At 68.0% G+C, this 57671-nt stretch carries 46 protein-coding genes and 1 riboswitch (1 of these 47 running past the window's edge); of the genes, 18 read left to right on the forward strand and 28 right to left on the reverse strand.

Annotated features, from left to right (window positions below):
* Positions 1-668 precede the first annotated feature (668 nt).
* Positions 669-1574: an alpha/beta hydrolase gene (locus QBJ92_RS07355; RefSeq protein ID WP_277969042.1), complete on the reverse strand. Its 906-nt coding sequence runs from the start codon at positions 1572-1574 to the stop codon at positions 669-671.
* 182 nt (positions 1575-1756) lie between these two features.
* Here QBJ92_RS07355 and QBJ92_RS07360 point away from each other — a divergent pair, with 182 nt between their 5' ends.
* Positions 1757-3283 (forward strand): glycosyl hydrolase family 8, encoded by a 1527-nt coding sequence (locus QBJ92_RS07360; protein WP_277969043.1) that lies wholly within the window; start codon positions 1757-1759, stop codon positions 3281-3283.
* A gap of 87 nt (positions 3284-3370) precedes the next feature.
* On the opposite strand, the gene QBJ92_RS07365 is transcribed toward QBJ92_RS07360, so the two are convergent.
* Together QBJ92_RS07365 and QBJ92_RS07370 are read right to left on the reverse strand one after the other, a co-directional pair.
* Positions 3371-5308, reverse strand: coding sequence for a sialate O-acetylesterase (locus tag QBJ92_RS07365; protein WP_277969044.1), 1938 nt, complete (start codon positions 5306-5308; stop codon positions 3371-3373).
* Positions 5308-6447 (reverse strand): aldose epimerase family protein, encoded by a 1140-nt coding sequence (locus QBJ92_RS07370; protein ID WP_277969045.1) that lies wholly within the window; start codon positions 6445-6447, stop codon positions 5308-5310. The genes QBJ92_RS07365 and QBJ92_RS07370 overlap by 1 nt, the downstream gene beginning before the upstream one ends.
* 143 nt (positions 6448-6590) lie before the next feature.
* Between QBJ92_RS07370 and QBJ92_RS07375 the strand changes: the two genes are divergently transcribed.
* Together QBJ92_RS07375 and QBJ92_RS07380 are read left to right on the forward strand one after the other, a co-directional pair.
* Positions 6591-8159 (forward strand): alpha-N-arabinofuranosidase, encoded by a 1569-nt coding sequence (locus QBJ92_RS07375; protein WP_277969046.1) that lies wholly within the window; start codon positions 6591-6593, stop codon positions 8157-8159.
* 37 nt (positions 8160-8196) lie between these two features.
* A complete protein-coding gene (locus QBJ92_RS07380; protein ID WP_277969047.1) occupies positions 8197-10119 on the forward strand; it encodes an NPCBM/NEW2 domain-containing protein in 1923 nt (640 codons plus the stop codon).
* A gap of 34 nt (positions 10120-10153) precedes the next feature.
* Here the strand turns inward: QBJ92_RS07380 and QBJ92_RS07385 are convergent, their stop codons facing one another.
* Together QBJ92_RS07385 and cydD are read right to left on the reverse strand one after the other, a co-directional pair.
* Positions 10154-11791: an amino acid ABC transporter ATP-binding/permease protein gene (locus QBJ92_RS07385; RefSeq protein WP_277969048.1), complete on the reverse strand. Its 1638-nt coding sequence runs from the start codon at positions 11789-11791 to the stop codon at positions 10154-10156.
* Positions 11788-13437 (reverse strand): thiol reductant ABC exporter subunit CydD, encoded by a 1650-nt coding sequence (cydD, locus tag QBJ92_RS07390; protein WP_277969049.1) that lies wholly within the window; start codon positions 13435-13437, stop codon positions 11788-11790. The genes QBJ92_RS07385 and cydD overlap by 4 nt, the downstream gene beginning before the upstream one ends.
* A gap of 126 nt (positions 13438-13563) precedes the next feature.
* On the opposite strand from cydD, the gene QBJ92_RS07395 reads away from it, so the two are divergent.
* Genes QBJ92_RS07395 through cydX form a run of 3 tightly spaced genes read left to right on the forward strand, consistent with a single transcriptional unit; the run spans position 13564 to position 16413 of the window.
* Positions 13564-15132, forward strand: coding sequence for a cytochrome ubiquinol oxidase subunit I (locus QBJ92_RS07395; RefSeq protein ID WP_277969050.1), 1569 nt, complete (start codon positions 13564-13566; stop codon positions 15130-15132).
* Positions 15133-15146: 14 nt separating this feature from the next.
* Complete coding sequence (cydB, locus tag QBJ92_RS07400) at positions 15147-16289, forward strand: cytochrome d ubiquinol oxidase subunit II (protein WP_277969051.1); 1143 nt, start codon at positions 15147-15149, stop codon at positions 16287-16289.
* Between the two features lie 25 nt (positions 16290-16314).
* Positions 16315-16413: a cytochrome bd-I oxidase subunit CydX gene (gene cydX / locus QBJ92_RS07405; protein WP_277969052.1), complete on the forward strand. Its 99-nt coding sequence runs from the start codon at positions 16315-16317 to the stop codon at positions 16411-16413.
* Between the two features lie 296 nt (positions 16414-16709).
* Here cydX and QBJ92_RS07410 read toward each other — a convergent pair whose 3' ends face one another.
* Entirely contained in the window at positions 16710-17366 is a 657-nt protein-coding gene (locus QBJ92_RS07410) for an OmpW/AlkL family protein (protein WP_277969053.1), read from the reverse strand.
* Between the two features lie 141 nt (positions 17367-17507).
* Between QBJ92_RS07410 and QBJ92_RS07415 the strand changes: the two genes are divergently transcribed.
* From QBJ92_RS07415 to QBJ92_RS07430, 4 genes are all read left to right on the forward strand, one after another.
* Positions 17508-18221 (forward strand): Crp/Fnr family transcriptional regulator, encoded by a 714-nt coding sequence (locus QBJ92_RS07415; RefSeq protein WP_277969054.1) that lies wholly within the window; start codon positions 17508-17510, stop codon positions 18219-18221.
* Positions 18222-18304: 83 nt separating this feature from the next.
* On the forward strand, positions 18305-18742 hold the full coding sequence (locus QBJ92_RS07420) for a BLUF domain-containing protein (RefSeq protein ID WP_277969055.1): 438 nt from the start codon (positions 18305-18307) through the stop codon (positions 18740-18742).
* Between the two features lie 63 nt (positions 18743-18805).
* Entirely contained in the window at positions 18806-20338 is a 1533-nt protein-coding gene (locus QBJ92_RS07425; RefSeq protein WP_277969056.1) for a PAS domain-containing sensor histidine kinase, read from the forward strand.
* The gene (locus tag QBJ92_RS07430) at positions 20331-20957 is read left to right on the forward strand and encodes a response regulator transcription factor (protein ID WP_277969057.1); all 627 of its coding nucleotides are present in this window, start codon (positions 20331-20333) and stop codon (positions 20955-20957) included. The genes QBJ92_RS07425 and QBJ92_RS07430 overlap by 8 nt, the downstream gene beginning before the upstream one ends.
* Positions 20958-21279: 322 nt before the next feature.
* Here QBJ92_RS07430 and QBJ92_RS07435 read toward each other — a convergent pair whose 3' ends face one another.
* From QBJ92_RS07435 to QBJ92_RS07460, 6 genes are all read right to left on the reverse strand, one after another.
* Positions 21280-23763 carry a TIM-barrel domain-containing protein gene (locus QBJ92_RS07435; RefSeq protein WP_277969058.1) on the reverse strand — a complete coding sequence of 828 codons (2484 nt, stop codon included), beginning with the start codon at positions 23761-23763 and terminating at the stop codon, positions 21280-21282.
* Positions 23764-23773: 10 nt separating this feature from the next.
* A complete protein-coding gene (locus QBJ92_RS07440; protein ID WP_277969059.1) occupies positions 23774-25303 on the reverse strand; it encodes a tryptophan halogenase family protein in 1530 nt (509 codons plus the stop codon).
* The gene (locus QBJ92_RS07445) at positions 25300-26916 is read right to left on the reverse strand and encodes an alpha-glucosidase (protein ID WP_277969060.1); all 1617 of its coding nucleotides are present in this window, start codon (positions 26914-26916) and stop codon (positions 25300-25302) included. Before QBJ92_RS07445 ends, QBJ92_RS07440 begins: the two co-directional genes overlap by 4 nt.
* Positions 26917-26921: 5 nt before the next feature.
* Positions 26922-28763 carry an alpha-amylase family glycosyl hydrolase gene (locus QBJ92_RS07450; RefSeq protein ID WP_277969061.1) on the reverse strand — a complete coding sequence of 614 codons (1842 nt, stop codon included), beginning with the start codon at positions 28761-28763 and terminating at the stop codon, positions 26922-26924.
* A complete protein-coding gene (locus QBJ92_RS07455; RefSeq protein WP_277969062.1) occupies positions 28760-30274 on the reverse strand; it encodes a tryptophan halogenase family protein in 1515 nt (504 codons plus the stop codon). The genes QBJ92_RS07450 and QBJ92_RS07455 overlap by 4 nt, the downstream gene beginning before the upstream one ends.
* A gap of 78 nt (positions 30275-30352) precedes the next feature.
* Positions 30353-33319, reverse strand: coding sequence for a TonB-dependent receptor (locus QBJ92_RS07460; protein WP_277969063.1), 2967 nt, complete (start codon positions 33317-33319; stop codon positions 30353-30355).
* A 216-nt stretch (positions 33320-33535) separates the two neighbouring features.
* Between QBJ92_RS07460 and QBJ92_RS07465 the strand changes: the two genes are divergently transcribed.
* Positions 33536-34558 (forward strand): LacI family DNA-binding transcriptional regulator, encoded by a 1023-nt coding sequence (locus QBJ92_RS07465; RefSeq protein WP_277969064.1) that lies wholly within the window; start codon positions 33536-33538, stop codon positions 34556-34558.
* A 7-nt stretch (positions 34559-34565) separates the two neighbouring features.
* Here the strand turns inward: QBJ92_RS07465 and QBJ92_RS07470 are convergent, their stop codons facing one another.
* Positions 34566-35237: a DUF6445 family protein gene (locus tag QBJ92_RS07470; protein WP_277969065.1), complete on the reverse strand. Its 672-nt coding sequence runs from the start codon at positions 35235-35237 to the stop codon at positions 34566-34568.
* 73 nt (positions 35238-35310) lie between these two features.
* On the opposite strand from QBJ92_RS07470, the gene QBJ92_RS07475 reads away from it, so the two are divergent.
* The 6 genes from QBJ92_RS07475 to mtnA all read left to right on the forward strand — a co-directional run bounded on the left by QBJ92_RS07475 (position 35311) and on the right by mtnA (position 41094).
* Complete coding sequence (locus QBJ92_RS07475) at positions 35311-36903, forward strand: MFS transporter (RefSeq protein WP_277969066.1); 1593 nt, start codon at positions 35311-35313, stop codon at positions 36901-36903.
* 121 nt (positions 36904-37024) lie between these two features.
* On the forward strand, positions 37025-38176 hold the full coding sequence (locus tag QBJ92_RS07480; protein ID WP_277969067.1) for an aminotransferase: 1152 nt from the start codon (positions 37025-37027) through the stop codon (positions 38174-38176).
* Complete coding sequence (gene mtnB / locus QBJ92_RS07485) at positions 38173-38796, forward strand: methylthioribulose 1-phosphate dehydratase (protein ID WP_277969068.1); 624 nt, start codon at positions 38173-38175, stop codon at positions 38794-38796. The genes QBJ92_RS07480 and mtnB overlap by 4 nt, the downstream gene beginning before the upstream one ends.
* On the forward strand, positions 38793-39344 hold the full coding sequence (locus QBJ92_RS07490) for a 1,2-dihydroxy-3-keto-5-methylthiopentene dioxygenase (protein ID WP_277969069.1): 552 nt from the start codon (positions 38793-38795) through the stop codon (positions 39342-39344). The genes mtnB and QBJ92_RS07490 overlap by 4 nt, the downstream gene beginning before the upstream one ends.
* The gene (gene mtnC / locus QBJ92_RS07495) at positions 39341-40027 is read left to right on the forward strand and encodes an acireductone synthase (RefSeq protein WP_277969070.1); all 687 of its coding nucleotides are present in this window, start codon (positions 39341-39343) and stop codon (positions 40025-40027) included. Before QBJ92_RS07490 ends, mtnC begins: the two co-directional genes overlap by 4 nt.
* A complete protein-coding gene (gene mtnA, locus QBJ92_RS07500; RefSeq protein ID WP_277969071.1) occupies positions 40024-41094 on the forward strand; it encodes an S-methyl-5-thioribose-1-phosphate isomerase in 1071 nt (356 codons plus the stop codon). The genes mtnC and mtnA overlap by 4 nt, the downstream gene beginning before the upstream one ends.
* Before the next feature lie 8 nt (positions 41095-41102).
* Here mtnA and QBJ92_RS07505 read toward each other — a convergent pair whose 3' ends face one another.
* Genes QBJ92_RS07505 through cbiE form a run of 8 tightly spaced genes read right to left on the reverse strand, consistent with a single transcriptional unit; the run spans position 41103 to position 47680 of the window.
* Positions 41103-42149: a HoxN/HupN/NixA family nickel/cobalt transporter gene (locus QBJ92_RS07505; protein WP_277969141.1), complete on the reverse strand. Its 1047-nt coding sequence runs from the start codon at positions 42147-42149 to the stop codon at positions 41103-41105.
* A 10-nt stretch (positions 42150-42159) separates the two neighbouring features.
* Positions 42160-42570 carry a DUF1636 domain-containing protein gene (locus tag QBJ92_RS07510; RefSeq protein WP_277969072.1) on the reverse strand — a complete coding sequence of 137 codons (411 nt, stop codon included), beginning with the start codon at positions 42568-42570 and terminating at the stop codon, positions 42160-42162.
* Positions 42571-42604: 34 nt separating this feature from the next.
* Positions 42605-43246: a 5,6-dimethylbenzimidazole synthase gene (gene bluB, locus QBJ92_RS07515; RefSeq protein ID WP_277969073.1), complete on the reverse strand. Its 642-nt coding sequence runs from the start codon at positions 43244-43246 to the stop codon at positions 42605-42607.
* Positions 43243-44031, reverse strand: coding sequence for a precorrin-6A synthase (deacetylating) (gene cobF, locus QBJ92_RS07520; protein WP_277969074.1), 789 nt, complete (start codon positions 44029-44031; stop codon positions 43243-43245). The genes bluB and cobF overlap by 4 nt, the downstream gene beginning before the upstream one ends.
* The gene (locus QBJ92_RS07525) at positions 44024-45331 is read right to left on the reverse strand and encodes a cobyrinate a,c-diamide synthase (protein ID WP_277969075.1); all 1308 of its coding nucleotides are present in this window, start codon (positions 45329-45331) and stop codon (positions 44024-44026) included. The genes cobF and QBJ92_RS07525 overlap by 8 nt, the downstream gene beginning before the upstream one ends.
* The gene (cobM, locus tag QBJ92_RS07530; RefSeq protein WP_277969076.1) at positions 45328-46113 is read right to left on the reverse strand and encodes a precorrin-4 C(11)-methyltransferase; all 786 of its coding nucleotides are present in this window, start codon (positions 46111-46113) and stop codon (positions 45328-45330) included. Before cobM ends, QBJ92_RS07525 begins: the two co-directional genes overlap by 4 nt.
* Positions 46110-46490 (reverse strand): cobalamin biosynthesis protein, encoded by a 381-nt coding sequence (locus QBJ92_RS07535; RefSeq protein WP_277969077.1) that lies wholly within the window; start codon positions 46488-46490, stop codon positions 46110-46112. The genes cobM and QBJ92_RS07535 overlap by 4 nt, the downstream gene beginning before the upstream one ends.
* Positions 46472-47680, reverse strand: a complete 1209-nt coding sequence (gene cbiE, locus QBJ92_RS07540) for a precorrin-6y C5,15-methyltransferase (decarboxylating) subunit CbiE (RefSeq protein ID WP_277969078.1) — start codon at positions 47678-47680, stop codon at positions 46472-46474. Before cbiE ends, QBJ92_RS07535 begins: the two co-directional genes overlap by 19 nt.
* On the opposite strand from cbiE, the gene QBJ92_RS07545 reads away from it, so the two are divergent.
* Positions 47679-48425 carry a cobalt-precorrin-6A reductase gene (locus QBJ92_RS07545; RefSeq protein WP_277969079.1) on the forward strand — a complete coding sequence of 249 codons (747 nt, stop codon included), beginning with the start codon at positions 47679-47681 and terminating at the stop codon, positions 48423-48425. The two genes, cbiE and QBJ92_RS07545, sit on opposite strands and share 2 nt — an antisense overlap.
* Here QBJ92_RS07545 and cobJ read toward each other — a convergent pair.
* The 7 genes from cobJ to rfaE2 all read right to left on the reverse strand — a co-directional run.
* Positions 48401-49150 carry a precorrin-3B C(17)-methyltransferase gene (cobJ, locus tag QBJ92_RS07550; protein WP_277969080.1) on the reverse strand — a complete coding sequence of 250 codons (750 nt, stop codon included), beginning with the start codon at positions 49148-49150 and terminating at the stop codon, positions 48401-48403. The two genes, QBJ92_RS07545 and cobJ, sit on opposite strands and share 25 nt — an antisense overlap.
* Positions 49147-49899 (reverse strand): precorrin-2 C(20)-methyltransferase, encoded by a 753-nt coding sequence (gene cobI / locus QBJ92_RS07555; protein WP_277969081.1) that lies wholly within the window; start codon positions 49897-49899, stop codon positions 49147-49149. The genes cobJ and cobI overlap by 4 nt, the downstream gene beginning before the upstream one ends.
* Positions 49896-50525: a precorrin-8X methylmutase gene (locus QBJ92_RS07560; RefSeq protein ID WP_277969082.1), complete on the reverse strand. Its 630-nt coding sequence runs from the start codon at positions 50523-50525 to the stop codon at positions 49896-49898. The genes cobI and QBJ92_RS07560 overlap by 4 nt, the downstream gene beginning before the upstream one ends.
* Entirely contained in the window at positions 50525-51628 is a 1104-nt protein-coding gene (locus QBJ92_RS07565) for a cobalamin biosynthesis protein CobG (RefSeq protein ID WP_277969083.1), read from the reverse strand. The genes QBJ92_RS07560 and QBJ92_RS07565 overlap by 1 nt, the downstream gene beginning before the upstream one ends.
* The gene (gene cobN, locus QBJ92_RS07570; RefSeq protein WP_277969084.1) at positions 51625-54897 is read right to left on the reverse strand and encodes a cobaltochelatase subunit CobN; all 3273 of its coding nucleotides are present in this window, start codon (positions 54895-54897) and stop codon (positions 51625-51627) included. Before cobN ends, QBJ92_RS07565 begins: the two co-directional genes overlap by 4 nt.
* Positions 54898-54903: 6 nt before the next feature.
* Positions 54904-55941, reverse strand: coding sequence for a cobalamin biosynthesis protein CobW (gene cobW / locus QBJ92_RS07575; RefSeq protein ID WP_277969085.1), 1038 nt, complete (start codon positions 55939-55941; stop codon positions 54904-54906).
* Positions 55942-56111: 170 nt separating this feature from the next.
* Positions 56112-56350: riboswitch (cobalamin riboswitch) on the reverse strand.
* Between the two features lie 55 nt (positions 56351-56405).
* A protein-coding gene (gene rfaE2, locus QBJ92_RS07580; protein ID WP_277969086.1) for a D-glycero-beta-D-manno-heptose 1-phosphate adenylyltransferase crosses the window boundary here: on the reverse strand, positions 56406-57671 show its 3' portion. Its footprint extends 159 nt past the window's final position; only the last 1266 of its 1425 coding nucleotides appear in the window; its start codon lies beyond the right edge, outside the window; it ends in the stop codon at positions 56406-56408.

Consider the following 57671-nt stretch of genomic DNA (forward strand, 5'->3'; position numbering starts at 1 on the left):
AGATGGCGTCTGCATCAAGGCAATCGGTGGCTTGATCATCATCCGCGCCCCAACAGCTGGCGTCATGCTGAACTTGTTTCAGCATCCACCGCGCGACAGGCATAGTCCGGAATCGTGGAGGGGTGGATCCTGAAACGAGTTCAGGATGACGGACGGTTTTGCAGGACCTTTTTGCGTAAAGGCAATCGGCGGTCTGATCGTCACCCCGCGCCCCAATAGCCGGCGTCATGCTGAACTTGTTTCAGCATCCACCGGGCAACTGGCATAGTCCGGACTTGCGGAGGGCTGGATCCTGAAACGAGTTCAGGATGACAGTCGGTTTTGCAGGACCTTTTTGCGTAAAGGCAATCGGCGGTCTGATCGTCACCCCGCGGCCCAATAGCTGGCGTCATGCTGAACTCGTTTCAGCGTCCACCGCGCTACAGGCACAGTCCGGACTCGCGGAGGGCTGGATCCTGAAACGAGTTCAGGATGACGGACGGTCTGGCAGGACCTTTTTGCGTAAAGGCAATCGGCGGGCTGATCGTCATCCCGCGCCTCAATAGCTGGCGTCATGCTGAACTTGTTTCAGCATCCACCGCGCTACAGGCACAGTCCGGACTCGCGGAGGGGTGGATCCTGAAACGAGTTCAGGATGACGCCCGGTTTGGCAGGACCTTCGCCCCTGCCTAGGGCTTCGCGCTGTCCCCGCTCGTCCGCCGCGGTTCCAGCCACCCGCCGTCCGCCAGCCAGTCGTTGAGCCGGTCGGGCCAGTGCAGGATCGAAATGCGGTTCGATTCATCGAGGTTGAACGCATGCCCGCTGTCCGCGAACATGTGGAGCTCGGCGGACACGCCCGCGGTGCGGAGTTGTTCGTACAAGGCCACCGAGGGCGCGGCGCAGCACGGGTCCCGGCTTCCGGCGACGATGAACGCGGGCGGGGCGGCGGCGATCGCCTTGGCGGGGATGCCGCGCGGGCCGGGGAAGACGAGCACCTGGAAATCGGGATGCGCCGACTGGCGATCGATCGCGTCGGTGACCGGGCGCCCGGCGGGTTCGGGGTTGTCCGCGATCAGCGAGACGAGCTCGCCGCCCGCGGAAAAGCCCATGACGCCGACGCGGCGGGGATCGATCCCATAATCGCTTGCATGCGCGCGGACCCAGCGCAGCGCACGCCGCGCGTCGTCCGCCGCGTCGCCCTCGACCGAATAGGGCGAGCCGGGTTCGTTCGCGAGCCGGTATTTGAGGACGAAGGCCGAGACCCCCATCCGGTTGAGCGCGGTCGCGGCCTTGGTGCCTTCGTTGGTCCACACCAGCAGCTTGTGCCCCCCGCCGGGGAAGATGACGACCGCCGCCCCGTTGTTGTGCTCCCGCTTGGCCGGGAACGCGAGCAGCGACGGCTCGCGAATGTTGCGGACCCAATAGTCGCGGCCGATCTCGGCCGAAGGCGGACGAACATCCTTGCCGGGGGCGCCATTGGGCCACAGCTTGATCGTCGTCAGCGACGGTGGAGCCTCCGGTGGCGGATCCTGCGCCGGTATGGCGACGGGCAGGACCGCCAGGCAAAGACACGCGATCACCGCAATCCGTTTCATCATCGCTCTCCTGTTCCGCTGCGTGGCGGATCGTTAACGGTATCATTGGCATGCTCCAGATCATTGCGAAAGGGGGGAGCGTTGCGGTTTGCACCCTTGCGGAACCGCCGGGTTTCGCAGACACTTTGATGATTGCGGTACCAAAGACTGCGTTCCCGAGGGCGCGGCGCGAGAGGATGGACATGGCACATACGACAAGACGACGCGCACATTCTGGGATGACTGCGGCGGTCACGCTCGCCATGCTGGCGTTCGTCGCGCCCACGGCGGCCCGCGCGGCCCAGGCGGCGCCTCCGGCAGCGTCGACCCCGCCGCCCGGAACGATCGACACCGGGCACACCGACAAACCGCTCGGCCAAATCAAGCGCTTCCCCGGGGATGGCGCGGGTGCGGTCAAGACCGGCCACTATCGCAACCTCTTCGCCGAACAGATCGGCGTGTCGGAGGCGCAGACCAAGGCGAAGCTCGACGCGGTGTTCAACCAGCTGTTCTACGGCGACGGGCAGGAGGAGCGCATCTATTTCGAGAGCGGCGCCAATGCCAACGGGCCGCTCGCGTACGTGACCGACTGGGCGAACAACGACGCCCGGACCGAGGGCATGAGCTACGGCATGATGATCGCGGTCCAGTTGGGCAAGAAGCGCGAGTTCGATGCGCTGTGGAACTGGTCCAAGACGCACATGCAGATCACCGACCCCAAGAACCCCTCGGTCGGGTATTTCGCGTGGTCGATGGGGACGGACGGCTCGCCGCGTTCGGTCGGCGCCGCGCCCGATGGCGAGGAATTCTATGCGATGGCGTTGTACTTCGCCGCGCGGCGGTGGGGGAACGGAACGGGGATTTACGCCTATCAGGCGGAGGGAGACGCGATCCTTCGCACGATGCGACATCACCCGGTGATGACGGCAACCGGCCCGTTTCGCATCCATCCCGGCGACAAACCCTTCGAGATGCCCGCGTCGCCGTGGCCGAGCATCAACAACCGCGCGATGGCGGCGCAGGCGGCGAAGGACGGCAAACCGTGGCCGCCCTACCGTCCCGACAATCGGCCGCGTCAGGCCACGGTCGGCCCGATGGTCGACGAGGCGCATGCGATGATCCGCTTCGTCGCGGAAACGTCGGTCGGGGGGACCGATGCGTCCTACCATCTTCCGGCGTTCTACGAATTGTGGTCGCGCTGGGGGCCGGTCGAGGATCGCGCGTTCTGGGCGAAGGCGGCGGACGTCAGCCGCGACCTGTTCGTGCGGGTGACCGATCCCCGGACCGGGCTCGCGCCCGACCGCAGCCATTTCGACGGAACGACGATGCTGACGCGCGACGGCACGCCCGATCCGTTCGGCTATGACAGCTGGCGGACGGTGAGCAACTGGTCGGTCGATTACAGCTGGTGGGGCAAGGACGCGCGGCAGCGGGTGCTGAGCGACCGCATCCAGACGTTCCTGGCAGGGCAGGGGATCGACCGGATGGCGGACCGCTACACGCTGGATGGCAAGCCGCTGTCGACGCGGCATTCCCCCGGGATGGTCGCGGCCACCGCGGTTGGTGCGTTCGCGGCGACGCCGGGGCCGCATTCGCGCGCGTTCCTCCAGGCGTTATGGGACATGCCGGTCCCGACCGGGGAGCAACGCTATTTCGACGGCATGCTGCAGTTGATGAGCCTGATGCATTGCAGCGGCCAGTTCCGCGTGGTGGATGGGCCGGCGTCTTAAGCCACGTTCTCCCGCGAAAGCGGGAGTCCAGGGTTGCGAGCGTTGCGTTCGTAACCCTGGACTCCCGCTTTCGCGGGAGAACAAGGGTTAGCGTAAGGGCAGCTCGAACGGCCCGGCCGGAAGCCCGGCGTCGTCGACCAGATTGACCACCGGGAAGTCCGCCCAGGCGTAGCGCACCCGTGTCGCGGGCCTGCCATCCCCCGCCAACGTCACGCGATTGCCCGAGACGGTTGCCGTGGCGTAGCGGCACGAACCCGCGTCGGCGCCACAGAGTTCGAACGCGGTCGCCTGCGCGGCACTGCGGGCGTGGAGCGCACCGGTCACGCCGTCGAACGTCACCGTCGCGCCTCCGTTCGCGTCGTGGGTGGCTTGCGTCACGCGCGGGCCCGAGGCGGAGGCGGGCGCGCCGTACGCGAGCGATCCCATCGCGCGTGCCAGACGGCGCCCGACTTCGTGCTTCTCGCCCGGATGGATGTCGAGCGGATCGCCCAGGTCGATCGCCACCGCCAGCGCGGTATGGCCGTCGGTTTCCGCGACCTGACGCATGTCCTCACGGACTTGCGCGGTGCCGCTTTCGCTCGGCGTGACGGCGGGCTTGCCGAAGCCCGGGAGCGAGACGACCGCGAACGGCAGGGTCGGCACGCCGAACTGCGCGCGCCATTCCTTGATCATCGCCTTCAACCGCCCGGCATAGCCCGGATAGGCGGTGTCCGATTCCCCCTGATACCAGGCGACCCCGGCCATCCCGGTGCGCCCGAGCGGCGCGATCATCGCATTGTAGATCGTGCCCGCGCCGGTGATGTCGTCCCACGGTACGCGCGGCGTGGTGCCGCTCACGCGCTTGGCGAGGGCGTAGCGCCATCCGTCCGACAGCGGCACGCTGGTGCCGTCCGCGAGGGTCAGCTGCATCGCGTCGGCGGGGCCGGGCATTCCGCCGGTGGAATAGGCGTTCTCGACGTTGATCGTGATTACGTTGTCGCCTGCGTGCAGCGTGCCCGGCGCGACGGGATACAGCCGCGCATCCCAGCCGCCGCGCCCGCCGACCGGCTTGCCGTTGATCCAGGTGCGATCCGCATCGTCGATCGCGCCGATCGCGATCGTCGCCATCTGGCGCGCCTGCGCGGCGGTGAGCGTCACCGTCTTCTGGTACCACAGCATCCCGAGATAGGTCTCGAGCGCGGGGACGCCCCAATTCTCGTAGAAGTCGATCTTCGGCACCGGCTTCCAGTCGAGCGCGGCCTCGGGTTGCCACGGTTCCTGGCCGGGCTTGTCCCCGGTCTTGTCGCGCCACCAGCTTTCCCACGCCAGCCCCGCAGCGCGGCTCGCGGCGGCGGGGTCGCGCGCGTAGAGGGCGAGCAGGTCGGCCTGCGCACCGCGTCCGGCGCCGCGCTGCGCGGTCTCGCCCATCCATGCGGCGATCTGCGATCCGCCCCAGCTCGAATGGATCGCGCCGATCGGGACCTTGGCGGTCTTCCGCAAGTCCTGGACCATGTAATAGCAGGCGGCGGAGAACCCGCCGGTCGTTTTCGGCCCGGCAGCGGCCCAGGCGGGCTTCTGCTTCAGTCGGTCGAGCGGTTTGACCGACGTCGCCTTGTCGATCGTGACGAGGCGAAGCTGCGCGTCGGTCGACCCCATGATCGTGCCGAACGCGTCCTGCGCATGCTCGACCGTCATTTCCATGTTGCTCTGGCCCGAGCAGAGGAACACGTCGCCGACCAGCAGGTCGTGCAGCGCGGTCGTCCCGCTCGCGGCCATGACGAGCAGATCATACGGCCCGCCCGCCGGGAGCGCGGGCAGGGTGACGCTGAAGCTGCCGTCACGGGCGGCCTGTGCCTGCGCGGAATGCCCGCCCAGCACGACCGTCACCGCTTCGCCGGGGACAGCCTCCCCGGTCACGACGACCGGCTGGTTCCGCTGGACGACCGCATGGTCGCCGAGCAGCCCGCCCACCGTGGGCGCTGCCCATCCTGCGCTAGCGACGGTGCTGGCGAGCAGCGTCGCAATGCCGGTCGCCAGCGGGCGCATCAGCGTGCGTTTGCCGAAAAGCGATAGACGATCAGGTTGCGATAGGTCTGGCCCGGATCGAGCCGTGCGCTGCCCAGCACCGGCTGGTTCGGCGTATCCGGGAAGACCTGCGGTTCTAGCGCGATCGCGTCGCCCTGGCGATAGGCGTGGCCGGACTTGCCGACCGCGGTGCCGTCGAGGAAGTTGCCGGTGTACAGCTGCACGCCGGGCTGGTTCGACAGCACTTCCATCGTGCGGCCGGTGATCGGATCCTCGACCTTCGCGGCGAGGCGGGGCGTTTTGCTCACGTCGCGCGCGAGCACGTAATTCTCGTCATAGCCCTGGCCGAAGACGATCTGCGGGTCGCTCGCGTCGCGGATCCGGCTGCCGATCACGGTCGGCTTGCGGAAGTCGAGCGGGGTGCCCTGCACGGGGCGGAACGTCCCGTCGGGGATCAGCGTCGCGTCGACCGGCGTGGTGGTTTCCGCCGGGATCGTCAGCACCGCATCATAGATCGAGCGCTGCGACGCTTCGCCGCCCAGATTGAAGAAGCTGTGGTTGGTGATGTTGACGATCGTCGGCTTGTTGGTGGTCGCGCGGTAATCGATCGACAGTTCGTTGGCATCGTTGAGCGCATAGGTCGCGGTGACCTTGAGCTCACCGGGATAGCCTTCTTCGCCGTCCGCCGCGGTGTAGGCGAGCGTCACGTGGCTGGTGGCGCCACTGGTGACCTCGACGACTTTCCACAACCGCTTGTCGAATCCCTGGACGCCGCCATGCAGCGCGTTGGTCTTGTTGTTGAGCGCGAGCGAATAGCTCTTGCCGTCCAGCGTAAACTTGCCCGCCTTGATGCGGTTGGCATAGCGCCCGACGGTCGCGCCGAAGTAATTGGGCGCCGCGAGATAGCCGCGCATGTCGGTATAGCCGAGCGTGACGTCCGCGATCTTGCCGTCGCGATCGGGCACGTCGACGCCCTGCAGGATCGCACCGTAGCTGAGAATCCGTGCCTTCATGCCCTTCGCGTTGGTCAGCGTAATCACTTCGACCGGCTGGCCATTGGCGAGCTTTCCGAACGGTGCGCGCTCGGCGGTGCCGGCGTATGCGGCGGCAGGGGCGAGCAAGCACAAGGAAAGCGTCGTCGTTGCGAGGGTTTTGAGCATAAGAGTCCTTCTCCGCAGGCGGGATGTCCGCGCCGAAACAAGTGCCGTTGACGTCACGGCTTGGCACTTATACTCAGACAATATCGGTCAAAGAGCAACCCCTCGAGCAAGGGCGTGGCCTGATATCGGAGAAGGATCCAGCCATGTTGAAACGCGCCCGTCTAACCTTGTGCCTCGGCACGAGTCTTCTTGCCGCATCTGTCGCGACCGCGCAGCAGGCCCCCAGCGACTCCGCGACCGCGACGATCCAGGCGGACAAGCCCGGACCGCGGATGAACCGGCAGGTCTTCGGGCAATTCGCCGAGCATCTCGGCCACGGCATCTACGACGGGATCTGGGTCGGCGAGAAGTCGAAGATCCCGAATGACCACGGCTATCGCCGCGACGTGCTGGAGGCGCTGAAGGCGATCAAGGTGCCGATGGTGCGCTGGCCCGGCGGGTGTTTCGCGGATGAATATCACTGGCGCGACGGCATCGGCCCGCGCGCGAAGCGTCCGGTCAAGATCAACACCAACTGGGGTGGCGTGAACGAGGACAACGCGTTCGGCACCAACGAATATATGGGCTTCGTCGAGCGTCTCGGCGCGGAAGCCTATGTCTCCGCCAACCTCGGCAGTGCGCCGCCGAGCGAGACCGCGCAATGGGTCGAATACATGACCTCGCCGAACGGGTCGACGCTGGCGAAGGAGCGCGCCGCCAACGGGCATCCGGCGCCGTTCAAGCTGCAATACATCGGGATCGGCAACGAGCTGTGGGGCTGCGGTGGCAACATGCGCGCCGAATATGCCGCCGACCTGACCAACCGCTACGCGCAGTTCGCGAAGGCGAGCGGGACCACCAAGATGCTCAAGATCGCGAGCGGCCCGAGCGACGTGGATTACGCCTGGACCGACACCATGATGAAGATCGCGGGCAAGAACATCGATGGTCTCGCGCTGCATTACTACACCCGCCCGCGCGACAAGAATTGGGGGGACAAGGGCCCGGCGCTTGGCTTCCCCGAGAGCGAATGGGCGTCGACCATGGCGCATACGCTGCGGATGGAAGAGTTCGTCACCAAGCATTCCGAGATCATGGACAAATATGATCCCGCGAAGAAGACGTGGCTGGTCGTCGACGAATGGGGCACCTGGTTCGATCCTGCGCCTGGCAGCAATCCGGGCTTCCTGATCCAGCAGAACAGCGTCCGCGATGCGGTCGTCGCGGGGATCAACCTCAACATCTTCGCGCATCATGCCGACCGCGTGAAAATGGCGGCGATCGCGCAGATGGTGAACGTGTTGCAGGCGATGCTGCTCACCGACGGTGCGAAGATGGTCAAGACCCCGACCTATTGGGTGTTCGACCTGTACAAGCCGTGGCAGGACGCGACCACGCTGCCGATCGAGCTCAAGACGCCTTACTATCACAAGGACGAATTCGCCTTGCCTGCGATCAGCGCGTCGGCGGTGCGGGATACGGCGGGGCAGGTGCACGTCGCCCTCGTCAACCTCGACCCGCATCGCGCGATCCCGTTGTCCGTCGCGATGAGCGGTGCGACCGCGGGGAGCGTCTCCGGGCGGATCGTGACGGGCGCGACGATGGATGCGCACAACACCTTCGAAAAGCCCGATGTCGTCAAGCCTGAAGCCTTCACCGGCGCGCAGGTTTCGGGCGGCACGCTGACCGCGACGCTGCCGCCGATGTCGGTGGTCGTGCTCGATCTGCGCTGACCGGCAGTACCACCAGACCTTCCGACAGCACCCGACCATGCGTGACCTTCTTCAAAAGCGCTTGCGTCGGGCCCTGCTCGGCGCGGCGAGCATCGGCGCGACGCTTGCGCCGGCGATCGCGCTGGCGGACGATCTTGCCCCGACCGGACGGTGGAGCGCCAACACCGCCGGCGCGGCACAGCTTCCGCCGATGGGGTGGAACAGCTGGAACGCCTTCTACACCGACGTGAGCGAGGAGAAGGTCCTCGCGAGCGCCAAGATCATCGCGGACAGCGGGTTGCAGGCGAAGGGCTATCGCTACATCGACATCGACGATGGCTGGTGGCTCAAGCGGCGCCAGCCCGATGGCCGGATGATCATCCGCACCGCGACCTTCCCCTCGGCAGCGGGCGCGGGGCCGGGCGGCGAGACGAGCTTCAAGCCGTTTACCGATAAACTCCACGCGCTCGGGTTCAAGGCGGGGATCTATTCCGACATCGGGCGCAATTCGTGCGGGCAGGTGTTCACCTCGACCATGCCCAACCAGCCCGAGGGAACCGTCGCCGAACGCGAGATCGGGCTGTACGGGCATGTCGACCAGGACATCCGATTGTATTTCGCCGAATGGGGGTTCGACCTGATCAAGGTCGACGGGTGCGGCGTGCGGGGGCTCCCCGCAACCAACCCCGCGGTGATCGCGGGAAAGTATCGCGCCTTCCCGCCGATCGTCGACCCGGAGTCGCTTAGCCGGACCAACATCCCGGCGATCCGCGCGCTGTATCAGCAGGTCGGCGACGCGTTGAAGCGGTACAACCCGGACATGGATTATCTCTACTCGATCTGCCTGTGGGGATCGTCGGATGTCCGTGCGTGGGGCAAGGACCTCGGCAACATCTCGCGCACCAGCGAGGACATTTCCGCGAGCTGGACGCGGATGCTCCACAATTTCGACACCGTCTCGCGGCGTGCGCTGTACGGCCATCCGGGCGGGTGGAACGACCCCGACATGCTGTTCGTCGGCACCGGGGATTTCGAGATGGCGCATCTCGAGGAAGCACGCTCGCATTTCGCGCTTTGGGCGATGGAGAATGCGCCGCTGTTCATCGGCTATGATCTGCGCAAGGCATCGAAGCCGATGATCGACTTGCTCGGCAATGCGCGGATCATTGCGGTCAATCAGGATCCGGCGGGCAATCAGGCGGTGCTGGCGTATGACACCGACGACGTCCAGATCCTCGTCAAGACGCTGGCGAGTGGCGACAAGGCGGTCGCGCTGTTCAACCGCACCGCCGTACCGACCGACGCCGTGCTGACTGCCGAGCACCTCAAGTTCACGAGCGACGGGACGATCGCGCTCGAAGACCTGTGGACCGGGAAGGAACAGGATTTTCGCGGCGAGGCCAAGATGACGCTGGCGCCGCACCAGACGCTGATCTTCACCGCGCACGGCCAGCACCTGCTACCGGCGGGGCTGTACCTTTCCGAGCAGCCGGGCAGCGTGAACCCGGCGGTCGACGGCGTGACCGTGCCCGAGCACGAACCGCTGGTGCATCGCGCGGTCTCGGGGTGGAACAGCACGCGCGGCGGGGGCGATCGGCCGCGCTACGGTGGCTGGGGCGGCGCGCAGGCGGATACCACGCCGTACGGCGAGACGCTGCAGATTGCGGGCAAGCGCTATCCGACCGGGCTTGGCGTCCTCGCCAATTCGCGGCTCGAGGTGCGCAATCGCGGGTTTGCCCGGTTCACCACGATGGTCGGGCTGGACGATTCCGCGCGCGACCGCAGCCAGCCGGTGCGGTTCGCGGTCTATGGCGACGGCAAGCTGCTGCAACAGTCCGCGCCGATGACGTTCGGCGACACGGCGGTGCCGCTGTCGGTGTCGGTCCGCGGCGTCAAGGTCATCGAGCTCGTCGCCCGCACCCCGCAGCCGATGCGCTTTCCCGACCCGGTGACGTGGGGCGACGCGGCGCTGACGCGCTGATCCGACCGGCCGTCCGGCGCAGGGCCAAACGGTCTCAGACGGTTTCGAACGGCTGAGTCGCGGCGGGCGGGGTCATGTCCGCCACCGTGTCGCAGAGATCGCGGACGCGCGCGCTGTGCGTCACGATCAGCGCGCCTTGGCCGGTTGCGTCGAGCCGCGCTGCGATCCGCGCAAGCACGGTGCGTTCGGTGGCGGGGTCGAGTCCCTCGGTCGGCTCGTCGAGCACCAGCCACGGCGCGCGCGACACCAATGCCCGCGCGAGCGAAAGCCGCCGCCGCTCCCCGCCCGAAAGGCACGCGCCATCCTCGCCGATCCAGCTGTCGAGGCCGAGCGGGAGCGCGCGGATCCGCTCCTCCAGCGCCGCATCGTGCAAGGCGCCCCACAACCGTGCCTCGTCGGCCAGAGGATCGGCCAGCAGCAGATTGTCGCGCACGGTCCCGGCGAGGAGACGCGCGTCCTGCGGGGCGAGGGCGAAGATCGTCGAAAGCTGGCGCGGCGCAATGTCGAGCAGGTCGACCCCGCCGATCCGCACCGCGCCGCGCTTGGCTTGGCGTAAACCGAGCAGCGTCTCGACCAGACTGGTCTTGCCACAGCCAGACCGCCCGATGATCGCGACGCGTTCGCTCGGCTGGAAACGGACCCGGCCGAACACCGCGAGCGCGAGATCGCGTTCCTGCGGTGCGGCGCCCAGCGCGGGAGGGTCCGCCACGTCCGGCTGGAGCAGGATCTCGTCGAGGCGTTCGGTGGCGGTGCGGACGCTGGCGCGCTGCGCGAGATCGCGGAGGAAGGGCGCGGCCCCGTCGACCCCCATCGCGGCGGCGAGCGCGGCCAGTGCCGCGATCGGCGCGCCCGCGGGCATCGCAAGCACGAACGCCGCGCCGGCGGCGACCGATACCGCGCTCGACTGGACGAAATCGAGCCAGCTCACCGCCGCAGCGCTGGCGCGATGCGCGATCGACAGGGTGGCGCCATGGTCGGCAACGTCGGCAACCGCGCGCGCTTCGAGGCCGTAACAGCGCAATTCCGCGGCGGCGGCGCCGTAACGGGACACCATGTCCTTGAGGTTGCCGTTCGCCACCAGTGCGGCACGGGCCGGGGCAGCCCCCAAGCGCGCGATCCAGTCGCCGAGCGTGATCGTCGCCACCACGGTCGCGCCCACCGCCACCAGCGGTGCCCAGCCCCCGAGCAGCGCGAGCGCACCCGCCGACACGCTCGCCCCCACCAGCGACCAGCGGGCGGAACGCCGCACGATCGCAGCCTCGATCGCGGTCACGTCCTGCACCAGCCGCGCGCTCGCCTCGCCGGTCGAGAAGCGCTTCGTCCGGATGGGAGAGGCCCCGGCCAGCGCCGCGAACAGCGCCGGGCGGACCCGCGCCATCATGCGCAGCGCGGCGTCGTGCCCGCTTATGCGTTCGCCGTAGCGCGCGGCGGTGCGAACGATCGCCATGAAGCGGATCGCGACGGCGGGGAGCATATAGTTGAACACATGGCCCAGCCCGAGCGATGCCGCGACGGCGGCGCCGGTCAGGAACCATCCCGAGAGGCCAAGCAGCGACACCGTCGCCGCCGCCACCGCGACCGCGCAGAACGCCGCCCGGCGCAGGTCGCGCCGATGCGCGAGCGTCGCGCGGTGGAGGACGGAGGCGAGATCGGTGGGGGTGTCCGGGGTCATGCGCGGTCCATCGGGATGATACGGTCCGCCATTGCGGCAAGCGCGGGGCTGTGGGTTGCGATCAGCACGGTTCGGCCGATGCAGGCGTAGCGGATCGTCGCGATCAGCGCGGCCTCGGCGGCGGAATTGAGGTGCGCGGTCGGCTCGTCGAGCAGCAGGACGGGGGCGGGTTTGAGGATCGCGCGCGCCAGACCGATCCGTCGCCGTTCCCCGCCCGAAAGCCCGCTGCCGGTCGCGTCGAGCAGCGTGTCGATCCCGTCCGCGCGCGTCGCCAGCGCAGGAGCAAGGCCAGCGCGAATGGCGGCGTCCTCGATCCGCCAGCGTGCGGCGGTCGGGTCGGACACAGCGATGTTGTCGGCGATCGTCCCGGTCAGCAGCAGCGGGGTCTGTCCGGACCAGGCGGTGTGCGGCGCAAGGTTGGCGCGCGGCGGCAGGACGATCCCGTCGATCGCAAGGCTGCCGGCGGCTGCGGGGACGAGGCCGAGCACATAATGCAACAGGCTCGATTTGCCGCACCCGGAACGGCCGACGAGCGCGACGATCTCGCCCGGCGCGATGTCGAGCGAGAAGTCCGAAACCGCCGCCACGTCCATCCCCGGATAGCGCAGCGTGATCGCGTCGAACGTCAGCCGGGGTGGTGCGTCGCCGGCGTAGGTCCACGCTGCGGCGGGCGGCGCCTGACCCGCGATGACCGCGTCGAGCCGCGTCGTCGCGGTCTCCGCCGCTTGGCGGTCGTGATACGCCGCGGCCAGCCGCCGCATCGGGGCATAGAATTCGGGTGCGAGCGCCAGCACGAAGAACGCGCGGCCGAGCGTGAGATGCTCGGGCACGAACGCTGGAAGCAGCCCGAGCACGTTGAACCCGGCGTACACCGCGACCAGCGCGACCGACAAAGCGGCGAAGAATTCGAGCGATGCCGAGGACAGGAACGCGACGCGCAGCACGCGCATCGTGCGGCGCGCGACGGCGTCGGCGGCGTCCGCGATGCCGTCGGTCTCGCGTCGCTCTGCGCCGAACGCGCGGATCACCGGCAGTGCGCGGACGCGGTCGGCAAAGCGGACCGACAATTGCGCGAGCGCATCGAACTGGTGCCGCGATTCCGCCGCCGCCGCGCCGCCGGCGAGCACCATCGCCGCGATGAAGGGGAATAAGGTGCCGATCAGGATGAGCGCGGCGACCGGGCTTGCGAGCGCGACGGCTGCGCCCACCACGATCGGCGCGATCGTCGCGGCCTGCCGCGCGGGCAGGAACCGCGCGATATACCCGTCGACCATCTCGACCTCGTCGACTGCACTGGCGAGGATCGCGCCGGTCGTGCCCTGGCCCGCGAGCGGACGGAACAGCGCCGAGACGACGTCCCGCCGCAGCCCGGCCTTCACGCCCGCCGCATCGCGCGCGCCGGCACGGACCGACAGCATCGTCGCCGCCCCGCGCACGACCCCGGCACCGAGCATCAGCGCGATCCATCCCGCCACCTGCGTCGACCCCGCGGCCAGCGCAGCGACCGCGCCGGCAAGACCACCCGCAAACCCGATCGCTCCAGCCGTATCGATCAGCAATAGTAACAAGGGCAGGCGCGACACTTGCGACTTGAACGTCGCCAGAAGGCGCGGGGGCGGCGGGACGGTAAGGGCTGTTCCGGACATGAATGATGCCTAGAACAGCGACCGCTTCGGCCGAATACGGGAAACCGCGTATCCCGCTAACCCACCGATATCGCTAGCCGGACTGCCAGGGGTGGTCCGCGTTGGGCCTGACACGGAGGCAGAATCATGGACTTTAGTGTCGTCGATCTATCGCGACTGCAATTCGCGCTGACCGCGCTATATCATTTCCTGTTCGTGCCGCTGACACTCGGGCTCAGCGTGATGCTGGTCATCATGGAATCGCTGTACGTCATGACCAATCGCCCGATCTGGCGAGTGATCACGCGGTTCTGGGCAAAGATCTTCGGGATCAACTTCGTGCTCGGTGTCGCCACCGGGCTGACGATGGAATTTCAGTTCGGCACCAACTGGTCGTATTTCTCGCAATATGTCGGGGACGTCTTCGGCGCGCCCCTCGCGATCGAGGGGTTGATGGCGTTCTTCATGGAAGCGACGTTCGTCGGGCTGATGTTCTTCGGCTGGGAGAAGCTGAGCAAGCGCCAGCATCTGTTCGTGACGTTCATGGTCGCGGTCGGCACCAACCTGTCGGCGCTGTGGATCCTGGTTGCCAACGGCTGGATGCAGAACCCGGTCGGCGCGCGCTTCAACACCGATACGATGCGGATGGAAGTCACCGATTTCAGTGCGGTGCTGTTCAACCCGGTCGCACAGGCGAAGTTCGTCCATACCGTCAGCGCCGGCTATGTCATCGCGTCGGTACTCGTCCTCGGCGTATCGGCTTTTTATCTGCTCAAGGGCCGCTGGACCCAATTCGCCAAGCGCTCGATGACGGTTGCCGCCGCGTTCGGGCTGGCGGGGTCGCTGTCGGTCGTCGTTCTGGGGGACGAGAGCGGTTACGTGCTGACCGACAACCAGAAGATGAAACTCGCCGCGATCGAGGCGGCCTGGCATACCGCGCCTGCACCCGCAGGCATCACGTTGATCGGCCTGCCCGATTTCGAGACGCGCACGACGCGCTATCAGGTCGAAATCCCGTGGGTGCTCGGCCTCATTTCAACCCGCAGCCTGACGGGCGAAGTGACCGGCATGTCGGAACTGGTGTTGAAGGCGCATGAGCGGATCAGCTCGGGCCAGATCGCCTATCGCGCGGTGCAGGTGCTGAAACGGACGCCGACCGATGCTGCGGCACGCGCCGCGTTCGAATTGCACAAGCGCGACCTCGGCTATGCATTGCTGCTGAAGCGCTACGTCGCGGATCCGGCCGCCGCAACGCCCGCGATGATCGATACCGCCGCCTGGGACACGGTCCCCAGCGTCCCGCTGATGTTCTGGTCGTTCCGCCTGATGGCGGGGATCGGTTTCCTGATGATCGCGCTGTTTACCGCCGCGTTCGTCATTTCGACCGCCCGCCGGCATGAGCAGTATCGCTGGTTCCTCCGCATCGCGGTCGCTGCCATGCCGCTGCCGTGGCTGGCGGCGGAACTTGGCTGGGTCGTTGCCGAACTCGGTCGGCAACCCTGGGCGATCGACGGGGTGTTGCCGACCTTCCTGGCAACCTCCTCGCTGACGCCCGCGCTGCTGATCACGACGATCGTCGGGTTCACCGCGCTGTACGGGACGCTCGCCGTGATCGAGGTCCGGCTGATCCTCGCCGCGATCGCGCACGGTCCGGTCGAGGACCTGCCGGAACCGGCACCGGTGACCGCGCTGCCCATTCCCTCGCTTGCTGCCTGAAGGACGATCCGATCATGGCTTTCCTAGACTATGAAGTGCTTAGACTGATCTGGTGGGTGCTGCTCGGCGTCCTGCTGATCGGTTTCGCCATCACCGACGGGTTCGATCTCGGTGTTGCCGCGCTGCTCCCGTTCGTCGCCCGCGACGACGTCGAACGGCGGCTCGCGATCAACGCGGTCGCGCCGACGTGGGAGGGGAACCAGGTGTGGTTCATCCTCGGCGGCGGTGCGATCTTCGCCGCCTGGCCGCTGGTCTATGCGATCAGCTTCTCGGGCTTCTATCTCGCGATGTTCCTCGTGCTCTCCGCGCTGATCCTGCGGCCGGTGGCGTTCAAATACCGCTCCAAGTCGGAAGATCCGGCGTGGCGCGCGCGGTGGGACTGGGCGTTGTTCGTCAGCGGGCTGGTTCCCGCGCTGGTGTTCGGCGTCGCGGTCGGGAATGTCCTGCAGGGCGCCCCGTTCAAGATCGACGATGATTTGCGCGCGACCTACGTTGGCGGGCTGCTCGGTCTGTTCACGCCGTTCACGCTGGTGTGCGGGCTGCTGTCGGTCGCGATGCTCGTGCTGCACGGCAGCGCGTGGCTGGCGGTCAAGATCGAACATGGCGCAGTGCATTACCGTGCCCGCGCGATCGGTGCGGGGGCGGCGGTGCTGTCGATCGTGCTGTTCGCGATCGGCTGGGGCTTCGTCGCGACCGGGACGGGCTATGCCATCGCGGGGGTCGCCGATCCGCTCGGGCCGTCCAACCCGACGCGGATGACGACCGTGGTCCAGGCGGGGGCCTGGCTTGCCAATTACGGACGGCACCCGTGGATGGTCATCGCCCCCGCGCTCGGCTTCGGTGGCACCGCGCTCGCGCTGGCGGGCATCCTGTTGCGGCGCGAGGCGGCCGCGCTGGTCGGGTCGACGCTCGCGGCGACCGGGATCATCGCGACCGTCGGCGTATCGATGTTCCCGTACATCCTGCCCTCCAGCATCGATCCGCATTCGAGCCTGACCGTGTGGAACGCATCGTCCAGCGCCTCCACGCTGGCGTTGATGCTCGGGGTGACGGGTGTCCTGCTGCCGATCGTGCTGATCTACACCGCCTGGGCGTACCGCGTGATGTTCGGGCGGGTGACCACCGCACAAGTCGTCGCGAACATCGACCTTTACTGACACCTTCAACCGGGAGCGGAACGACATGTGGTATTTCAGCTGGGTTCTGGGCCTCTGCCTCGCGGTGGCCTTCGGCATTCTCAACGGTCTGTGGCATGAAATGGAATTGCCCGCCGACGATTGAACGATCGCACGGACCGACACAGAAAAGGCCGCCCCGGGAAACCGGGGCGGCCTTTTCTGGTTGGCGGGGGGGGGGAGCGGTGAAGCTCAGGGCGCTTCGGGGTCCCGGTCCGTGACGGTTGCCCACATCAGCACCAGCATGAACCCGGCCATTGCGGCGATCACCAGGTAGAGGAACCAATCGTTATCCTGCGGCATCGTCCTGCTCCTTTGCGGCGGGAGCGTCGCACGCATTGCGACCGGACGGTTTGACCACGGTCAAACCGCACGACCGGGGTCGTGCGGTTCGCCGGTCGGTTAGAGCCGGATGCCGACGCCGACGCCGGCAACGATCGGGTTGATGTGGACGTTGACCTGGTTGAGCGCGCCGCCGGTGGTGAGCCGCGCGGTCGAATTGATGTCGATGTACTTGACGTCGAGATTGACGAACACGCGCTTCGACACATCCACGTCGATCCCGCCCTGCACCGCATAGCCGACGCTGTCGGTCAGATGGACCTTGGTCGGCCCGATCGCCGTGACCAGCGAGTCGCTCGCCTTGGCGTTGTAGAACACCGTGTAGTTGATCCCGGCGCCGAGATACGGCCGCACGTGCTTCGTCGGCATGAAGTGATATTGCAGCGTCAGGGTTGGCGGCAGGACCCAGGCACTCGCGACCTTGTCGAGCGCGGAAAGCGTCCCGCCGCCGGTCACGTCATGCTTGGTCGTCGCGAGGATCAGCTCGGTGCCGATGTGGTTGGTCAGCATGTAGGTGAAATCGACTTCCGGCGCGTAGCTGGTGGTGACGCCCACCGAGCTGCCGGGGAAGCCCGGGGTCACCGCGCCGCTGCTGTCGTTGGGGGCGACGACGATCGCGCGGGCGCGGACGAGCACGTCGCCCTTGGCGATCTGCGCCTGGGCGGGGAACGCCAGTGCGCTCGCAAGCGCTGCGCCGAAGATGAGGGTAAGCCGCATGATGGTTCTCCAATGATACCAGAGACTCGCGTAGCCGCACCAAGCATTGGTCGATTTGCGCGCAGACAAGCGCCGTCCTACGTAAGATTACGGCGATCCCCGTTTCTTCGACGCGCCTATCCTGTGCGTGGAGGAACATTCATGCAGCTTCGATCGCCACGGACGGACGTGGACGCGACCACGCCGTGCCTGACCTGCGCGGTGCGCGATACCGCGGCCTGCGCGCAATTGTCGCTCGCGCACCGCATCGCGCTCGGATCGCTGCGGCGGTCCGAGACGCTGCGGTCGGGCGAGACGCTTGCGTGGGAAGGCGAGGAGTCGCTCGTCGTCGCGACGTTGCGCTCGGGCGTGTTCAAACGCAGCCTGATGCTGTCGGATGGCCGCGAACAGGTGGTCGGGCTGGCGTTTCCCGGCGACATGGTCGGTCGCCTGTTCGGCGCGACGACCGATCACAGTCTGATCGCGATTACCGATACGGTCCTCTGCGTTTTCCCGCGCGCCGCATTCGAGCGACTGGTGGCGGCGAGCCCGGCGCTGGAACATGCGTTGCTGGTCCAGGCGCTGGACGATCTGTCGCGCGCGCAGCGCCAGATGCTCGTGCTCGCGCGCCTGTCCGCGCCGCAACGCGTCGCAACCTTCCTGCTCGATCTCGTCGCGCGCAGCATTGCCGACGCGCGCGGACGGATCGCGATCCCGCTCAGCCGCCAGCAATTGGGCGACCTGCTCGGTCTGTCGATCGAGACGGTCAGCCGCAAGCTGCGCGATTTCGAACGCTCGGGGCATATCGCGCTGCCCGACTATCGTTCGATGGTCGTGATCGACCGCGCCGGGCTGGCGGCGATCGCGGCGGCCTAGCGCGCCGCCCTTCGGAAATGTCCGTATGGCGCGACGCCGCGCGACGCACGACGGTGCCGAGAACCGCAATCGTAAGTCCAGCCATGCACCATTCCATCGTCTATATCAGCACGCCCACCTTCGCCCCGTCCCAGGCGGCGGGCATGGTCCGCGCGATCGTCGGCCATGCGCAGCGCCGCAACGCAGACCGCGGCGTCACCGGCACACTGATCGCGACCGAGCACCATTTCGCGCAAGTAATCGAAGGACGGCGTGACGCGACGCAGCCGCTGATGGAGAACATCCTGCTGGACCCCCGGCATTGCGACGTGACGATCGTCCAGCATCAGATCGACGCCGGGCGGCGCTTCCGCGAATGGTCGCTCGCCTATCACGGCAACTCGGCCTACTTCGAAGGCTTCATCCGCGCGCTCCTGCCGGGGCGGGAACAGCGGCGGGGGGATGTCGAACGGCTCGTCGACCTGATGACCCGGCTGGCACAGCCGCAACCACGTCGACCGGTGCGGGACGATCGCCCCTAGGGAAAGTACGTAGATCGCTTTGAACGGTCATCGCGCTAGAGCGAAAACGCACTAGGAACAGCCATGCCGGTCGAAGATCCCCTCCCTAAGGTCCTAGCGGGATCGTCCGATCCGGTAGCCGCCGCCGCGCTGGCCGGCTTGATCGAGGCGTTGCCCGAACACGCGATCGTGCGGCTGAACGCACAGGGTCTCGTCGACGGGTGGAGCGCCCCGGCGAAGGCGCTGTTCGGCTGGACGGCAACGGAAATCCACGGACAGAGCGTCGAACGCCTGCTTGCCCCCGGCGCCGCCGCGACGGTGCGCGAGCATCTGCGCGATGGCCCTACCACGCGCAAGACCGTCGACAATCTGTGCCGCCACAAGAGCGGGAGCCATTTCCGCGCGATCACCGCGCTGACGGCGATTTCGCATGGCGATGGCGACGTGCAGGGGTTCTGGCTGGTGGTCCGCGACGTCACCGCCGAGCGCGCTTCCGCCAACTCGATCGAAGCGAGCGCGATCCTGCTCAAGTCGATCCTCGACACGGTGCCCGACGCGATGATCGTGATCGACGATCACGGCGTGATCCAGTCGTTCAGCGCGGCGGCGGAACGCCTGTTCGGCTATGACGAGGACGAGGTAATCGGGCGCAACGTCTCGATGCTGATGACCACGCCGGACCGGTCGGCGCACGACGGGTATCTCGCGCGCTATCTCGAAACGGGGGTGCGGCACATCATCGGCAAGGCGCGCCGCGTGATCGGGTTGCGCAAGGACGGGACGACCTTCGCGCACGAACTTGCGATCGGCGAAGCGCGGGGGCGGGGGCGGCGGGTATTCACCGGGTTTATCCGCGATCTGACCGAACGCGAAGGCGCCGCCGCGCAGCTTGCCGAGCTTCAGTCCGAACTACTCCACATCTCGCGCGTGACCGCGATGGGGACGATGGCGTCGACGCTGGCACACGAACTCAACCAGCCGGTCACCGCGGTCGCCAATTATGTCGAGACCTCGCTCGCGGTGTTGCAGGCGGGGGCGCCCGATAGCGTCGCGATCGTCGAGGAAGCGCTTGCGGAAGCCGCCTCGGAAGCGCTGCGGGCGGGCAAGATCGTTCGCCGGCTGCGCGATTTCGTCGCGCGGGGCGAACTCGACAAGACGGTCGAGGCGGTCGGTGACATCGTCGAGGATGCCTGCGCGCTGGGGATGGTCCGCGCGACGACCGCCGCGATCCGGGTCGAGCGCGCGATCGACCCGGCGACGGGATCGGTGCTGGTGGACCGGGTCCAGATCCAGCAGGTGCTGATCAACCTGATGCGCAACGCAGTCGAGGCGATCCCGGCGGATTCGGGCGGCGTCGTCCGCGTCGCCGCGCGCCGCCAGGGGGATTTCGCGCAAGTCACCGTCAGCGACAGCGGCGGCGGGCTCGACCCGGCGATCGTCGCCAACATGTTCGGGGCCTTTGCCAGCACCAAGCGTGACGGGATGGGGCTTGGCCTGTCGATCTGCCGGACGATCATCGAAGCGCATGGCGGCCGGATCTGGGCCGAATCCCGGCCGGTCGGCACCGCCTTCCATTTCACCGTCCCCCTGGCCAATCCGGAGACCCGCGATGACTGAACGCCCCGTCGTCCACATCGTCGATGACGAGGAAGCGATCCGCAAATCGGCGGGCTTCATGCTGCGCACCGCGGGCTATGCGGTCCACACCTGGCCCAGCGGCGTCGCGTTCCTGAAAGAGGCGCGGCATGCGCCGATGGGGTGCATCCTGCTCGACGTGCGGATGCCCGAGATGGATGGTCTCGAGGTGCAGGCGACGCTGGCCGAACGCGGGATCGCAATGCCGGTCATCATCCTGACCGGGCATGGCGACGTCGGCACCGCGGTGCGCGCGATGAAGAACGGCGCGGTCGATTTCCTTGAGAAACCGTTCGAACGGACGGTCCTGCTCGGGATGGTCGAGGCGGCGATCGCGCGGATCGTCGATGCGGATCATCATGCCGCCGAGGCGGACGTCGCGCGGCTGCGCATCGCCGCGCTGACCCCGCGTGAGCGCGACGTGCTGCGCCAGCTTGCGCACGGCCTGCCCAACAAGACGATCGCGTTTGACTTCGGGATCAGCCCGCGCACGGTGGAGGTCCACCGCGCGAATTTGATGACGAAGCTGGAGGTCGCCAATTTTCCTGACGCGCTGCGCATTGCGTTTGCGGCGGGGCTGGGGCCGCAGCCGGGGGAATAGCGCACCTCTGTGTTCCTGCGTTGGCACGCCGCACCCCAGAAGCTGCCGTCATGCTGAACTTGTTTCAGCATCCACCGCGCAACGGGCTTAGTCCGGACTCGCGGAGGGCTGGATCCTGAAACGAGTTCAGGATTACGGACGGTTTTGCAAAGCTTTCGCAGAATAACGGACAGTATTGTGCGCAGCTACTGTCCTACAAACCGAATTTCTGCATAGTAACACCCGTTCTTTGACATAACAAAACCACCCCTATTTCATGCAGACAGGCGCGGTTTTGTAATGCGTTTCCGCCTAACTTTCCCCTAACTTTCCACGCCCCGACTTATCGGGTCAGGGCGATCCTCGAAGCCTTGACCGGCGCGGCCATCGTGAACGCCACGGTCTGCGCAGCGGGATCGAGCGTGCTTGCCACGCGCTTGCCATTCACCGTCGTGGTCGCCGGGCTCGACCAGCCGTGAACCGTCACGGTCACTTGCGACCACCATGGCTTGAAGCTGCCCTCGCGCGCATCGAACGCGATCGACAGCCCGTTCGGCGTCATCGCACAGGTGACCTTCTGCCGCAGGAACCCGCGGCGCTGATACGCCAGCGTCGTGCCGTCGTCCTCGTACAGCGTGCCCATGCACTCCGCGCCCGGATAGACGTCGAGCATCAGCGGCCCCGAAGGCGTCTGCGCGGTGCTCTGGACGAGCGGCTGGCGCGGCAGGATCGTCCCTGCGCGGACGAACACCGGCAGGCGGTCGAGCCGTGGCGTCTCGACCACGCGGTCGCCGTTGCTGCGCGCGGTGGGGACGGCCTGCGTCGCCGACTGGATCGGGCCTTGCGCGGTCGGCTCGGGCGTTCCGGTGCGCTGGCCGGTCCAGTAATCGTACCAGCCGCCAGCGGGGAGGCAGACGCCATAGGTCTGCGGCGATTCCGGGCTCGGCGGCGGCGCGATCAGCAGTGCCTTGCCGAGCGTGAACGCCATCGACTGGTTGCAGCTCGCCGATGCGGCGCTCGGATAATCGTAGAACACCGGGCGCATGATCGGGTCGCCCAGCCGGCTGTTCTGGTCCGCCAGCGCGTAGAAATAGGGCATCAGTCGATACCGCTCCTCGACGAAGCGGCGACGGATCGCGAGATGGTCGGGGCCATCGACCCACGGCTCGACGCGCGGCGTGCCGGTGGCGGAGTGATCGCGGAAGACCGGCGTGAACGCGCCGATCTCGAACCAGCGGGTGAGCAGATCGGCACTCGGCCCGCCCGCGAAACCGCTGACGTCGGCGGCGCTGTACGCGAAGCCCGACAGGCCGAGGTTGATGATTTGGTGGACCGACAGCTTGAGGTGATCCCAGGTCGCCAGATTGTCCCCGGTCCAGGTCACCGAATAGCGTTGCCCGCCCGCATAGCTCGCGCGGGTCATCACGAACGGGCGCTCGTTCGGTCGCAGCGCGAGCAGCCCGTCATAGGTCGCGCGCGTGTTCTGCATCCCGTAGACGTTGTGGATCTCGCGGTGGTCGCCGGTGCGGGCCGCGAAGTCGTCGCTGTCGACGCGGTGGACGGTGTCGAGCGGCATCGTCTTGGTCGGCGTATTGAAGATCGCCGGCTCGTTCATGTCGTTCCAGAAGCCAGCGACGCCCGCGTCGAGGAACCCCTTGTACAGCGTCCCCCACCAGGTCCGCGCCTTGGTCGTCGTGAAGTCGGGGAAGACCGAGTCCCCCGGCCACACCGGCGCGACATAGTCGCTGCCGTCGGGGTTCTTGACGAACGCGTCGATCCGTTTGCCGGTGGTGTAGGGCGCATAGCCAGTGTCGGCCTTGGCAATGTGCAGGTCGGTGATCGCGATCAGCTTGATCCCCTCCGCCTTCATGTCCTTCACAAGCCCGGGCAAGTCCGGGAACGTCTTGGGATTGGTCGTGAACGGCCGGTTGCGATCCTGATAGTCGATGTCGAGCCAGATCACGTCGGTAGGCACCTGGTCCGCGCGGAGGTGACGCGCGATTTCGCGGACTTCGTCGGCGGACATGTAGCTGTAGCGCGACTGCTGATACCCAAGCGCCCATTTCGGTGCGAGCGGCGCATGGCCGGTGAGGCCGACGTAGCGGCGCGTGACCTCGGCGAGGCTGGGGCCGTTGACGAAGTAATAGTCGATCGGGCCGTCGGGGCCGCCAAAGGTCAGCGTCTCGGCGTCGCGGTGGCCAAAGTCGAACCAGGTGCGGTACGTGTTGTCGAGCAACACGCCGTAGCTGCCGCCCGCGCCGCCGGTGGAGGCGAAGAACGGGATCGACTTGTAGATCGGGTCGTCTCCGCTGGTGAAGCCGAACGCATCGGTGTTCCAGTCGACGAATTCCTTGCCGCGCCGGTCGAGCCCGCCGGTCTTGTCGCCGAGGCCGTAGAAATGCTCGGTAACGGGGAGCGTCTTGGCGATCCTGAACGCCTTGCCGTCGATCGCGACGGGCGCCGCCTCGGCGGAGATGATCTTGCCGTCGAGCGTCTCGAACGTCACCGCGCCGCCCGCGCCGATGCGGACGCGCAGGTGCGCGGTGGTGAAGCCGTCCGGGGTCGCGGTGACCTTCGTCCGGGTCTTGCGCTGCGCCGGGAGCACTGCCCAACTCGCATCTTCGGGATAGACGCCATCGCGTGCGATCCGGACGCGGACGAGGTCGTCCGAGAGCGCGATCAGCTTCATCTTCAGCGCGCCCGCGATGATTTCGACGCCGTCCGTCTGTGCGGCGAGTGTGGGAGCGGCGGTTTGCGCGTGGGCGACGGTGGCGGTCAGCGGCAGCGCGACGGACGCGAGCAGCAGCGCGAGGGGCAGGCGGTTCATCAAAGGTCTTTCAGGCAATCGGCCGGGGGAGGCAGGTCTGGTGGGGCGGAAAGTTGAGCGCACAGCGGCGCAGGAAATCGTCGATCCTGTCCATGTCGATCCGGTCGATGTCGGGGCCGGGCGGGACCAGCCGCGCGTCGTCGGGGAAGGTGCCGTATCCGGCGAACAAGCAGTGCCAGCTGATCGCATTGTAATAGCGCGCGATATCGAGCCGATCGATCTCGGCGACGAGGTCCGCGCCGGTGAACCAGGCCGACATGACGCGCTTGAGCGTATCCGATGGCTCGACCTGGCGCGCCGCCGCCCAATAGCCGTGCGGATCGGCGTGGCGCTGGTTGAGCCGGTAATGCGCGACGATGTAGTCGCGCACGCCATCGTAGCGCGCGGCGATCCGCGCGTTGAACGGCGCGCGCGCCGCTTCGGTGAAGCCATCCGCATCGACCGCGTCGAGGAAGGCCTCGACGGTCGCGATCACCAGATGCAGCGCGGTCGCCTCGAGCGGTTCGAGGAACCCCTGCGCGAGGCCCACCGCGAGCGCGTTGTGCGACCAGCTTTCCGCAACCCGCCCGACCCGCATCGTCAGGTGCCGCGCAAGTGTATCGGGGCCAACCCCGAGATGCGCGCGGAGTTCGGCCTCGGCTTGCTCGGGCGTCAGATAACGGCTTGCATAGACATAGCCGTTGCCGGTGCGGCTGGTGAGCGGGATGTCCCACGCCCAACCCGCCGACAAAGCGGTTGCGCGGGTCTGGCTCGGCAGCGGTGCGGCGGGGCCGCGTGGCGTGGGGAGGACGACCGCGCGATCATTGAAGAGCGTGTCGGCATAGTCGACGAAGCGCACGCCGAGCGTCTGCTCGAACAGCACGCTGCGAAACCCGCTGCTGTCGACGAAGAGGTCGCCCGTGATGCTGTTCCCGTCGTCACACGCCAGCCCAGCGATCGCGCCATCCGCGCGGCGGTCGACGTGCGTCACGCGCCTTTGAAGGTGCGTGACGCCAAGCTTGCCCACCGCGTGCTGCGCGAGAAAGGCCCCGACCTTATACGCATCGAAATGATAGCCGTAGCTGACCTCGAACGGAAAGCGTTCGTCGGGCTGCGGTGCGCATGCGTCCGCCGCGAGCCGCGCGGGGAGGAGGAAGCGGTCGGGGTGCGCGACGACGTCACGCCCGGTGCGGCGGGCGCGCGTGTTGTAGAAGAACGAGCTCGTCGTATGGCTGTCGAGCGCGGTCGGAAAGGGGTGGAAATACCGCTCGAACCCTGCGCGGTCCGACCAGCCCGCGAACTCGATCCCGAGCTTGTAGGTCGCATCGCAGGCGGGCATCCATTCCGCCTCGTCCACGCCGATCCGGTCGAAGAAGCCCTTCAGTTGCGGGGTCGAACCCTCACCGACGCCGACGATCCCGATCTCGGGGCTTTCGACCAAAGTCACGCGCGCATCGGGCCAGCGATGCGCGATCAGGCACGCCGCGATCCAGCCCGCGGTGCCTCCGCCAAGGATGACGATCGCGCGCGCGTCGCTTCGGTCCCCGGCAGGCGAGGTCACCGGCGCAGCACCATCGCAGCGAACGGAGCAAGGCTGTCGATCGCGTCCTGCGTGCCGATCAGGACGGACCCGTCGTGGCTGACTCCTTCGGGCCAGGCGCGCGCGGTCTCGCCGAAGTTGAACACACACAGCAACCGCTCGCCATCCGCCTCGCGTTCGAACGCGAGCAGCGCATCGTCGTTGTACAGCATGCGCAGATCGCCGCTGCGCAAGGCGCGGTGCGCGTTGCGGGTCGCGATCACGCGGCGAGTCCAGTTGAGCAACGACCCCGCGTCCGCATCCTGCACGTCGATCGCAAGCGCCCCGTGATCGCTGCCGAACGGAAGCCACGGCGTCTCGCTCCCGAACCCAAGATCGGGCGCACTGCCGACCCACGGCATCGGCGTCCGCGCGCCATCGCGCGACAAGGTCATCGGCCAGTTGGCGATCGCCTCGGGATCGAGCAGATCCTCGAACGCGATGTCGACTTGGGTCAGCCCGAGTTCCTCGCCCTGATACAGGAAGATGTTGCCGCGCAGGCACGCCAGCAGCAGCAGCTTCATCCGCGCAAACGCATTCGCATGCTGTGGCGTCGTCCAGCGCGACACGGCACGCGGCGCATCGTGGTTCTCGAACGCCCAGCTCGGCCAGCCAATCGTCGGATCATTGGGCCAGCGCGCGAGCGAATCCGCGACGAGATCGGGCGTCAGCGCATCGGCATAGAGGAAATCGAAGCTGTACGCGCTGTCGAGCCGCTTGCCGCCCGCCGTGAACAGCTTCATCTCGCGGTCGCTGTCCTCGCCACCGATTTCGGCCACGGTGAAGCCCGCGCCATAGGCGTCGGTCAGCGCGCGGATCCGCTCGAGGAACGCCGGAATATCGGCGTGGCTCTGGTTGTGCAGCTTCACCTGGAAATCGAACGACCGCGTCCGCGCACGGTTGGTCGCCGGGGCAGGCGGGTTGTCGGTCAGCGAAGGGTTGTGCATCGCGAAGTTGATTGCATCCAGCCGGAAGCCGTCGACCCCGCGATCCAGCCAGAACCTCGCGGTATCGAGCAGTTCCTGCTGCACCGCCGGATTATGCCCGTTGAGCTGCGGCTGTTCCTTCAGGAAGTTATGCAGATAATATTGCTGGCGGCGCGCATCCCATGTCCACGCCGGGCCACCGAACACCGATTGCCAGTTGGACGGCGGGCTGCCGTCGGGCTTGGGGTCGGCCCAGACATACCAGTCCGCCTTGTCGCCTGACCGGCTCGCGCGGCTCGCCTGGAACCAGGGGTGGTCGTCCGAGGTGTGCGAATAGACCTGATCGATGATGATCCGCAGCCCGAGCTCATGCGCGCGCGCAATCAGCGCGTCGAAATCGTCGAGCGTGCCGAAGATCGGGTCGACATCGCGGTAATTCGCCACGTCATAGCCAAAATCCTTCATCGGAGACGTGAAGAACGGCGACAACCACACCGCATCCATCCCGAGCGAGGCGACATGATCGAGGTGCGCGGTGATCCCGGCGAGGTCGCCGATCCCGTCGCCGTTCGAATCGGCGAAGCTGCGCGGATAGATCTGATAGATGGCGGCACCCTTCCACCACGGATCGGTGGCGGACGGGTCGGGCTGGACGATAGCGGCGGTCATGAGGCTCATTTGCTGGGGAGGCGGGCAGGGGCGGCGGCGCAGATCGCGTAGCCGAACGCGGGCAGCGACAGCGTCACGCTTCCCGGCGCAGCCGCGCGGGAGGCGCACGTGCCGGTCAGCGTCGTGAAGTGCGTCGAGCCGGTCTCGACCTGGATCGCCTGCGTCAGCGGCTTGGCAGAGGTGTTGAACGCGATCAGGATTTCGGCGCCGGTCGTCGGGTCGAACCGCGACACGGCGAGCAGGCCCGGCGTCTCGCTGCGACTGCGCAGCACCGTCCGGCCGCGCGTGAGCGCGGGATGCGCGACGCGGATCCGCGCGAGTTCGGCGATCTGGCGGAACAGCGGGTTGGTCTCGCCGAAGCTTTCGGTCGCCGTCGTCTTGGTCGTGCCGAGCAGGTGATTGTCGTTGTAGATCGCGACCTTCGACGCGAACATGTCCTCGCGCGCGTCCTGGTCGTTGCCGTCGCCGACGAAGCCCTGTTCGTCGCCCGAGTAGATCGTCGGTACGCCGCGCAGTGTCAGCAGCATCGCGTTCGACAGCAGCACGCGCTGCAACACCTCCGCGTCGGACGCCTGCGGGAATGCCTTGCGCACGAAGGTGGCGAAGCGGCCGTCGTCGTGGTTGCCGGTGAAGGTCGGCAGGATCGCGGCGGTGTCGACGCCCTTGGCATACAGCACGTCGCCGTCCAGCAGCGCCTCGAACGCATCGGTGCCGCGCGTACCGGCGACCGTCTCGACCACCGCCTGGCGGAACGCGAAGTCGAGCACGGCGGGCAGCGTGTCGACCACCGTGTGCTGCGCAAGCACGGCGGGACGGACTTCGTGGTCCGAGACTTCGCCGAAGATGTGGAAGTTCGGGATGCCGTTCGCCTGCGCCCGCGTCAGCATCGCGGGTACGAATTGCTGCCAGAATTCGGGGTTCACGTGGCGCGCGGTATCGATGCGGAACCCATCGACCTTGAACCGGTCAATCCACGATCCGAAGATCTCGATCATGCCCGAGACGACCCGCGGATTCTCGGTCATGATGTCGTCCAACCCCGAGAAGTCGCCCATCGTCGAGCTCTCGTTCCTGAACGTCGTGTCGCCGCGATTATGGTAATAGATCGGGTCGTTGAGCCACGCCGGCACCTTCACGCGCCGCTCGGCGGCGGGCACGTAGGGCGTATAGGCGTAGCTTGGATCGGTCAGCCTGGCGAAGTTCGCCGTGGTCCGCACGTCGTCGCCCGCGAACCCGCCGTTGATCGCCTTGCCGCCGACACCGCCCTTGCGCTGATACGGATAGGCAGCGCGGTCGCGGTACGGGCAGGGCATGCCGACCGCGCATTCACGATACTGGATCACGTCCGCGGTGTGGTTGATGATGATGTCCATATACACCTTCATCCCGCGTGCGTGCGCCGCATCGACGAAGGCGGTCATGTCGGCGTTGGTCCCGAAATGCGGGTCGACCTGCGTGAAGTCGGTGATCCAATAGCCGTGATAGCCAGCGGATTCGTGGCCGGGTGCGCCCTGCACCGGCTTGTTCTTGAAAATCGGCCCGAGCCAGATCGCGGTCGCGCCGAGCTGCTGGATATAGTCGAGCCGCTTGATCAGGCCCTTCAGGTCTCCGCCGTGGTAGAAGCCCTTCGCGGTGGGGTCATAGCCGGTGGTCAGCCGGTCGCCCTTCAACCCGCCCGTGTCGTTCGCCGGATCGCCATTCTCGAACCGGTCGGGGAGGACGAAGTAGATGACCTCGTCCTGCGGCTTGCGCGCGCGGACCTGTTCGATCGGGACGGCGGCGGAAACCGTAGCGGGGGCGGCTGCCTGGCCGGCGAGCGCGAGCAGCAGGGCCGTCGTAATGCTCATGCCGTCACCGGCTTTGGCGCGGCGCAGTGGCGCGCGATGAAATCGGCATGGCTTGGCATCTGGGCAACCTCACGGGCGTTGAGCTGATCGATCGTGTCGAGGAATTCGGCGAGATCCGTCGCCGGAATCGCGTCGGCGAGCGGATGGTATCCGGCGGGCATCACGCCTTGCCCGGCCAGCACCTGGAACCAGCCCACCTCGGTGAACAGTTCCTCATGCTCGCGCGTGATGTGCCCATTGCCCTGCCACAGCGCGATCTTGGCGGAGAGCGTCTCGGGCAGCGCCTGCTCGCGGCACATCTTCCAGAACGGCTCGTGCCGGTCGTTGGCGTGATAATGCAGGATGATGAAGTCGCGGATCCGTTCGTATTCGAAGTCGCTCTGGCGATTGAACTCGACGCGGTCCGCCTCCGCGACGGTGCGCCCGGGGAGCAGCTTCATCAGCCGCGCAATCGCGGACTGGATGAGGTGGATACTGGTCGACTCCAGCGGTTCGAGGAACCCGCCCGACAGCCCAATCGCGACGACGTTGCGGTTCCACATTTTCCGCCGCTTGCCGGTCGTGAACTGGATCGGGCGCGGGTCGGCCAGGGCTTCCCCATCGAGCCCGGCGAGCAAGGTCGCCGTCGCTTCGTCGTCGCTCAGGTACTGCGACGAATAAACGAGGCCGTTCCCCGTGCGATGCTGGAGCGGGATCCGCCATTGCCAGCCCGCCGCCTTGGCGGTCGAGCGAGTGTACGGCGTGAACGCCGCGCTGCGCTCGGATGGCACCGCGATCGCCCGGTTTGCGGGGAGCCAGTGGGTCCAGTCGTCATAGCCGGTCTTGAGCGTCTGCTCGATCAGCAGTCCGCGAAAGCCGGTGCAGTCGATGTAAAGGTCGGCGGACAGGGTCGTGCCGTTCTCAAGCACCAGCGCGGAGACGTCGCCGCCTGCGCCCTGCTCGACGCGCGCGACCTTGCCCTCGATGCGGTTGATCCCGCGCGTCTCGCTGTAGCGTCGCAGATACCGCGCATAGAGCCCCGCGTCGAAGTGGTAGGCGGACGGCATGTCGGGGAGCACCCGTGCGGTCCGCGCCGGGCCACGCTGCATCCGGTCCGCCGTCGCCGCCTGAGCGTTGAGCGAATACGCCGCAAGGTCCTTTGCAGTGCCAAGCGCCTTCGCGCGCAGCCAATATTGGTGAAACGGCAGCAACCCGACATCGCGCCCGACATCGCCGAACGCATGCATGTAGCGATGCCCCGGCCGCAGCCAGTCGACGAACTCGATCCCGAGCTTGTACGTTCCCTGCGTCGCGCGCAGGAACGCGTCCTCGTCCAGCCCGAGCGCATCGTTGAACAGCCGGATCTGCGGGATCGTCGCCTCGCCGACGCCGACCGTGCCGATCTCGTCGGATTCGACCAGATCGATCTCGAACCCGACCTCCAGAAACCGGGCGAAGGTCGCGGCGGTCATCCATCCGGCGGTGCCGCCACCGACGATGACGATCCTGATTGGCGCAGGCTGCTGTGTCATGATCCGCGTCCCCGCTTCAACTACGTCAGGCAGCGGAGCGGCGGACAACGATTGGTCGTTGTCCGCCGTCGGCTGGGTTCAGAACTTGTACGTGATTCCAATATAGTAATCACGGCCATAGCGCTGGTAATCGTTCACCTTGCGCGGGTCGTTGTCCTGATAGGTCACGAACGGACGATCGGTCAGGTTCTTCGCCTGTGCCAGGATCGCGAAGTTCTTGAGGACCCCGCTCTGGAACTCATAGCCGATCTGCGCATCGAGGATCGCTTCGGCGCGCGCGGTCCGGTACGTCGGGTTCGCCGACAGACCCGCGACTTCGGCGAGGAAGCTCGAGCGGTAGCGATAGTTCGCCCGCACCTGGAACCCGCGCTTCTCGAAGTAGATCGTGCCGCTGCCGGTAAATTCCGACAGGCCGGGCAGGGTGATCGCTTGGGTCGGGTTGCTGGCGTATTTGATCGTCGACTGGGTGTAGTTGCCGCTCGCGAAGATCCCGAACCCGTCGAGCGCCGACGTGATCGCCTTGAACGGGAGCGACACGGTCCCCTCGACGCCGAGCACTTCGCCGCGCCCGGTATTGGCCGGCGTCGAGACGTTGCCGATTGTCTGGCCCGCCGCGATCACCTGCGCCTGCTGCGCCGGGGTCAGCGCGGGGAGCAGCGCCGAGAAGTCATAGGGCAGCGAATTGTTCGGATCGACGAAGTCGGTCAGATGCTTGAAATAGCCCGACAGCGCGACGTAACCGCCCGCGTTGAAATACTTCTCGAACGACAGGTCGATGTTGGTCGACTTGTACGGCTTCAGATTGACGTTGCCGCCGGTCGAGGTGAACACCGGGAACAGGCCAGCGGGGGTCTGCCCGATATTGCCCGGGTTGATCGCAACGTCCTGCGTGACACGCTCCTGGTCGAGGCGCGGACGGATCATCGTCTGCGATGCGCCGATCTTGACGAAGCCGAGCGGGATCAGCTCGACCGACATCGTCGCCGAGGGCAGGACGTTGGTGTAGCGGTAGGTCTGCTTCACCGGCGCGATCGTCACGACGCCGCTGACGACGCTTGCGATCTGCCCGGTCGAGCTCTGGTCCGAATGCACGACCTGCGTGCCGATCGAGCCCTTGAGCGGCTTGTCGCCGACCATCCCGTCAAGGGTGATCTTGGCATAGCCGGTCCACACCTTCTCGAGCACGACATTGTCGCGCACCAGCGAGGACGGACGCCCGTCGAACGCCGACTGCAGCGTGTTGTTGTAGAGATACAGCGGATCGAGCGTCAGCATCTGCGGAATGCCGAGATAGCCGAGCGCGACGTTGGTCCCAAGCAGCGCGTCTGCGGGGACGGTGCTGCTGGTCGGCGAGCCGCTGGCGACGGTGCAGTTCGTGCCGCCGCCGGGGGGGCACAGGAAGAAGGACGTGAACGCGCTGGTCTTCTTGCGCTGGCTGTAGTTGCCGCCGACTTCCCAACCCTTGACGACGCTGTCCGAGAATTCGCCGTTCAGGTTCGCGCGGAGCGACTTGAGATCGTCCTTGAAGCTCGGCCGGTTGAGGAAGCCCGTCTGAACGACCTGCTGGTTGCCGTTATTGCCCCACCCCTGCGGATCGGTCAGCTTGAAGATGTTGGTGTTGGTGTAATCGAGCGTCGGCGCGAAGGTGTAGGTGCCGTTGCCGTTCTGCTTGACCGTGACGGTGTCGGCCGCGCCGCTCTTGGCGAAGCCGGTGCCGGTGTTGGTCTCCAGCAGGAAGTCGGTGCGGTCGGCATGGCTCCAGCTCGCGTCGACGTTGAGGTGGATCGTGTCGGTCAGCTTGAGGTCGTTGTTCCAGCCGAGCGAGAAGTTCTCCGCCTTGCGCTGGTTGTAATCGTTGCGCTGCACGCCGAACACGTTGCCGAACGTCGCCTGGGTCGCAAAGCCGTTGTTGACGGTCACGCCTGTTGCGGTCGTGCCACCCGCGGTGCCCGCGCTCGCGAGCTGGCCTGCGAGCGGGAACTCGATCCCGCGCAGGATCTGCGTTTCCTCGAAGTGCGAATACAGCGCGTCGAACGTCGAGTGGAACGTGTCGGACGGCCGCCACTCGATCGTCGCGACGCCGCCGTAGCGCTTGAGCAGGTTGGACTGGACGTACGGCTTGGCGCCGTTGAGCAGGAACGGGCTCGCGTCCGTACCGGCACCGCTATAGCCCCACGCATTGTAGCGTTCGTCCTGCGACGGAGTCTGCGTCGCGGAGACGCCGAGCGCGATCCCCAGCGTGTCGCCCGCGAACTTGTCGACATAGGTCGCCGACGCGCGATAGCCGTAGCGCGTGCCATCGGGGTTGAGCTTGTCGATCCCGTTCATCTGGCCACGGGCGCTGACCGCGAGGACGCGCTTGCCCTGGTCGAGCGGGCGCAGCATCCGCAGATCGACCGTGCCGGCGATGCCCGCAGCGACCAGCGATGCGTCGGCCGACTTGTAGACGTTGACGTTCTTGAAGAATTCCGACGGATATTGGTCGAACTCGACGCCGCGATTGTCACCGGTGGTGACCTGTTCGCGCCCGTTGAGCAGCGTGGTCGAGAAGTCCGGGCCGAGGCCGCGGATCGACAGGCGCTGGTCGCGGCCTTCGAGACGCTGCGCGGTGACGCCGGGGAGGCGCGCCAGCGAGTCCGCGATCGACACGTCGGGCAGCTTGCCGACGTCTTCGGCGGAGACGGAGTCGACGATCAGCACCGACTGACGCTTGATCTTCGCCGAGCTGGCAAGCCCCGCGCGGATGCCGGTGACGACGATGTTCTCGTCCGCAGGCGCCGCGGCCGCAACCGCTTCGGCCGGGTTTTCGGCGGGCGCTGCGGGGGCCGGCGTCGGGTCGGCCTGGGTGGTCGTCGCCTCGACCTGCGCCTTGGCGGTCGGGTTGGCGGTGGCGGTGGTCGCCGCGTCCTGCGCGAACGCGACGCCCGGCGTCACGAGCGCCGCGGCAAGCGCGATCATGCTCACGCGCCGCACGGTCCGGGTCTCGGACAGCAGGCGTGCGGGTGCGGTCGCGCACAGGGCGCGGTTCATCGCTGTATCAGTCATTTGGTGGCGTTCCCCTTCAGGCGGGCGCAGCCCGCGGATCCTCACGTACAGTTTCGTCGACGTCGTGATTCAGCGTCGATTGCCCTTGGGGTCGCTATATTTCGAACAGGGGGTTTGCAGAAGGATCGGGCATACGTATTCTCGATTTATGCTGTGCTGGCCCGGTCCCCGACGGGTTGGGAGCGGAATACTCGATCGACGGGACTGTTCCAGACGATGGCAAGACGACCGACCTCGCTTGATATCGCGCAGCTGGCGGGGGTGTCGCAGCCGACCGTGTCGCGCGCGCTGCGCGGGGTGAAGACGGTCAATCCGCAGACCCGCGCGCGGATCGAGGCGATCGCGCGGCAGCTCAACTACGCAGTCGACAAGAACGCCTCCAGCCTGCGCAGTCAGGCGACGCACACGCTCGCATTGCTGTTCTTCGAGGAGGCGGCGGAAGAGGATGGCGCGATAAATCCGTTCTTTCTGTCGATGTTGGGGTCGATCACGCGCGCCTCGGCGAAGGCCGGCTACGACCTGCTGATCTCGTTCCAGCAGCTCTCGGGCGATTGGCATGTCGATTACCAGGACAGCCACAAGGCCGACGGAATCATCCTGCTCGGTTATGGCGATTACGACACCTATCGCGTCCGGCTGGACCATCTTGCGGAGCAGGGATCGCACGTCGTCCGCTGGGGCGCGGTCGGGACCGGGCCGGGCGCGATCACGGTCGGATCGGACAATCGCGATGGCGGCGCGCAAGCGACCGCGCACCTGATTTCGCAGGGTCGCCGGAGAATTGCATTTTTGGGTACGGCGGACAGCCGCTATCCGGAGATCGAGGAGCGGTACCGCGGCTATTGCGCGGCGCTGGCCAGCGCGGGTCTGGTACGCGACGAGACGCTCCGGGTCGATGCCATCACTTTGGAGGATGCCGGCGAAGACGCGATCGCCGAACTGTCGCGGCGCGGCGCCGGCTATGACGCGATCTTCGCGGCGAGCGACAGCATCGCGATCGGCGCGATGCGCGCGCTGGCGGCGGCGGGGCGGAGCGTGCCGGGCGATGTCGCGATCGTCGGGTTCGACGATATCCCCTCGGCCTCGCTGACGTCGCCGCCGCTCTCCACGGTCGCGCAGGATGCGCGGCAGGCGGGGGAGGTGCTGGTCGCGACGTTGCTCTCGCGGTTGCGGGGCGAGGCCGTCACCCCCGCGCCGCTCGCGACGCGGCTGGTGGTGCGCGCCAGCAGCGGCGGATAGCCGGGCGCTATTCGTCGAACAGGAACAGGTTCAGCGTCAGGCGCCCGACCAGCGGATCGCTGCTCAGCATCACCTCGGCCGGCAGGTCCGCGCAGTGGAGCGTATTGCCCGCATAGACCAACGCACGATTGTACGCGCCCGGGTATACCGCGACGCGTTCGTACAGCGGCGTATCCCCCGCGATGTATGCCGCCTCGGGCATCCCGTGCGCCGCTACGCCGTCGGCAAGCGCCGTCTTGAACCGCTCCAGCCGCGCGGCATCGACACTCTCGAACCCCGTTTCGCGCTGCCGGTAGAAAGCCGTGCCGCCCTGCGCGCCGTGCCCCAGGAAAAGCAGGAGCGCGATCCGCCGCGCTTCCACCCCGTCGAAATGCGGCAGCCGCTGGATCGGCGCGAGCTGCGCCGGATCGGTCGTGACGAGCGAATAGTACGCTTCCGATACGCGTGGCGCGGGGTCGAGCCCGAAATGCTCGGCCAGCAACGGCGCGACCTTCCGCCGCATCGTCTCTGCCAGCCGGGCAGGGACTTCCGCGCGGACGCCGGGATAATGCGGGCCGATCCCCTGCATCCGCAACGCCGCCGCGTCCTCGCGCAGCGCATCCGGATCGGGCCAGAAATCGTCGATCACGAGCAGCGGATGCTGTTCGCGACCATGCCGGTGGGGGAGGGGAGTCTGCATCCCGTGCCTTGTGGAACGGCTCGCGGCGGTTGCGCAAGGCGCGGCGTAACGTATTGTCCCACGCTGCATTCGTATGCATCGCCTGCTGCCCTTGTGCGCGCCCCGGCTTGTCGGCAGTCAGGCTGGAGACGAGCCCGATCGTCGTGATCGGTCGGGCAGGAGAGAGAGCCACGTGAACGAAAAACCGGTGCAGCGCTTCGGCGGCCTGTGGAACATCAGCTTCGGCTTTTTCGGGATCCAGATCGGCTTCGCGCTCCAGAATGCGAACATGAGCCGGATCTTCCAGACGCTCGGCGGGTCGCTCGACGACCTGTCCTATCTGTGGATCGCGGCGCCGCTGACCGGGCTGCTCGTCCAGCCGATCATCGGTCATTACAGCGACCGGACGTGGAACCGTTTCGGGCGGCGGCGGCCGTATTTCTTCGCGGGCGCGGTGCTCGCGGCGCTGGCGCTGTTCGTCATGCCCGAGGCGCGGGTGCTGTGGTTCGCGGCGCTGACCTTGTGGGTGCTCGACGCGTCGATCAACGTATCGATGGAGCCGTTCCGCGCGTTCGTCGGCGACATGCTGCGCAAGGACCAGCACAGCGCGGGCTATGCGTTGCAGACCGTGTTCATCGGCGCGGGCGCGGTCGTCGGGTCGATCTTCCCGTTCGTGCTCGCGCATCTGGGCGTTGCCGAAACCGCGTTGCGCGGCGTGCCCGATACCGTGCGCTACAGCTTCTGGGCGGGCGGCGCGGCGTTGTTGCTCGCGGTGTTGTGGACCGTCGGGACGACGCGCGAATACAGCCCCGAACAGATGGCGTCGTTCGGCGAACGCGACGCCGCCGAGGATCTCGCGCAGCCGATGCGCGCGCTCGCCGCGCGCGGGCTGGGGCGGAGTGGGGCGTGGATCGCAGCGGGGGTGGCGGTGCTCGTCGCGGTGCCCGCGCTTGCGTTGCAGAAGGAGGTCTATCTGCTTGGCGGGCTCCTCGTTGCGTACGGCGTGGCGAGCGTGGTCGCGATCCGGCGCGCGCGGAGCGGGAATGTCGACAACGCTCTCAGCATGATCGTGGGCGACTTTGCGGCGATGCCGGTGGTGATGAAGCGGCTGGCGCTGGTGCAGTTCTTCAGCTGGTCCGCGCTGTTCATCATGTGGATCTATTCGACCCCGGTCGTCGCGCAATATGCGTTCGGGTCGAGCGATCCGACCAGCGCGGCGTATAATGCGGCGGGCGACTGGGTCGGCGTGTTGTTCGCGGTCTATAACGGCGTCGCGGCGCTGATCGCGTTGCTGGTGCTGCCGCGCGTCGCCGCCCGGATCGGCAAGGTGCGGACGCATATCCTGTGCCTGCTCTGCGGGGCGGCGGCGTTTGCGAGCTTCTTCCTGATCCGCGACCCGCACTGGCTCATCCTCAGCGAAGTTGGTGTCGGGATCGCCTGGGCGTCGATCCTCGCCATGCCCTATGCGATTCTCGCATCCAGCCTGCCGCAGGCGAAGCTTGGCATTTACATGGGGCTTTTCAACGTGTTCATCGTCATTCCGCAGTTGCTCGTGGCAACCGTGATGGGATCGGTGCTGCGCGCCTTCTTCCCGACCGAGCCGATCTGGACGATGGGCTTCGGCGCTGCGGTGATGGCGCTGGCGGCGCTCGCGATGCTGCGGGTTCCCGACACCGGAGAGGCGTGAAGCGGGCGAAACCACCGCTTTCCCGCGCGCAAGAATTGGCGCGGGGGCGTTGGCGCATTTTCGCTGCGCATGCCGGAGGGAGCCCGTATAGGGGGCAACCACAACTTGGGATCCCCGCCTTTTGCCCCCGCCAACGACCATCTTCGAACGCCAGTCGCGGCTCGCGCAGGAGCTCGGCGCGATCAATCTGGGGCAGGGCTTCCCGGACATGGCGCGCATCGGCCACGGCCCCGCCGAACTCCTGGATGCCGCTGCCCGCGCGCTGACGGAGCGGTCGAGCCAATATCCACCAATGCGGGGCCTGCCGGCGCTGCGGTCCGCGATCGTGGACTATTATGCGCGCGAACAGGGGCTTGCAGTCACAACCAATGAAGTCGTCGTAACCTCGGGTGCGACCGAAGCACTCGCGGCGGCTTTGCTCGCGCTGGTTCGACCCGGCGACGAAGTGGTCCTCGTCCAGCCGCTGTACGACGCGTATCTCCCGCTCGTGGAACGCGCGGGCGGGATCGCGCGCCTGATCGACCTGACGCCGCCCGACTGGCACCTGCCGATCGCCGCGCTCGCCGAAGCGATCACCGACAAGACCGCGGTATTGCTGCTCAACACCCCCAACAACCCGACCGGCAGCGCGATCGGCGCGGACGACTGGGCGGCCATCGCCGAGCTGTGCGTGCGGCATGACGTCACGCTGATCTGCGACGAAGTGTGGGAGGCGATGGTGTTCGAGGGCGCGCACGTCTCCCCCATGACGATTCCTGCGCTGCGCGACCGAACGGTCAAAATCGGATCGGCGGGCAAGATCTTCTCGCTCACGGGGTGGAAGGTCGGCTGGGCGATCGCCGCGCCGCCGCTCGCGGATGCGATTGCCGCGACGCATCAGTTCCTCACCTTCACCACCGCGACCCCGCTGCAATGGGCAGTCGCGGAGGGGCTCGCCCTCCCGTCGAACTGGCATGCGGCACACCGCGACATCTATCGCGAGGCGCGCACTTTCCTCGCCGAGCGGTTGAGCGCGGCGGGCTATGTGGTGATGCCGGGCGGGGCGACGTGGTTCCTGATCGTCGATCTCGCAGCGTCGGACATTGATCTTGGCGACGAGGACTTCGCGCACCGGCTGCTCGCCGAGGCTGGCGTGGCGACGATTCCCGTCTCCGCCTTTTATGCGGAACGGCCGCAGACGGGGTATGTCCGCTTCTGTTTCGCCAAGGACGCAGCGACGCTGGCGCTCGCTGCCGAGCGGGCGGCGGCCTTTCGGAAGACACTGCTGGCATGACGTTCGAAGACGCCACCCACGCGATCATCGCCACCGGCAACCGGCTCGACCGCGCGGGTCTCGCGCCGGCGACTGCGGGTAACTATTCGGTCCGCTTGCCGGACGGGGCGCTCGCGCTGACCGTCTCGGGCGGCCACAAGGGGCGGCTCGCGCCCGACCAGATCATGCGCGCCAGCGCCGAGGGCGTTGCGCTCGACGGCAAGCGCCCGTCCGCCGAGACGTTGCTGCACTGCCTGATCTATGCGGTCGATCCGGGGGCGGGGGGCATTCTCCACACCCATTCGGTGCCCGGGGTCGTGCTCAGCCGGGCGTTGCGCGGCGCGCGCGAAATCGTGTTCGACGGGTATGAACTGCTCAAGATCTTCCCCGGCGTCGACACGCACGAGGGGCGCGTCGCGATCCCGCTGGTCGACAACAGCCAGGACATGGCGGTGATGGCGGAGATCCTGCGCCCGCTGCTGGTCGCGCAAACGCCGATCGTTCCGGCCTTCTACATTCGTGGCCACGGTCTCTACGCCTGGGGTCGCACGATCGCCGAGGCCGAATATGTGACCGAAGCGGTGGAATATCTGCTCGCGTGCGAGTGGGAGACGCTCAAACTCGAAAGGAGCGGAGCATGACGACCCTGACGCTGTACGATCTGGCGGCGCCGCATGCGGTGCGATCGGAAACGACCGACGCCGCCGAGATCGCGACCCGGCTCGCCCCGCTCGGCATCACGTTCGAACGCTGGGCGGCGAGCGTCGCCTTGCCCGAGGACGCCACCGATGCCGACGTCATCGCCGCATATCGCGGCGACATCGACCGGCTGATGGAGCAGGGCGGCTATCGCTCGTGCGACGTCATTCGTCTGCTGCCGGACAATCCGGCGCGCGAGACGCTGCGCACCAAGTTCCTCGACGAGCATGTCCACGCCGAGGATGAAGTCCGTTTCTTCGTCGAGGGATCGGGCGTGTTCTACATTCGTGGCGACGACGTGGTCTACGCGCTGGAATGCACGCGCGATGACCTGATCGCGGTGCCCGAGGGCACGCGCCACTGGTTCGACATGGGGCCGGCGCCGCGCTTCACCGCGATCCGTCTGTTCGCCGAACCCGACGGCTGGGTCGCCAGCTTCACCGGCGACACGATCGCGCGCGGCGTGCCGCTGTACGCGGGCGCGGCATGACCGTTCGCGCGATCGTCACCGACATCGAGGGCACGACGTCGAGCATCGCGTTCGTCCATGACGTGCTGTTCCCCTACGCCCGCGCGCGGCTCGCGGCGTTCGTGACCGACAACGCCGACCGGCTCGGTTCCGAGCTGGACGCGGTGCGCACTGCGGCGGACCGGCCCGATCTCGACCTCGCCGGCATCATCGAACAACTGCTGGAATGGCAGGACCAAGACCGCAAGATCGCCCCGCTCAAGACGATCCAGGGGATGATCTGGGCGGAGGGCTATGCCGACGGCAGCTTGACCGGCCATGTCTATCCGGACGCGGTCGCGGGTCTGCGGCGGTGGCAGGCGCAGGGGATCGCGCTCTACGTCTATTCCTCCGGGTCGGTCGCGGCGCAGAAGCTGTTGTTTGCGCACAGCGACGCGGGCGATCTGACGCCGCTGTTCACGGGCTATTTCGATACCGCGATCGGCGCCAAGCGCGACGCGGCGGCCTATCACGCGATCGTCGAACGGATCGGCCTCCCCGCCGCCGACATCCTGTTCCTCTCCGATATCGAAGCGGAACTCGCGGCGGCACACGCGGCCGGGCTCGCCGTCACGTTGCTCACGCGCGACGGGCAGGACCCTGCGTCCACCTATCCCGTAGCGCAGAGCTTCGACACCATCCTCGCTGAAGGCGCACCTGCATGATCCTCGTCGGGACCGAGACCCGTTCGATCTGGGTCAACGCGGATGGCTGGAGCGTCGGCATCTTCGATCAGCGGCGCTTGCCCTGGACGGTGGAGCGGCTCCGCCTGACGACGGTCGACGCGTGCGCGCACGCGATCGCGGACATGGCGACGCGCGGCGCGCCGTTGATCGGCGCGGTGGCCGCGTACGGGATGGCGCTGGCGCTCCGCGTCGATTCGGGCGACGAAGCGCTCGATCGCGCCTACCGCCAGTTGATCGCGACCCGCCCCACCGCGGTCAACCTGAAGGGGGCGCTCGACCGGGTCCGTTCGGTCGTGGCGCGGCTGCCCGAACCGGAACGCGCGGCAGCGGCCTATGCCGACGCGGCGCTGCTGTGCGACGAGGACGTCGCGATCAACGCGGCGATCGGTCGGGCCGGGCTCGAGATCCTGCAAGAACTGGCGGCGCAAAAACCGGGTCGCCCGCTCAATATCCTGACGCATTGCAACGCGGGCTGGCTGGCGACGGTCGACTGGGGCACCGCGACCGCGCCGATCTACATGGCGCACGACCTCGGCATCCCGGTCCACGTCTGGGTCGATGAAACGCGTCCCCGCAACCAGGGCGCGCTGACCGCGCTCGAGCTCGCGGGGCACGGCGTGCCGCACAGCTACATCGTCGACAATGCGGGCGGTCTGCTGATGCAGCGCGGGCAGGTCGATCTGGTGATCGTCGGGACCGATCGCGTCACGCGCAACGGCGACGTCTGCAACAAGATCGGGACCTACCTGAAGGCGCTGGCGGCGCACGACACCGGCGTGCCGTTCGTGGTGGCGCTGCCCTCCACGACCTACGATCCCACCACCGCCGACGGTGCCTCCGTCCATGTCGAGGAACGCGCCGCGAACGAGGTCGTGTCTCTGGAAGGGCCCGACGCGGACGGCGTGTTGCGGCGGATCGCGGTCACCGTCTCGTCCGCGGCGAACCCCGCCTTCGACATTACCCCCGCCCGGTTCGTCACCGAGTATATCACCGAAAAGGGCCGGATCGTCGGGGCGGAAGCGCTGGCGGCGGCGCTGACGCCCTAGACTAGCCGTCACGTCGGGTAGCGGACCTCGATCTCGTCGAACCGCTTCCACCGGAACACCGCCCAGCTGATCAGCCAGCACAGTCCGAACACCCCGATGATCCCGAACCCCAGCAGGTTGAACCGCCCGCCAAGGTCGCTTGCCGCCGACCAGATCCCGCCGCGCAGCCCGCTCTTGTCCGCGATCAGGGCGAGCGTCTCGATCCCGCCGATGACGATCGCGACGAAAGCCGAGATCGCGGTGATCGTGATGTTGTAATACAGCTTGCGGATCGGCTTCACGAACGCCCATTCATACGCGCCGAGCATCACGATGCCGTCGGTCGTGTCGACCAGCGCCATCCCCGCCGCGAACAACGCGGGAAGCACCAACACCGGCCCCAGCGAGAAGCTATGCGCTGCCTGCGCCGCGGACAGGCCGAGGATCGCGACTTCGGTCGCGGTGTCGAACCCCAGCCCGAACAGGAACCCGAGCGGCGCCATGTGCCAGCTCCGCGACACCAGCCGGAACAGCGGCCGGAACAGCCGCGCGAGCAACCCCCGCCCGCCGAGCAGCATGTCGAGATCCTCGTCGACATAGGCACCACCGGAGCGGACGTGCTGGAACGTGCGCCACACCGACCGCAGGATGACGAGGTTCATCGCCGCGATCGTGAACAGGAACACCGCCGAGATGATCGTCGCGACGACACCGCCGGTCGCCTTCACCGCCTCGAACTGCGACAGCGCGGATGCCGTGAAGGCGATCGCGACCGACGCGAGCAGGATGATCGTGCTGTGGCCGATCGCGAACCAGAAGCCGACCGTGATCGGGCGCTGGCCGTCCTGCATCAGCTTGCGCGTGACGTTGTCGATCGCGGCGATATGGTCCGCATCCACCGCGTGCCGCAACCCAAGCCCCCAGGCGAGCAACGCGGTGCCGAGCATGATCGGCTGTGCATGGAACAGCGCCAGCGCCCAGATCCACCCGCCCACGTTCGCGCCGATCAGCAGGACGTAGAGCAGGCTGATCCGCTGGCGCAGACTCGGTTGCGCGCCACGCGGCCCGCGGTCCATCGGGCTGGCTTCAAGCTTCGACAAGGTAACCCTCCGGTGGTGTGCGCGCGATGAAATGGCCCTTGATCCCCTGCGGCCAGTCCTTGAACGGCACGCGGCCTTCCGCGCTGGCGCCGTAGTGGACCGCATAGTCGAGGATCGCCTGCGCCGCGTCCGCGTCCGGGGCGAAGCGCCCGAGCAGATAGCCGACCTTGCCCGGCGCGCGCAGATGGATCGAGCAATGCTCGCCGCACGAGAACAGGCACGGCATCGGCTGGATCGCGACCTCGGCATAGCGCGGGTCGGCGGCTTTCGCGGCCTCCAGCGCGGCGATGAGCAACGCGCCACCACGCACGCCGTCCGCATCCTCGCGGTCGGTAGCGGAGACGCGGCACGTGGTGCACGCCACGATGGCAAGGCGCTTTTCGGCGGGGATCAGCATGGGATTGGGTCCAATGGGTAGCGGGGGAGAAACATCATCGCTCGACGATCCGGTCTTCGACGGGCTCGCGTGCCTGCCAGCCGCGCTGCTCGAGCTCCGGGATCGCGGACGGCGCCGCCGGATAGCCGAGGCACAGCAGCGCGATCAGCGTCCAGCCCGGCGGCACGTCGAGCAACTCGGTGACGACGGCCGGGTCGAGGATCGAGACCCAGCCAAGCCCGATCCCGCGCGCGCGGGCGGCCAGCCACAACGTGTGGATCGCCATCACGGTCGAGTAGCGCAGCATCTCCGGCATCGTCGCGCGGCCGAGCGTGTGCCCCGCGTCCGGCGCTTCTTCGCAGAACACCGCGAGCAATTCGGGCGCCTCCGCGATGCCGTGGAGCTTGAGCGTACGATAGTGCGCCCGGCGATCCGCGTCGGGCATCGCCGCCGCAGCCTCGTCCGATACGCGGTCGACATGCTCGGCGAGCCGGTCCCGCAACGCCTGCGACCGGATACGGACGAACCGCCACGGCTGCGCGTTGCCGACCGACGGGGCCAGCGCGGCCGTGTCGAGCAGGGTGCGCATCACCCCGTCGGGCAGGGGCTGCGTGCTGAAATGCCGGACGTCGCGCCGCCAGTGTAGCAGCGTGTCGAACGCCGCGACGAACGCCGGATCGAAGACGGGCGCCGTCATGCCGTCACCCCCCGGCGCAGCAGGTACGTATCCATGATCCACCCATGCGCGTCCCGCAACGCCGCCCGGCGCGCGACGATCTGCGCGGCGACCGCGCCGAGCGGCCCTGCGATCAGCGCTTCATGCGGCATGCCAAGATACGCCCCCCACCAGATCGTCACCCCGTCGGGATCGATCGTCGCGAACGCGCAGTCCCCGTCGAGCATCACCGCGAGCGTATCGACCGCCTCCGGCCACCCTTCGCTCCGCAAGCGCCGCCCAGTCGTGACCAGCACCGGCGCACCGAGCGTGTTGAGCGGGATCGCGTGGGCGGCAGTGAGCGCCTGCAGGCTCGTGATCCCGGGGACGACATGGACCCGCAGCGCGATCCCGTCCGCGCGCAACCGGTCGGCTATCCGTAGGCTGCTGTCGTAGAGGGAAGGGTCCCCCCACACGAGCAGCGCGAGGCTGCCGCCCTCCGGCAGATGCGTAGCGATCTGTGCCGCCCAGCACGCCGCGATCGCGTCGTGCCAGTCCGCGACCGCGGGAAGATAGGCCCCGCTGCCGTCGCGCTCGGGCAGGTCGAACTCGACGACGCGGGTCGTCCCCGTCAGCACACGCGCGCAGATCTCCCGCCGCAGCGCGATCAGGTCCGAGGTCGCGTCGCGCTTGCGCGGCAGCAGGATCAGGTCGGCGGCGTTCATCGCGCTTTCCGCGGCGCGCGTCAGGTGATCGGGATTGCCCGTCCCGATGCCGATCAGGTGGAGCTCGATCGTCGCCCGTGGTCGGTTGATGCTGTCAGGCATCGGGCGCGATCAGATGGAAGAAGGTGCCGGTCACGGACCCGCGATACGATCCGGTTTCCGCCACCGCGGTGCCCTCCGCATCGACGACCTGCGCGAGCGGTGGATCCGGCTGTTCCAGGATGGTCGAATAATGGAATTCGTGCCCGCGCAGGGTGGCGCCGACCGTCGCGCCCGCCATCGGCGCAACCAAGGTTGCGTGGCGATAGCCGAGGTGCATCCGCCGCTGCGCATAACTGGTGACGAGCCCGAGCAGCCCGGCCATCGCGTGGCGCGTACCGTCGGCATCGATCAGCCCTTGTCCAAGCGCCATATAGCCGCCGCACTCGCCGTGGACCGGTTTGCTCCGTGCGTGCTCGACGAGCCCCGCGCGGAACCGCTCGGCGGCGGCGAGGCGTCCGGCATGGAGTTCGGGATAGCCGCCGGGCAGCCAGACGAGATCCGCCTCCGCCGCCGGACGTTCGTCGGCAAGCGGCGAGAAGGGCAGGATTTCCGCACCCGCGCTGCGCCATCCGGCGACCATGTGCGGATAGACGAACGAGAAGGCCGCATCCTGCGCGAGCGCGATGCGCTGGGCGGGGGGCGTGAAGCGGTGCGGCGCGGACGCCGGGCCTTGGCTCGCGCGCGCTGCCGCGCGGACCGCCGCGAGGTCGACATGCGTGCGCAGGAACGTCGCATAGTCCGCGATCCGCGCGTCGAGATCGGGATGTTCCGACGCCTGGACCAGCCCGAGATGCCGCTCGGGCAGTTTCAGGTCGGTGCGCCGGGGCAAGGCGCCGAACACGTGAAGCCCGACCGCCGCCATCCCGCTCCGTGCGAGCCGTTCGTGGCGCGGGCTGGCGACGCGGTTGAGGATCACGCCCGCGATCCGGACGTCGGGGTCGTAGCGCGCGAAGCCCAGCGCGGTGGCGGCGGCGGACTGCGCTTGCCCGGACACGTCAATCACCAGCACGACCGGCCAGCCCATCCGCCGCGCGACGTCCGCGCTCGCGCCGTTCCCGGTCGCGCCGGATGCGGCGACGCCGTCGAACAACCCCATCGACCCTTCCGCCAGCACGAGGTCCGCGTCCTGTGCCGCGCCCGCCAGACCGTGCAGCATCGGCACCGCCATCGCCCAACTGTCGAGGTTGAACGACGGGCGCCCGCTGGCGGCGCGGTGGAACGCCGGGTCGATATAGTCGGGTCCGCTCTTGAACGGCTGCACGCGCAGCCCGTCCTCGTGGAACGCGCGGAGCAGCCCGAGCATCACGGTGGTCTTGCCGGTGCCCGAGCTGGGCGCTGCGATCATCAGGCCGGGCGTCATGCCATCGTCTCCGCGAACCGCGAACCGGGGGTGGTGGGGCGGAAGCGCCGATCGTAGTCGGCGGCGTACAGGCTGCTCTCCGCAAACGCGCCGGGGTCCAGCACACGGCCCACGAGGATCAGTGCGGTCCGCTCCGGGCCATCCTGCGCCGCGGCCACGATCGTCGCGAGCGTCGCGCGGACGATGCGTTCCTCGGGCCAGCTCGCGCGCCAGACGATCGCGACCGGGCAATCCGCGCCGTAAGCGGGGGTCAGGTCGGCAACGACTCGGTCGAGCAGGTGGATCGACAGATGGATCGCCAGCGTCGCCCCGGTCGCGGCGAAGGCCGGCAGCGTTTCCGTGTCGGGCATGGCGCTCGCACGGCCCGAGGTGCGCGTCAGGACGACCGATTGCGCCACGCCGGGAAGGGTGAGTTCCGCCTCCAGCGCCGCCGCCGCCGCCGCGAAGGCCGGAACGCCGGGCGTGATGCTGAACGGGATGCCGAGCGCGCGTAGGCGCCGCAGTTGCTCGCCCATCGCCGACCAGATCGACAGGTCGCCCGAATGGAGCCGCGCGATTTCGTGTCCCTCAGCATGCGCCGCCACGATCTCGGCGATGATCTGGTCGAGCGACAGCGGCGCGGTGTTGACGATCCGCGCGCCCGGCGGACAGTGATCGAGCAGCGCCGCCGGGACCAGCGACCCGGCGTACAGGCACACCGCCGACCCTGCGATGCGGTCGCGTCCGCGCAGCGTGAGCAGGTCGGGCGCGCCAGGCCCCGCGCCGATGAAGTGAACGGTCATGTCGAGGGTCCTTCTGCGATGGCGCACGTCGCCATCCGGTCGGGGGAAATACACCGCCGCACGATCAGTCGCGCGCCCGTCCCAGCGGCGGCGAGCGCGGCGGCTTCGGCGACGCTGCCGGTGCCGCGTGCCGCGAGGCTGGCGGCCGATTGGGTCGAGGTCGCCACGCTGGTCAGCACATCCGGCGCCAGCGCGATCAGCGGAAGGCCGCGCGCCGCCGCGATCGCGGCAAGCAGCGGCGCCTTGTCTTCGGGGGCGGCAAGCGCGGTGACGCGGGGCTGGCCGCGCTCGGCCTGCGCCAGCGCCGCTTCGCACGTCGCCACGGTGGCAGCGCCCCGGAAGCCGAACCCCGCCACGATCACAGCCGCACGCTCCACTGGACGATCGGATAGTGCGCGCGCCATCCGCGCCGCGTGCCGATCGGCGTGACGTCGGACAATTCGATGCGAAGCAGGTCGCCCCCCTTGTCCCCCTGCCACCGCGCGAGCAGCGCTTCCGACTCCAGCGTGACCGCATTGGCGACGAGCCGCGTGCCCGTGGGCAGCGTCCGGAACAGCCAGTCGAGCAGGTCCTCCGACAGCCCGCCACCAATGAACACCGCATCGGGGAAGGGATGGCCCGCGAGCCCATCCGGAGCCCGCGCCACGACGACCGCGAGGCGATCGACCCCCAGCGCCGCGGCATTGCCCCTCGCGCGGGCGGCGCGGACCGGATCGGCCTCGAACGCGATAGCCTGGGTCGACGGATCGGCCAGCAACCATTCGATCGCGATCGACCCCGACCCTGCGCCGAGGTCCCACAAGGTCTCGAACGGTCGCGGCGCAAGCGCGGACAGCGTCAGCGCTCGGACCGGGCGCTTGGTGATCTGCCCGTCATGCGCGAACCAGCGATCGGGGCGCCCGGCCACCCCCGGCAGCACGGCGCCGTCGCCCATTGTCTCGATCCCGACCGCGACCGGATGCACGACATTCTCCAGCGCATAATCCGCCGCCGTCACCCGCCGCACCCGCGCGCGCGGCCCGCCGAGCGCCTCGAGCACCCATAGCGCACTCTCGCCGAACCCCTGGTCGCCCAGATACCGCGCCAGCATCCCGACCGCCGCCGCGTCACGCAGCAACACGATCAGCCGCACCCCCGGCGCCAGCATCGGTCGCATCCGCGCTAAGGGCGTCGCGTGCAGCCCGAGGCAGCGTGTCGTCTCAATCGGCCACCCCAGCCGCGCCGCCGCGAGATCGAAGGTCGAGGGGACCGGGTGCGCAACCCACTCGCCGGGCTCCAGCGCGCGCGTCACGACCGAGCCCGCCCCGAACCAGAACGGGTTTCCCGACACGAGCATCACCACCCGCTGTCCGCGCCGCGCCAGCAGCCCGGCGATCCCGTCCGCAAACGGCACCGGCCACGCCGCGCTGGGACACGCCAGATCCGGCAGCAGCGCCAGATGCCGCGCCGCCCCCGTCACCCACTCGGCACGCGCCAGCGCATCGCGGCTTGCCGGGGATAGGCCGGCTGGTCCATCCTCGCCGATCCCGACGATCGTCAGCCAAGCTTCACCGAGTTCATCCGCCATGCCGAACATCCTGATCCTCGGCGGCACGACCGAGGCGAGCGCGCTGGCGCATGCCGTCGCAGCGACGGGCCTCCCAGCGGTGCTGAGCTACGCCGGACGCGTCGCCACGCCCAAATCGCAACCGGTGCCGGTGCGGATCGGTGGGTTCGGCGGGGTCGCGGGCCTCGCGGCGTATCTCCGCACGCACGCGGTCACCCATCTGGTCGACGCGACGCATCCCTTCGCCGCGCAGATGAGCGCCAACGCCGTCGCCGCCGCCGCCACGGGCGTACCGCTGATCGCGCTCACGCGCCCGGCGTGGACGCCTGTCGCGGGGGACATGTGGCATCCGGTGCCTGACCTCGACGGCGCTGTGGCGGCGCTCGGGGGTGAGCGGCGGCGCGTCATGCTGGCACTCGGGCGGATGCACGTCGCCGCGTTCGCCGCGCAGCCGCAGCACCAGTATCTCCTGCGCTTCGTCGATCCGCCCACGCGCATACCCCCGCTGCCCGATCATCACCTCGTCGTCGATCGCGGCCCATTCACGGTCGACGGCGACACCGCGTTGCTGCGGACACACGCGATCGATCTGGTCGTCTGCAAGAATGCCGGGGGCACCGGCGCCGCCGCCAAGCTCGCCGCCGCGCGCGCGCTGGGGGTGCCGGTGGTGATGATCGACCGTCCCGTCCTGCCCGAACGGGCGCAAACGGCGGAGGTCGCCACGGTGATGCGCTGGATCGGTCATGACGCCGATCGCGGGGTGTAGAGAAACGGCGTCCCGCCCCGCGCGATCGTCCGCGTGGTGCTCGACCCGACGATCACGACCGTCCGCATGTCGGCCATCTCGGCGCGCGCCTCGGGCAGGGGTACGATCCGCAAGGCCTCCTCGGGCGTCGTCACGGCGCGCGCGAACAGCACCGGGCGATCGTCCGCGCACACGTCGCGCAGCACGGCAAAGGCCCGCCCCAGTCCGTCGGGTCGTGCGCGCGAGCGGGGGTTGTAGAAGGCAATCGCGAAATCAGCCTGCGCGGCCAACGCAACCCGCCGTTCGATCAGCGCCTGCGGCTTGAGATTGTCCGACAGGTTGATCGCACAGAAATCATGCCCCAGCGGCGCGCCCGCGCGCGCAGCGGCGGCGAGCATCGCCGTGATCCCGGGAAGCACGCGGACATCGACGCTGCGCCACGCGGGCGGCCCGTGGTCGATCGCCTCGAACACCGCCGCGGCCATCGCGAACACGCCCGGATCGCCCGAGGAAACGACCACCACCCGGTGCCCCGCCAGCGCCAGGTCGATCGCGTGCCGGGCGCGGTCGAGTTCCACGCGATTGTCCGACGGGTGCAAAGCGAGCCCGGCACGCGGGGCAACCCGAGCGACATAGGGGATATAGCCGATCACGTCGGTGGCCTCAGCCAGCGCAAGCGTAACCTCGGGGGTCACCAGCGCGGCGTCCCCAGGCCCCAGCCCGGCGATCGCGATCCACCCGCTCATGGCCGCCGCCCCTGACCGTGGATCAGCAGGATCGAGAAATATGGCGCGACTCCGCACGCGTCGGCCAGCCGGGTCACGCGCTGTTCGGGCATCGCGGCATATTCGACCAGCCACGCGGCCTCCGCGCGCCCCGCCGCCGCGACCGCGCGGCGCAGCTTGTCGAGGTGACGCCCGATCTTCATCACCACCAGCGCGTCGGTATCGCGAATCCGCGTGGTCAGCGCGTCCTCCGCCATCGTCGCGGTCAGGACGGTCAGCACGTCCTCGCCCCAGGTGATCGGGATGTCGCTCGCGGTCCATGCGCCCGACATGCCGGTGATCCCCGGAACCACCCGGACCGGCGCGACCCCTGCGAGCCGGCTGTGGAGGTGCATGAACGATCCGTAGAAGAACGGGTCGCCCTCGCACAGCACCACGACATCCTCGCCCGCCGCCGACAGCGCGGCGAGATGCGCCGTGCAGCTCGCGTAGAAACCGCACAGCCGATCGGCATAGCGCGGATCGGAGGTCGCGATCTCGGTCGTCACCGGATATTCCATCGCGAACTCGACCGCCTCGGGATGGAGCATCCCGTCGACGATCCGGCGCGCATGCCCCGGCTTCCCCGCCTTGCGGAAGAACGCGACATGCCGCGCCGCGCGCACCAGCCGGTCCGCCCGCACGCTCATCAGGTCGGGCGAGCCTGGCCCGAGCCCGACCCCGTGGATGATCCCCGGACGCACCGGTGCAAGGCTCGGCACGCCGCTCATTCCGCGCGGCTCGCCAGCGCGTTGATCGCGGCGACGGTGATCGCGCTGCCGCCGAGCCGCCCTTCGACCACGACGCACGGCACCGGCTGTTCCGCCCACAACGCCGCCTTGGATTCGACCGCGCCAACAAAACCGACCGGGCAACCGATGATCGCGGCGGGGCGGGGGCAAGCGGGGTCCTCCAGCATGTTGAGCAGATGGAACAGCGCGGTCGGCGCGTTGCCGATCGCGACGACCGCGCCCGCCAGATGCGGTCGCCACAGTTCCAGCGCGGCGGCCGAGCGGGTATTGCCCATCGCCCGCGCGCGCTCGGCGATCTCGGGCGCATGCAACGTGCAGATCACCGGATTGTCGGCGGGCAGGCGCGCGCGGGTGATCCCCTCGGTCACCATCCGCGCGTCACACAGGATCGGCGCGCCACCCGCCAGCGCGGCGCGCGCGACGTTCACGAAGTCGGGGGAAAAGCGGATGTTCGCGGCGAGGTCGACCAGCCCGGCGGCATGGATCATCCGCACCGCGACCGGCTCCTCTTCCGCGGTGAAGCGCGCGAGATCGGCTTCGGCGCGGATCGTGGCGAAGGACTGGCGGTAGATCGCCGCGCCATCCGTCTGGTAGACATGCGGCATCAGGAAGCTCCGAAATGGGCGAGAATGTGGGCAGCGTCGAGCCCGACGAGCTCGGGCACGGCGTCGGCACGCGCATCGAACGCGACGTCGAAAAGGCTATCGCGTCCGGTCAGCACGACGTCGGCGGGCCGCGCACGGGCGCACCCCTTGGCGCACCCAGAGACGTGCAGGCGCCCTTCAACATGCGGCGCCAGTCGGCACGCCAGCGTCCGCGTCTCGACGGTCGCTTGCGGGCACGAAGGTGCGCCGACGCAGGCGTCGACATCGAGACCGGGGGGCTCCGACCGGGGGGAGGGCGCGCCGCCCTCGACGATCAGGCGACGCCACGGCGTCACGCGCAGGCCAGTCGCCGAAGGAGTCAGCAGCGCGGCGAGGGCATCCGCTTCGATCCGCCCGAACGCGACGCCGTGGACCGGGCCGAGCGTCGATCCCGTGTCGCCCAACGGCGGACCAGCGGGCGCGGGAAGCGCATCCTGATCGGCCCAGGCGGGGAGGGCTGCGGCGTGACGCGCGATTCGCCCCGCTGCGCGGCCACCGCTTGCGACGAACCATTCCGCCAGCGCGAGCAGCGCCGACACCGCGTCGTCCACCGGGATCGACACGCCGTGCGCGCGACCGTCGGCGCGCAGGATCACGCCGCCCGCCGCGTCCCGCTCGATCCGAATGTCGGCGGGATCGTCCTGCAAGACCGGCACGGCACCCGTATCGATTGCGAACCCGAACTTTCCCGGCAGCTCCGGGAATTCCGCGAGCCGCAGGGCGAGCTCGGACGCGATGCGGTGGGTATCGTCACCGGCGCGCCAGTCCGGCGCGACCAGCACGGCGTGGCGGGCTTCCAGCGCGGGGTCGGGATCGACCAGCTCCAACGCGCATAGCCGTTCGATCAACGCGGGCCATTGGCTTTCCCGGACACCCCGGATCTGGAAATTGGCGCGGTTGGTCACGTCGATGTGCCCATTGCCGTACGAAGCCGCCGCCGCGCACAGACCCAGCACCTGCGCCCGCGTCACCCTTGCCAGACGCGGCCGGACGCGGACGATCAGGCCGTCCCCGGCTTCCATCGGGCGATGCGCGGTCGGGCACCAGCCGCGGACGACGCTCATGCGAGATCCTCCATCGCGGCAAGGATCGAGTTGCGGCGGGTGCGCCACAGCCCGGATGCGTGGAGCGCCCGGAACTGCGCTTCCAGCGCCGCAAGCGCCTCCGGGTTGGCAGCGGCCATGAAGGCGCGCACGTCCTCGCACGCGAGCGTCGCATCGTAATAGAGATCGATCGTTTCGGGCGTGACGACGTCGGCCAGCGTCGCGAACATCCCGAGATGATCGAGCGTCGCGGCGATTTCGGCGGCACCGCGGAAGCCGTGGCGGAGCATCCCCGCGATCCACCCCGGGTGTGCCGCCCGCGCGCGGACCACTCGCGCGATCTCTTCCGCCACGAGGCGCGCGCGTGGGCGGGCAGGGTCGGTCGAATCGAGGTGGTACAGCGCGGCGTTTCCGCCGACCACCGCTTGCGCTGCGGCGAAGCCCGCCTCGTGCGCGGCATAGTCCGCCGCCAGCAGCAGATCGGTTTCGGGCAGGTCCTGGACATGGACGAAGCCGTCGGCGGCGGCGACCCGCGCCGCGATCCCCGTCGCATCGGCGCGCGCTTCGCCCTGTCCCCCGCCATCGTCGAGCGCATAGGCAGAGGCGGCGAGCCACGCCGTCCCCGCCGCGATCCGTGCGGTCGGCGAACCGGTCTCGGCTGCCGGGTCGAGGCCGATCCCATAGCCGCCCGGTTGGGGACCATAAATGCGCGCGCCCGGTGCGGTCCCGACGAACGGATTGCGGTCGGCGGGCTCGTCGCGCAGCGCCAGCGCGCGAATCGCCTGTCCAAATAGGGCGCAAAGCGTCGGGAAAGAGTCGCGAAACAACCCCGAAACGCGCAAGGTGACGTCAATCCGCGGGCGATCGAGCACCATCAGCGGCAGGATTTCGACCCCGGTGACGCGATCCGACTGGTGATCCCACAGCGGCGCGACGCCAAGCAGGTGGAGCGCCATCGCGAATTCCTCGCCCGCGGTCCGCATCGTCGCGGAGCCCCACAGGTCGATCACCAGCGCGCGCGGATAATCGCCGTGATCCTGCAAGTGGCGGCGGACCAGTTCGTCCGCGAGCAGAACGCCTTGGGTCTGCGCGGAACGCGACGGAATTGCGCGCGGATCGGTCGTAAACAGGTTGCGACCGGTGGGCAAAACGTCGCTGCGTCCGCGCCACGGCGACCCCGACGGTCCCGGCGCAACCCGCTTCCCGGCGAGCGCGCGGAGCAGCCCGTCGCGTTCGGCAACGCCGTGCTCGCCGCGTCCGAAGACGTGGAGTCCGTCGCCATATAGGCTTTCCTTGACGTCGCAGACGAAGGTGTCGATCCGCGTGATCGCCTCCGCTTGCGTCGCCGCGGTGTCGAGGCCGAGCACCGCGTCGAGCCCGAGCGACCGGGCCTCGTCCGCGATATCACGCTGCAACCGATCCCGGCGCGCCGGATCTAGCCCGTCGGCGTTCGAGAATTCGTCGAGCAACGCTTCCAGCCGACCGAGCCCGGTACCGCCGCCCGACGCGACGAGCGGGGGCGGGACATGGCCGATCGTCACCGCGCCGATCCTTCGCTTGGCCTGTGCGGCTTCGCCCGGATCGTTGACAATGAAGGGATAAACGATCGGCATCGCGCCGCGCAGCGCCTCGGGCCAGCACGTGTCCGACAGCGCGACCGCCTTGCCCGGCAGCCATTCGAGCGTCCCATGCGCGCCGACATGGACCAGCGCATCCATCTCCAGCGCGCGCAGCCACAGATAGAAAGCGACATAGCCGTGCCGCGGGCAGGCGCTCAGATCATGATACTGTTCCGCCCGCACCGCCGGATCGCCACGCTCCGGCTGGAGCGCAACGATGCCGTCCCCGCTCCGCACCGCCGCAAAGTGGAACGCGCCATCCGTCACCAGCCCGTCCGCTTCGGGCTGCCCCCACGCCGCGAACAGCGCATCCCGCAGCGCCGCGGGCAGGCGGGTCAGTGCTTCCTGATAGGCTGAAACCGGCCAAGCTATTATTATCGTTGCTAGGTTTTCCGCAATGTCGATCCCGGCGCCGGCCCGGACGGGATACCCCGCCCCCGCCAGATCGTCGAGCATCGCCCCCACCGACCCGATCGCATCGAGCCCCACCGCATGCGCCATCTGATACGCCTTGCCGGGATAGGTCGAGAGCACGATCGCCAGCCGCCGCGCCCCCACCGGCTTCGCGGCGAGCCGGGCCCACCCGTCCACCTGTGCAACGATCGCCATGATCCGCGCCGGATCGGGCCGGTGCTCGCGGCGGGCATATTGCAGATCGGGGTCGCGCGCGGCCGTCTCCTTGAAGCTGGCGACCCCCGCGAAGATCCGGCCATCCACCTCGGGCAGAACGATGTGCATCGCGAGATCCGCGGGGCTCAGCCCCCGCGCCGCCGCCGCCCACGCCGCCCGCTCCGACGTCGCGAGCGCGACCTGGAACACCGGAACCCCGGCGCCATCGAGCGGCGTAACGCCCGCCGCATCGCTCGCCGAGAAGGCGGTGGCGTTGACGATCGCCGCCGGCGCGAGCGCCGCGACCCAGCGCGCGATCCACCCCCGCGCGGCGCCGTCCTTGAGCGACGGGACGAACAGCCCGATCACATCGTACCCGCGCGCCTCGAAGCCCGCGTGCAGGGCTGCGATCGGCGCGACATCGGATGCGATCAGATACGACCGGTAGAAGACCAGCAGCACTCGCGGCTTACGCGTGGTGATCGCGAATGCCGCCGGACAGGACGCGCCGGTGTCCGGGTGCCACCCCCCGACGCCCGCGATCCCGTGCGCTTCGGTTCTCCGGTCCGTCGTCAGTCCCGCCGCCGCGGCCAGGATCTCCAGCGCCGCCCGCGCGGCGGACGCGCCGCCGAGGTCGCACAGGTCCGTCAGGCATCGCAACGTCGCCACCGGAACGGTCGATACCGCATCCAGCCGCGGATCCATGCGCCCGTCGGCGGGCAGGACCGCCAGCGCGATCCCGCGTTCCCGCGCGATCGCCGCGAGCTGCTGGATGCCGTAGGACCAATAGGCGATCCCCCCGATCAACCGGACCAGAATGCCCTTGGCGCGACCGAGGGTCCGGTCGACATAGGTATCGACCGAAAGCGGGTGCGCGAGGTCCGCAAGATTGGCGAGCCGCACCCCTGGCAACGCCGGTCCAGCCGCACGCCACCCGACCGCAAAGGCGCCCAGATCGCTATCGGAGAAGGACAGCACGACAAGATCCGCGGCGTCCTGCCCCAGATCGCGCGGTGTCGCGGTGTCCTCGATCCCATGCGTTTCGCGAAAGACGACGTGCATCGGGGCTCAGCCGATCAGCGCCGCCTCGATGACCGCCGGATCGAGCCGGTCGCGTTCCGCAATCACCACCAGCCTGGAACTGCGCGGTTCGTCGGTGCGCCACAAGCGATCGTAATTGGTCCGTACCCGTGCGCCGACCGCCTGGACGAGCAAGCGCATCGGCTTCCCCGAAACCGCGGCGAAGCCTTTAATCCGCAGCACATCGCCTCTGCTTGCGAGCGCTTCGATCCGGGCCTCCAGACCGGCCGGATCGGCGATCTCGCCGCAGTTTACGACGATGCTGTCGAAATCGTCGTGCTCATGGTCGTCCTCGCCGTCATGATGCGACGGGCGGGCCGCGATATCGTCTTCTGCCGCGGCGCCCAGACCCAGCACGATCCGAGGATCGACGACGCCGTCGACAAGTTCGATCACCGGGATCGGACGCGACATTTCAGCGGCGATGGCCGCTCGCGCCGCGGCGATTCCTTCGGGACCGGCGAGGTCGCATTTGGTCAGCAGCACCAGATCGGCGCACGCCAGTTGATCCTCGAATACCTCGGCGAGCGGCGTGTCATGATCGATGCTGGGGTCTGCGTTGCGCTGCGCGTCGACCGCCGCAAGGTCGGGCGCGAAACGCCCGGCGGCGACGGCTTCCGCATCGGCAAGCGTGATGACGCCATCAACGGTGATGCGCGACCGGATCGCCGGCCAGTCGAACGCCTTGAGCAACGGCTTTGGCAAAGCCAGCCCGGATGTTTCGATCAGAATGTGGTCGGGCCGCGGTTCCAGTCGGAGCAGCATCTCGACGGTCGGAATGAAGTCGTCCGCGACGGTGCAGCAGATGCAGCCATTCGCCAGTTCGACGATGTTTTCTGCAGGACAATCGGGGATCGCGCATCCCCTGAGGATATCGCCATCGATCCCCAAGGTGCCGAATTCGTTGACCACCACCGCGAGCCGGCGGCCCTTGGCAGTACGGATCAGGTGGCTGATCAACGTCGTCTTCCCGGCGCCCAGGAAGCCGGTGACGATCGTGACGGGAACTTTCGAAAGGTCGGACATGCTCTTCCCCGTGGCGCAACAGCAACGAACGGGTGGGGCCGATCAAGGACGGCGCGCGACGACGGACGAGCGCCAGAAGCCGCCCGAGCCACGCACCGATGCAGCCCCAGCCGCATAGGCTCGTCGCTCAGACGGAGAACCGTGCCGCGGCCATCCCCTGGGCCAAGGCAAGAGCGACCTTATCGCCGGCAGGTCTCCTGGCTCACGGGTCATCGCTAGAGCATCACCTTCCCAGATTGTCCGGTCCTACGACCGGCTCAGTCCAGTGGCCGCTCCCTTCCGGAGAAGGGGGCATGACGCTTTCGCTCACCGCTTACAGTTGCAGGGACAGCCGCGGATTTGGGGGAAGCCCCCCGCACCGCATTCCCATTCAAGCCCCTCACGGGGCACCGGCGCGATCAACGAGGACCGAATAAAGGCCCTCGCGGTGCATATTAGACCAGACGGCACGTGTTGCCAATTCGCTAATCGCCGACATGCTCCAGGACGTTTCCGGCACGGAGAAGCGCCGTGGTCGATCGGCCGGCCAGGAGTGGCGCGATGAAGATCGTTCCGCCGCTTTGGCGCACTACATCGGCGCCGACCATCGTCTCCGGCGTATAGTCGCCGCCCTTGACCAGAACGTCCGGTCGGATCGTTCGGATCAGGTCGATCGGCGTATCATCCGAAAACGACACGATGTGGTCCACCGCGGCCAGTCCGCTCAGGACTTCGGCGCGGTCCGCTAGGCTGCTGACCGGCCGCGACGGGCCCTTCAGGCGGCGAATCGAAGCATCGTCGTTGAGGCCGACGATCAGGACGTCGCCCTGCCGTCGCGCCAAGTCGAGCAGACGCACATGCCCGGCATGGAGCACGTCGAAACACCCGTTGGTGAAGACGATCCGGGCGCCGTTTGCGCGGACATGGTCGAGTTTTGCGAGGAGCAGCGGCAGCGGGATCATCTTCGTCATCGCGTGGTCGCGCCGATACAGACGTTCCTCCAGGTCTCCGCGAGTCACCGCGTAAGTTCCCTGGCGCGATACCGCGATGCTCGCGGCGACGTTCGCCTGGTCGATCGCCGCAGCGATTGGCAGCCCCTCGACGATCCCCACGACGAGCGCGGCCATCGTGGTATCGCCCGCGCCGGTCACGTCGAAGACCTGCAAAGCCTCGGTCGGATGATCGACCATGGTGCCGTCTCGTGACACCATCAGCATTCCCTTGTCGCCCCGCGTGACCACGAGATACCGCAAAGCCATCGCTTCCAGAACCGATGCCGCGTGCGCAGCAATGTGCGCTTCATCGCAAGCACCAAACAGGGCGTGGAATTCGCGAGCGTTGGGTTTCAGCAGGAACGCACCCTTGTACCGCGAGCGATCGGCGCATTTCGGATCGACGAAGGCGGGCACGCCATATTTGCGGGCGATCGAGAGCAGCAACGGGAGTTGGTGGAGGACGCCCATGTCATAATCGGAGAAGATGACGGCGCGGACACCGTCGATCCGTGCCTCGAACCGCCGCACCAATTCTGCCTGCGCCGACTCGCTCGCATGCCCGTCATGATCAATCCGCGCGATTTGCTGCACGCCGGAGACGACGCGGGTTTTCTGCGTGGTGGGGCGTCCCGGGTCGATCACGCGATCGAGCGCGACCTTTCGCTCCTTCATCATTCTCGCGAGATCGTCTCCCGCTGCATCGTCCCCGGAGACGGTGAGCAGCACGCATCGCTGGCCCAGCGCGGCAACGTTCGC

Origin of the sequence: Sphingomonas echinoides (genome assembly GCF_029623395.1) — a bacterium.
In the GTDB taxonomy this organism is placed as follows: Bacteria; Pseudomonadota; Alphaproteobacteria; order Sphingomonadales; family Sphingomonadaceae; genus Sphingomonas; species Sphingomonas echinoides_A.

Excerpts from the sequence above, each read along its gene's own strand:
- QBJ92_RS07355 (WP_277969042.1), bottom strand. The coding sequence starts at position 1,574 with ATGAAACGGATTGCGGTGATCGCGTGTCTTTGCCTGGCGGTCCTGCCC.
- QBJ92_RS07360 (WP_277969043.1), top strand. The coding sequence starts at position 1,757 with ATGGCACATACGACAAGACGACGCGCACATTCTGGGATGACTGCGGCG.
- QBJ92_RS07365 (WP_277969044.1), bottom strand. The coding sequence starts at position 5,308 with ATGCGCCCGCTGGCGACCGGCATTGCGACGCTGCTCGCCAGCACCGTC.
- QBJ92_RS07370 (WP_277969045.1), bottom strand. The coding sequence starts at position 6,447 with ATGCTCAAAACCCTCGCAACGACGACGCTTTCCTTGTGCTTGCTCGCC.
- QBJ92_RS07375 (WP_277969046.1), top strand. The coding sequence starts at position 6,591 with ATGTTGAAACGCGCCCGTCTAACCTTGTGCCTCGGCACGAGTCTTCTT.
- QBJ92_RS07380 (WP_277969047.1), top strand. The coding sequence starts at position 8,197 with ATGCGTGACCTTCTTCAAAAGCGCTTGCGTCGGGCCCTGCTCGGCGCG.
- QBJ92_RS07385 (WP_277969048.1), bottom strand. The coding sequence starts at position 11,791 with ATGACCCCGGACACCCCCACCGATCTCGCCTCCGTCCTCCACCGCGCG.
- cydD (WP_277969049.1), bottom strand. The coding sequence starts at position 13,437 with ATGTCCGGAACAGCCCTTACCGTCCCGCCGCCCCCGCGCCTTCTGGCG.
- QBJ92_RS07395 (WP_277969050.1), top strand. The coding sequence starts at position 13,564 with ATGGACTTTAGTGTCGTCGATCTATCGCGACTGCAATTCGCGCTGACC.
- cydB (WP_277969051.1), top strand. The coding sequence starts at position 15,147 with ATGGCTTTCCTAGACTATGAAGTGCTTAGACTGATCTGGTGGGTGCTG.
- cydX (WP_277969052.1), top strand. The coding sequence starts at position 16,315 with ATGTGGTATTTCAGCTGGGTTCTGGGCCTCTGCCTCGCGGTGGCCTTC.
- QBJ92_RS07410 (WP_277969053.1), bottom strand. The coding sequence starts at position 17,366 with ATGCGGCTTACCCTCATCTTCGGCGCAGCGCTTGCGAGCGCACTGGCG.
- QBJ92_RS07415 (WP_277969054.1), top strand. The coding sequence starts at position 17,508 with ATGCAGCTTCGATCGCCACGGACGGACGTGGACGCGACCACGCCGTGC.
- QBJ92_RS07420 (WP_277969055.1), top strand. The coding sequence starts at position 18,305 with ATGCACCATTCCATCGTCTATATCAGCACGCCCACCTTCGCCCCGTCC.
- QBJ92_RS07425 (WP_277969056.1), top strand. The coding sequence starts at position 18,806 with ATGCCGGTCGAAGATCCCCTCCCTAAGGTCCTAGCGGGATCGTCCGAT.
- QBJ92_RS07430 (WP_277969057.1), top strand. The coding sequence starts at position 20,331 with ATGACTGAACGCCCCGTCGTCCACATCGTCGATGACGAGGAAGCGATC.
- QBJ92_RS07435 (WP_277969058.1), bottom strand. The coding sequence starts at position 23,763 with ATGAACCGCCTGCCCCTCGCGCTGCTGCTCGCGTCCGTCGCGCTGCCG.
- QBJ92_RS07445 (WP_277969060.1), bottom strand. The coding sequence starts at position 26,916 with ATGACCGCCGCTATCGTCCAGCCCGACCCGTCCGCCACCGATCCGTGG.
- QBJ92_RS07450 (WP_277969061.1), bottom strand. The coding sequence starts at position 28,763 with ATGAGCATTACGACGGCCCTGCTGCTCGCGCTCGCCGGCCAGGCAGCC.
- QBJ92_RS07455 (WP_277969062.1), bottom strand. The coding sequence starts at position 30,274 with ATGACACAGCAGCCTGCGCCAATCAGGATCGTCATCGTCGGTGGCGGC.
- QBJ92_RS07460 (WP_277969063.1), bottom strand. The coding sequence starts at position 33,319 with ATGACTGATACAGCGATGAACCGCGCCCTGTGCGCGACCGCACCCGCA.
- QBJ92_RS07465 (WP_277969064.1), top strand. The coding sequence starts at position 33,536 with ATGGCAAGACGACCGACCTCGCTTGATATCGCGCAGCTGGCGGGGGTG.
- QBJ92_RS07470 (WP_277969065.1), bottom strand. The coding sequence starts at position 35,237 with ATGCAGACTCCCCTCCCCCACCGGCATGGTCGCGAACAGCATCCGCTG.
- QBJ92_RS07475 (WP_277969066.1), top strand. The coding sequence starts at position 35,311 with ATGCATCGCCTGCTGCCCTTGTGCGCGCCCCGGCTTGTCGGCAGTCAG.
- mtnB (WP_277969068.1), top strand. The coding sequence starts at position 38,173 with ATGACGTTCGAAGACGCCACCCACGCGATCATCGCCACCGGCAACCGG.
- QBJ92_RS07490 (WP_277969069.1), top strand. The coding sequence starts at position 38,793 with ATGACGACCCTGACGCTGTACGATCTGGCGGCGCCGCATGCGGTGCGA.
- mtnC (WP_277969070.1), top strand. The coding sequence starts at position 39,341 with ATGACCGTTCGCGCGATCGTCACCGACATCGAGGGCACGACGTCGAGC.
- mtnA (WP_277969071.1), top strand. The coding sequence starts at position 40,024 with ATGATCCTCGTCGGGACCGAGACCCGTTCGATCTGGGTCAACGCGGAT.
- QBJ92_RS07505 (WP_277969141.1), bottom strand. The coding sequence starts at position 42,149 with ATGGACCGCGGGCCGCGTGGCGCGCAACCGAGTCTGCGCCAGCGGATC.
- QBJ92_RS07510 (WP_277969072.1), bottom strand. The coding sequence starts at position 42,570 with ATGCTGATCCCCGCCGAAAAGCGCCTTGCCATCGTGGCGTGCACCACG.
- bluB (WP_277969073.1), bottom strand. The coding sequence starts at position 43,246 with ATGACGGCGCCCGTCTTCGATCCGGCGTTCGTCGCGGCGTTCGACACG.
- cobF (WP_277969074.1), bottom strand. The coding sequence starts at position 44,031 with ATGCCTGACAGCATCAACCGACCACGGGCGACGATCGAGCTCCACCTG.
- QBJ92_RS07525 (WP_277969075.1), bottom strand. The coding sequence starts at position 45,331 with ATGACGCCCGGCCTGATGATCGCAGCGCCCAGCTCGGGCACCGGCAAG.
- cobM (WP_277969076.1), bottom strand. The coding sequence starts at position 46,113 with ATGACCGTTCACTTCATCGGCGCGGGGCCTGGCGCGCCCGACCTGCTC.
- QBJ92_RS07545 (WP_277969079.1), top strand. The coding sequence starts at position 47,679 with ATGCCGAACATCCTGATCCTCGGCGGCACGACCGAGGCGAGCGCGCTG.
- cbiE (WP_277969078.1), bottom strand. The coding sequence starts at position 47,680 with ATGGCGGATGAACTCGGTGAAGCTTGGCTGACGATCGTCGGGATCGGC.
- cobJ (WP_277969080.1), bottom strand. The coding sequence starts at position 49,150 with ATGAGCGGGTGGATCGCGATCGCCGGGCTGGGGCCTGGGGACGCCGCG.
- cobI (WP_277969081.1), bottom strand. The coding sequence starts at position 49,899 with ATGAGCGGCGTGCCGAGCCTTGCACCGGTGCGTCCGGGGATCATCCAC.
- QBJ92_RS07560 (WP_277969082.1), bottom strand. The coding sequence starts at position 50,525 with ATGCCGCATGTCTACCAGACGGATGGCGCGGCGATCTACCGCCAGTCC.
- QBJ92_RS07565 (WP_277969083.1), bottom strand. The coding sequence starts at position 51,628 with ATGAGCGTCGTCCGCGGCTGGTGCCCGACCGCGCATCGCCCGATGGAA.
- cobN (WP_277969084.1), bottom strand. The coding sequence starts at position 54,897 with ATGCACGTCGTCTTTCGCGAAACGCATGGGATCGAGGACACCGCGACA.
- cobW (WP_277969085.1), bottom strand. The coding sequence starts at position 55,941 with ATGTCCGACCTTTCGAAAGTTCCCGTCACGATCGTCACCGGCTTCCTG.